Consider the following 41,878-nt stretch of genomic DNA (forward strand, 5'->3'; position numbering starts at 1 on the left):
GATGCCAGCTTCACTTTCCAGGTGGGTGCCAATACTGCAGCCGACAACCAGATCAATGTGGTGGTGTCCTCGGCAACGAGCCTTGGCAGCCTGAGCGACTCCACAGCAAGCCTGGGATCAGTCGAGTCTGCAGCGCTGGCCCAGGTTGATGCCATCGACTCGGCGCTGGACAACATCAACGGTATGCGTGCCGACTACGGCGCGGCCCAGAACCGTTTCGAAGCAACGATTGCCAACCTGCAAGTGGCCTCGGAAAACACTGCGGCAGCCCGTGGTCGCATCATGGATGCCGACTTCGCTGGTGAAACCTCGAACCTGAGCCGCGCCCAGATCCTGCAACAGGCTGGCACGGCCATGGTGGCCCAGGCCAACCAGCTGCCCCAGGGCGTTCTTGCCCTGCTGCGCTGAGAATGGCAGGCCGTATCACGGCGGCATGCTGAAAAGTAAAAACCCGGCCTAGCCGGGTTTTTTACGTTTGCGCGTGTTTTATAGCCGGAAATACTGCCTGGCGAGGTCGCGGATCTCTTCCTCCTCGCGTGTACTGTTGCTGGCGATCGCCCAGATGTCATAGGACTCGGGACGTGCCACGGACGCCACGATCGGAAAGCCTGCGGCACGCAGGGCATCGTTCATGGTCTTGTCCGTGAAGCCGCAGCGATGCGACATGTAGAGGTTGCCCTGGGCCATGGAGCTGCGCAGGCCATATAGGATGTCCAGCGGGCTGATGGGGCCGGCCGGCGAAATATAGGCGGGGTCGGTCAGTTGGCCATTGGCCACCAGAGCGCAGACGGACTGCAGATCGGGACAGGTGATGATGGCGAAACCATCGGGTTTGAGCACGCGTCGGAACTCGGCAAGGGCAAGCGGAACTTCGTGCGGATACAAGTGCTCGATGTTGTGGCTGGAATAGATTGCATCAATGGAAGCATCCGCCACGGCGGACATGTTCGTCATCGTGCCGATGAGGTCCGGCTCTACGCGTGCATCGATGTCCAGGCGCAGTTCCTGCCAGTCATCGCTCTGAAAGCCGGGAGAGGTGGAGGACTTGCGTTGCGGGCCGCATCCAACGTGCAAAAGGGTTCGGGTCATAGGGTGAGCGCGCCTGGGCGCAGGAGGTGAAAGTGCGCACTTAGAGTAACCAGGCGGGAGCGGCGGAATGACGCGAATTGGGGGGGGATGCCCGTTTTTATCGCTGCTTTGGGCTCATGCCTCGTCGGGACAATGCATGGCATCAGATTGGCGGAGCTAGGCGGTGTCTGGCGTGCTGTCTGACGTTCGGTGGCCTGTGGTCACGGAGCGGCTAGCCATTGTCCATGCCTAACGAGGAGTTGCCACATGGCATCCACCATCAATACCAATCTCATTTCGCTGAACGCGCAACGCAACCTCAACACGTCGCAGTCCTCACTGTCCACCACCATGCAGCGCCTGTCTTCGGGTCTGCGAGTGAACAGTGCCAAGGACGATGCAGCGGGTCTGGCGATCGCCGAGCGCATGAATGCCCAGGTGCGCGGCATGAATGTGGCCATGCGCAATGCCAACGATGGCATTTCCATGGCGCAGACGGCTGAAGGCGCATTGAGCAAGATCGGCGAAAATCTCCAGCGCATGCGTGAGTTGGCCGTGCAGGCGGCCAACGACACGAATGGCAGCAATGACCGCTCGTCGCTGGATAAGGAGTATCAACAGCTGGCCCAGGAAATTGCCCGTGTGGTCTCGAGCACTCAGTTCAATGGCCGCCAACTGCTGAATACCAGTGCTGTTGCCGTATTCCAGGTCGGTGCGAATGTTGGCACGGACAACCAGATTCAACTGGATGCCGTGAATCTCGCGACCGCGACAGCCAATGGCGGTCTGGGCGTGACCCAGGCTACCGTCGGGGCTGGAGCCAACACGCGTGTGGTCGATACCCTGGACGGCGCTCTTGGCTCGTTGCAGGGCACCGCTACCGATGCCGCTGCGGCCAGGAGCTCCATGGATGCAATCGACAAGGCTCTGGATGAGGTCAACAACACCCGCGCCACCTTCGGCGCAGCCCAGAACCGCTTCGAAGCCGTGATTGCCAACCTGCAGGTCGCATCGGAAAATACGGCTGCCTCGCGCTCGCGCATCATGGATGCGGACTTCGCCGCCGAAACCGCCAACCTGAGTCGCACGCAGATCCTGCAGCAGGCCGGCACGGCGATGGTGGCCCAGGCCAATCAGCTGCCCCAGTCGGTACTCAAGTTGATCCAGTAAAGAAACGCGAAAAAAAAGCGGCGGCATGGCCTCAAGTCTGGGGTCGGCATGCCGAAGCATTGGTGGTGGGGCTCCTTGCATGCCGTGCGGCTTGCGCGTGCCCTGGGAGCCTTGTGCGCTGGCGCAGCACAGGCTCTAGGCCCGTAGCACTAAAAAGGAGTACGTTATGGCATTGACAGCAGCGGGGATTGGCAGCGGCCTGAATGTGGAATCGATGATTTCGCAGTTGGTGACGCTGCAAAAGCAGCCTCTGGTGCAGTTGCAGACGGCTGCATCTTCCCTTGACACCAAGATCTCGACGGTCGGCAGCATCAAGTCGCTCATGTCGACCTTGTCTGACTCGGCCCGAAAACTAGCCGACAAGGATGCCTGGGCGCTGACGACGGCGACGGCGTCGAACACGGCGGTTTCCGTGAGCGTGACCGGCAGCGCGATGCCCGGCAGCACACAGATCGATGTGGACCAGGTGGCTCGCAACCAGTCGCTGGCATCGAAGAGCTTTGCCGCTGCCTCGAACTTCGGGCCCGGGACGCTGAAGTTCACCATGGGAGGAAAGACCACCGAGGTCCAGATCAGCGAATCGATGACCATGGACAAGGTTGTCGCGGCCATCAATGCCAAGCAGGGTGAAAGTGGCGTGGTCGCCTCCGTGATCAAGGATGCGAACGGCGAACGGCTGCTCATGCGTTCGAAGAATTCCGGCGCTGATGCCCAGTTCACCGTCGAGGCGACGGGCGCGGATGCCAATCTGTCTTCCCTGGCCTATGCGGGACAGGCGACCAACGGTGATACGAGCAATGGTGGCGTGGTTCAACTGGCACAGAATGCCAAGGCCACGGTCAACGGCATCAAGGTGGAATCGGCGACAAACGAGTTCAAGGACACCATCCCCGGTTTGAGCTTCACGGTCAATCAAGCCACCAAGACCGGAGAACCCACACTGCTGACTGTCGTCTCTGACACCGAAGGTATGAAGAAGAACATCCAGGCCTTCATGGATGCCTACAACGCCATCAGCGACAAGCTTGTGGCGTCCACCAAGTACGATGCCGAGAGCAAGACTGCCGGCGTCATGCAAGGTGACTCCACTATGGTTGGTCTGACCAATGGTCTGCGCGAGGTGCTTGCTTCCCAGATCGGTGGCATCAACCTGTCGGACCTGGGCATACAGTTGGGCAAGGGCGGCAAGCTGGCCTTCGGCACGCTTGCCAAGGACAAGTCCAATCTGGAAGCGGTTCTGAAGGATCCCAGCAAGCTGGCGCAGGTCTTTGCTGCGGAAGGCGAGTCCGACAAGCCAGAGACAAAGGGCCTGGCCCTGCGGATGAAGGAGTACGCCGACAAGGTCCTCGAATTCGACACAGGGGTGTTTGATGCCAAGACCAAGGGCTTACAGCAGCTCAAGAAGGACAACACCAAGGCCCAGGACCGCGTCAACGAGCGCGCCGAAGCCTTTGAACAGCGCATGCGTACACAGTACGCAGCGTTGGACAAGAAGATGGGATCGAGCTCGGTGCTTAGCTCTTACCTGTCACAGCAAGTAAGCCAGTGGAACAGATAGGCCTCAGGTCTAATGATTGAGACGAGCCTGCGTATCAGGCTTGTCCAGCATGCAAGGCGAGGCTTCAGTTTCTCGCCTGGATGCCGAAAATCATGGTAACAAGACACCAAGGAACGCTGGAATGAATTCGATGTTCAACCGCCGTGGGGCTAGCGCTTACAACCAGGTAGGTGTTCAGTCGGTTGTGAATGGAGCATCCCCTCATATGCTGATTCAGCTATTGTTCAATGCCCTGGATGCATCTCTGAATGCGGCCAAGGGCGCCATGCAGCGCGGCAGCATTGAAGAAAAGGGCATCCAGATCGGCAAGGCGGTACGCATTCTCGAGGAGGGCCTCAAGGCAGCCGTAGATGTTGACCAGGGCGGGGAATTGGCCCAGAACCTGATCACGGTTTATGACTACAGCATCACCCAACTGACATTCGCCAATCTGCGCAACGATGTGCAATTGCTGCAATCGGTCCAAGACGTTCTGGCGCCGATCGCGCAAGGCTGGAGCGATATCTCCGATACGCCAGCCGTTGCCGGGACCTAGAAATGGAGTTGACATTGATTGACTTTTACCGGGCCATAGAAGACAGCAGCGCCAAGATGCTGCAGGCCGCACAGAACAAGGATTGGGAGGGAGTGACGCGCTACGAAGGCACCTGTGCCGTGCTGATCGAGCAGCTGCGGCTCAAGTCCCATGACGAGCCGCTGGCGCCTGAGCAACGCAAGGAGAAGGCCCGCATCATGCAGCGCATCCTGCGCAACGATGCCCAGATCCGCACGCTGGCCGAGCCCTGGCTGGCACAGTTCGAGCACATGTTCGACGGTCAGCCCCACGCCATGCATTGAGCCATGGCCTGACGGCGGCAGCTGCATCTGCAGCTTCCTGCCGGACATGAAAAAACCGCCTGAGATCCAGGCGGTTTTTTCATGGGCGGAATCTGCGGATGGCAGCGGCTGCAGATCAGGCCGCAGGTTCGGCCGCTGTGGGTCGCCGTATATCGATCAGGCCGCCGGCGCGGGCTGCACCTGCAGTTCGCTGAGCATGCGCAGCAGGTTGCGGTTGACGTCCTCGATCTCGAAGTCGTTGTCTTCGCGCAGCTGGCGAATCGGTGCGGGATCGTCGGATTCCAGCGCAATGGCCATCATCAGGGCCGGCGCGTAGGGGCCGGTGCGCGTCACGGCCGCGTCGAAGACGCGTTCGGACAGTGGTACGCGGCGCAGCACGGTGGGCAGGGGCTCGCCCAGCAATTGGTCCAGCTGCGAGAACAGGCCCAGCAGATAGACCTCGCGCTGCAGGTCGTGGCTGATGCCGGCTTCGATCAGGCGTTCGGTCAGGCTGGCGCGCAGCCGGATGGCGGTGCGCACGGGTATCAGGCTGGGCTCGGTGCAGGCGTGGGGCAGCTGGTCCGACAGCCAGCGCTGCAGCGTGCCGTAGCCCAGCATCACCAGGCCGCGGCGCAGCGAGTCCACATTGCCCCGCAGGCCCAGGGCCGCGGAGTTGGTGTAGAGCATGAAGCGATAGGCCAGGATGGGGTCCTCGCCCAGGATCTGCTCGAAGGCTTCCAGCGATTGCTCGGCATCGACGGCGCGCATCAGCGCAAGCACGGTGTCGCGGCTGGGCAGGGCGGGGTGATGGCGCTGGGCATGCAATGCATCGGCCACGGGCCAGCCGGCGATGGCGCCCGCATGGAAGCTGTCCAGGCACAGATCGGCCAGAGCCAGGCTTTCCAGCCCTTCATACATCTGGCCGCCCAGCAGCTGCAGGGGGGGCAGGGTGGGGGCGGGCCTGGCGGCCTGCTTGAGGGCCTGGAGCTTGGTCGGCGCTTCGGCGGCCTGCGCGGCCTGCTGCAGCGCCAGCACGGTCTGATTGGGCATGCCCGAGGCGCCTTCGGGCGGCAGGTGCAGCAGGCTGCTGGCAAACCAGTGGGCGGCCTGGGCGTCGGGCACGTCGGACAGCGGGCCGCGCCAGACCAGCATCAGGCCGCGCGCATGGGCCTGGCGCACCAGGTCATAGATGGCGGAGTCCTGCAGCCAGTCGCCGCGTACCTCGATCCAGGGGCTTCCCTTGGAGGCGTTCTCCAGCAGGTCGCACAGCACCTGGCGGGATTGGGGCGACAGCAGCACCGGCGGCGACTGCGTGCCCCAGGTCTCGCGCAGTATGCGCAGCAGGTGGGCCACGTCGGCCTGGACGCCGGGCTCCTCGTGAAGATAAAGCTGCACGCCCGCCAGACGGCGGGCCTGGTTCCAGAGCGGCCTATAGCCGAGGGTCAGAGAGCTCAGGACGGACTGGACCATGGATGCATGCGCGGGCGGTTATCAGTTGATGAAGTTGAACAGTGACAGTTTCTGGATCGAGGCGTAGGACTGCAAGGCCGCCTGCATGCCCACCTTCTGCATGTCCACATCGGAGAGGGCCTTGATCATATCGATGTCTTCGGCCCGCGAGCGCGCTGCTTCCTGCTGGTCCGCCTGGTTCTTCATGTCGTCTTCGAGGCGGTCGGCGCGGTTGAGCTGGTCGCCGGCGAAGCTGCGCATGGCCTGGACGCGGCTCATGCCGGCGTCGAGTTCGTTGAGGCCGCGGCCCAGCGCCTGCTGCATGGCGCCGGCATCGGTGGCGCCGTTCTTCACGCCCGCGATCACGTTGTCCAGCACGCTGAACAGGTCGGTGCGCTGGCTGGGGCCCAGCGTGAAGCTGTCGCCCGTGGCCAGGTTGCCCGAGATCTTCATCGACATGCCGCCCACGGTGATGGTGTCTCCGGCCGTGTAGGGAACGGCCGGGCCGGTCGTGCCACCGGAGGTGACGGTGTAGCTCAGGGCGCCCGTCGTGGCGTCCTTGGTGAAATTCAGGGTGTAGCTGGCGCCCGTGATGGCGCTGGGGTCCGACACCGTGCCCAGGTCGGCATAGGCCGAGCTGCCCGTGGGCGACTGGCGCGTCACGGCGAACACGCCGTTGCCCGTGGGCACGTTCATCCAGGTCGCAAAGCCGTCCAGCGCCAGCGGCAGGCCGTTTTCGCTGCCCGTGGCCTGGCCCGGTTGCAGCTGGGAATTGGTGCCGGGGTTGCCGTTGGTGAGAGGGTCTTCCTTGCTGCCCAGTCCGCGGAAGATGGGCAGGCCGTTGGAGTCCTTGGCATTGGCGTAGCTCAGCACCTGGTTGCGTATGCTTTCGAGCTGCTGCACCAGCGCATCGCGCGCCTTCTGGTCATAGGAGCCGTTGCCGGACTGCAGGATCAGGTCGCGGAAGTCCTTGAGCGCGTCGTGGGCGGTGCCCAGCTTGGATTCGCCCTGGGCCATCACATCGCGCTGCAGGCCCAGCACACGCTGGTCGTTTTCCGAGCGGGAGATGCGCGTGAGCGCGCGCTCGGCCTGGGCGGCGGCCACGGGGTCGTCGCTGGCGCGCACCACGCGCTTGCCGGAAGTGGTCTTTTCCATCAGGTCCACCAGACTCGTGTTGCGCGAGTTCAGGTTGTTGATGGTGCTTTCGTACATGTTGGCCGTGCCAATGCGGGAGATGCTCATGGTGGAATGCTCCTGTCCTGTGATCAGCGGCCCACGGTCTGCAGAACGCTGTCGAAAATGCTTTGCGCGACCTGCAGCATCTTGGCCGATGCCTGGTAGGACTGCTGGTACTGCAGCAGCTTGGCGGCCTCTTCGTCGAGGTTCACGCCCGAGACGGCCGTGCGGTCCGCCTCCAGGTTCTTGGCGATGGTCTCGGACAGCTTGGCCGCGTACTGCGCGCTCTGTGTGCGGGTGCCCACCTGGGCCATGGCGGTGGAAAAGCCGTCGCTCAGCGTGGTCGAGCCATCGAAGAGCTTGCTGTCGCGCAGCGCCAGGAAGGAGCTGGCATTGCCGGCATCGCGCTGGTAGGCCGTGCCGTATTGCGGATCGGTGGCCTTGCCCAGCGTGACCTTGTCGCTGTTGGTTCCGTTGATGGCGGGCGTGCCGGTGATCTTGACCTGCAGGCCCGGCGCCAGCTGGATGGCCTGGCCGGAGGTGTACAGGCCCGTGGCCGGGATGCCGCCTGCCGGTGCCGGGGTGATGGTGTACTCCAGCTGTCCGGCAGCGTTCTTGCTGAACGACACCTCGGCGCCGGCAAAGGTCGACAGGTCGAAGCCCGCGCTGACCTGGATGCCGCCCATCTGCAGCGTGGCGTCGCCCAGGGACTTGATGCTGGCGGCCACGGGGTTGGCCACGGCCAGGTCGTTGGGCGAGTGCACGGCGGCCTGGATGTCGTGGGCGCCTGCCGCCATGGGGCGGAACAGGATGGAGTTGCCCTGCACGCCTTCGGCCTTGAGGTCGAAGCGCAGGCCGTCGATCTCCTTGGAGCTCAGGTCGGCCATGTCGGTGAAGTCCGTGACCTTGCCGTCCGACAGGCGGATGACCTTGCCCGCTGGGGCCGTGCTGCCGAAGACGACCTGGTAGTCGGAGGCCTTGAGCTGGCTGGCATCGACCACCGTGGTTGTCGGCGTGGTGGCACCTGTCCACTGGGCGCCCGTGGTCGAGCCGTTGCTGACCATGGACAGCTTGAACAGATTGCTGCCGCTTTGTCCCGACAGCGTCAGGCCGAGGTTGTTTTGCTGGTTCAGCGTGTCGCCGATGGCCAGTGCCATGCGGCCCAGCAGGTTGCGGCCCTCGGTCAGGTCGCTGCCCTGGAACTGCAGCAGGCCGGCGATCTCGCCGCCACCCAGCATGGAGGGCGTCAGCTCCACGCTCTGGCCGCCGGGCTGCTGGAAGTACAGGGCCATCTTGCCGCTGCCCGGAAACTCCGTGGCCTCCTTGAGCGTGAGCTGGGCCGAACTGGAGCCCAGCACCAGCGGCTGGCTGCCGCCCACGAACAGGCTGATGGTGCCGTCGTCCGCGGGGATCTGGCTGGTCTGCACATACTTGTTGATATTGCGCACCAGCTGGTCGCGCTGGTCCAGCAGGTCGTTGGGCGTCTGGCCCGAGGCGATGGAGCGGCTGATCTGCGCATTGAGCGTGGCCACCTGGCCAGCCAGGCTGTTGACCACGGTCACATCGTTGCCCATCTGCTGCTTGGCGCTGTAGTCCAGCTCGTCGAGCTGGGCCGATGCCGAGCGAAAGCGCGCCGCCAGCTCGTTCATGCGCGTGAGCGCCACCTGGCGTGCCGACGGGTCGGTGGGCGCGCCGGCCACATCGCCGAACGAATTCATCATGTCCGTGATGGCCGCGCCCAGGCCGGTCTTGCCGCCGCTGAACACTTCCTGCATCTGCGCCAGCGAGGTGGCGCGCGCCGAATCGGCCGCCGACACGGCGCTGGCCGTGGCCGCCTGGCGGTTCAGCAACTCGTTGAAGTTGCGCAGGATGGTGTTCACATCCACGCCATTGCCGATGTAGCCGCTGCCCATGTTCTGGCCCGGCGAGGTCTGGAAGGCCACGCTCTGGCGCGAGTAGCCGGCCGTGTTGACGTTGGCGATGTTGTGGCCGGTGGTCTGCAGGGCGATCTGATTCGCCATCAGGGCGCGGGATCCGACGTTCAAAAGGCTCATGGCGTGTTCTCGGTTTAGGCTTGTGCGCGTGCCGCGCTCTGCACGGCGCTCTGGATGGCGCGGCTGAGCTTGCTGGCGTATTCGGGATCGGTGGCGTAGCCGGCTTTCTGCAGCTCGGTCGCATAGGCCAGGGCCGAGTCGGTCTTGCCCATGGCTTTCTCGTAGCGCGGATTGCTGGTGATCAGCCGCGCATAGTCGCGGAAGGACTCCTCGTAGGAGCCGTAGGCGCGGAACTTGGCCGTGACCTTGCGCGCCACGCCGTCGATGTATTCGGTGGTCGTGACCTCGGCGACCTTGCCCGTCCAGCCCTTGCCGGCCTTGATGCCGAAGAGGTTGTGGGCATTGCTGCCATCGGCGTTCTTGATCTCGCTCTTGCCCCAGCCGGTCTCGTGGCCGGCCTGGCCCAGCATGAAGGCGGCCGGAATGCCGCTTTCCTGCGCCACGCGCGCCGCGGCGTCGCCATGGTGGGCCACGAAGTTGTCGCGGCCCTTGGGCGCGGGTGCGTAGGCGTTGACGGACTGGGCCGCGCTGCTGCGGCTGCCGCTCCAGGCGCCGATGGCAGCGGTGCCGCCGGCGGCGCCATTGGCATTGGTGGCCGTGCTGCGCCAGGCGATGCGGCTCATGCTCAGCGTGGAGGGCACGGAGATCTCGGCATCCTCGGCGGCTTCCGAGCCCATGGTGCGGGCCAGCTGGCGCGTGATGGCATCCGACAGTCCGCCGGGCTGGCCCGACATGGCCACCGACAGCTGCTGGTCCAGCATGTCGGTGCTGAGGTTGCCCTGTGCGCTGTCGAGCAGGCCGGACTTCATGGTCGCCTCGCGCATGCTCTTGATCATCTCGCGCATGAACAGCGATTCCAGCTGTTTGGCGGTTTCCTTCGCGGCCTGCGGGCTGTTCTCGCCGGCCGCGAACTTGAGTGCGTTGAGGGACCGGGCGTCGGCCGCCAGCGCATTGCTGGCCGCAGTCTGCGATCCATTGGGAAGTGCGATGCTCATATCACCTCCAGTTCGGCGTTGAGAGCGCCTGCGGCCTTGATGGCCTGCAGGATGGCCAGCAGATCCTGGGGCGTGGCGCCCAGCGTGTTGAGTGCGCGCACCACGTCGGTGAGCTGCGGGGAGCCGGGCATGTTGATGATGTTGCCGGGCTCCTGCTTGATCTGGATGTCGGACTTCTGGGCCACCACGGTCTGGCCCTGCGAGAAGGCGCCGGGCTGGCTGATCACCGGCGTGGTGCTGATGGTGATGGCCAGGTTGCCATGGGCGATGGCGCAGGGGCCCAGGGTCACGGCCTGGTTGAGCACGATGGAGCCCGTGCGTGCGTTGATCACGACCTTGGCCGAGGGCTTGGAGGTCTCGATCGGCATCTCCTGGATCTCGGCGATCATGCGCACGCGCGATCCCGGGTCCTGGGGCGCGGATACGCGCACGGTGCGCCCGTCCAGCGCCTGCGCCACGCCCTGGCCCATGCGCTGGTTGATGGCGCGCACCACCTTGTCGGCGGTCTGGAAATCGGTGGCGTTCAGGCCCAGCGTGATGCTGTCGCCTTCGTTGATCGGGGTGGGAACGGCGCGTTCGACCTGGGCGCCCTGCGGCACGCGGCCCGCGCTCAGGTGGTTGATCTGTACCTTGGAGCCGCCGGCCGAGGCGCCGGCGCCGCCGACCACGAGGTTGCCCTGGGCCAGCGCGTAGATCTCGCCGTCGGCACCGCGCAGCGGCGTGGTCACCAGGGTGCCGCCCTTGAGCGACTTGGCATTGCCCACGGAGGAGACGACCACGTCGATGGTCTGGCCTGGCTGGGCAAAGGCCGGCAGCTCGGCGGTGACGATCACGGCCGCCACGTTCTTGAGCTGCAGCTGGCCCGCGTTGCCTGTGGCGGGCAGCGAGATGCCCATCTGCTCCAGGTAGTTGGCCAGGGCCTGCTTGGTGTAGGGCATCTGGGTGGTCTGGTCGCCCGTGCCGTCGAGGCCGACCACCAGACCGTAGCCGGTCAACTGGTTGCTGCGCACGCCCTGGATGGCAGCGACCTCCTTGATGCGTGTTGCATGCGCCGGCAGGGTCAGCATGCTGGCGCCGAGGGCGGCTGCAACCCAGAAGGGGCGCTGCGCTTGGCGCAATGTCAGGAGCATGGACAGTACTTTCATGCTGTCCATTCTCCGGAGAATCAGAACGGCATAACGTTCAAAAAGAACCGGGACAACCAGCCAATTGACTGCGCTTCCCCGGCCTGCCCGCGGCTGCGCGATTCCACGCGCACATTGGCCACCTGGGTCGAGGCGACCAGGCTGCCGGGCTGCATGGTGCGCGGGTCCACCGTGCCCGTGAAGCGCAGCACATCCACGTTGTGGTTCACGCCGATCTGCTTTTCTCCGGCGATCACCAGATGGCCGTTGGGCAGCACATCGACCACCGTCGTGCTGATGGCGCCCGTGAACGTGTTGTCGCTGGACGTCGAGCCCGAGCCCGTGTAGTCGTTGTTGTTGTTGAAGCCGATGTTGGAGCGGTCCTTGAGATTGGCCAGCGCATTGCCCGAAAACAGCGGCAGCGCCGAAATCCCGGCCGTGGTCTTGTTGGACCGCTTGAGGCCAGAATCCGACTTCTGGCTGGCCGTCACACGCTCCACGATCTGCACCGTCACCAGGTCCCCCACCAGGCGCGCACGCCGGTTCTCGAAACCGGGCCGGTAGCTGGCCGCGTTGAACAGGCTGCCCGTGGGGCTGCCCGCCACCGGGGCGGGCTGCGGCAGCACCGGCGGCGCCGTGGACGGCATGTCCACCGGCGGCGGGTCATTGAGCGTCGTGCAGCCCGACAGGACTGCCGCCAGCGCCAGGCATGTGCCCGTCGCGGAAAGGGAGAAGGTTCGTTGGGTCATGGCGATGTTCCCGGTGTTTCAGTGATCCATGCTTCGCATGAACCTGGCGAGCCATAGGCATGTGGCGCGACCCCGGAGACCGGCGCGGCCCAGGTCAGGGACGCCGAGCAAGGGCCGCCCCGCAGCGAGGGCGTCGTCCCCCTCCCTCGCGAAGCGAGTAGAGAGGGGGAAGCGGCGAAGCCGCTCAGGGGGAGAGATCAATTACAACTGCGCCAGCTTGGCCAGCATCTGGTCCGACGTCTGGATGGCCTTGGAATTCATTTCATAGGCGCGCTGGGTCTGGATCATGGTCACCAGCTCCTGCACCACGTTCACGTTCGAGCCTTCCAGGTAGCCCTGCTTGATCATGCCCATGCCGTTGACACCGGGCTGGCCCTGCTGGGGCTGGCCCGAGGAAGCGGTTTCCGTGAACAGGTTCTGGCCGCGCGGCTCCAGGCCGGCCGGATTGATGAACTGGCTCATCGCGATATTGCCCACCTGCTGGGGCGCGGCCTGGCCGGCCATGGTCACGCTGACCACGCCCTCGGGGCTGATCGACACTTTGGTCGCGCCCTGGGGAATGGTGACGCCGTTGGCGATGGGCATGCCGCTGGCAGTCACCAGCTGGCCCTGGGCATCGACCTGGAAGGAGCCGTCGCGGGTATAGGCCGTGGTGCCGTCGGGCATGTTGACCTGGAAGAAGCCGTTGCCGTCGATGGCCACGTCCAGCGCATTGTTGGACTGCTGCAGGGCGCCCTGCAGGAAATTGCGCGAGGTGGCCACCGTGCGCACGCCCAGGCCCAGGTGCAGGCCCGTGGGAAGCTGGTTCTGCTCGGTGGTCTGGGCGCCCGACTGGCGCAGGTTCTGGTAGATCAGATCCTCGAACACCGCGCTGGCGCGCTTGTAGCCCGTGGTCGAGACGTTGGCCAGGTTGTGGGAGATCACATCCAGCTGGGTCTGCTGGGCTTCCATGCCGGTCTTGGAGATGAACAGCGAATTGATCATGGCGTTTTCCTTTTCAGTGCTTTCAGCCGTTCATGCTCAAGAGTTGGCTGGCCGTCTTGTCATTGGTTTCTGCGGTCTGCAGCAGGCGCATCTGGGTCTCGAACTGGCGGGCGGCGGCAATCATGCCGACCATGGTCTCCACCGAATTCACGTTCGAGCCTTCGATGGCACCCGACAGCAGGCGGGCGTTCTCGTCGTTGGGCAGCGGCTCGCCGTTGCCCGTGCGGAACAGGCCGTCGTTGCCGCGCACCAGCGCAGCGTCCTCGGCCGGCGTGGCCAGCTTGACGCGGCCCACGGCCACGGGCAGCTGGTTGCCGGTCTTGGCGGTCAGCGTGCCGTCGGAGCCCAGGGAAATCGTGGACTCGGGCGGAATGTCGATGGGGCCGCCGCCGTCCGACAGCACGGCCTGGCCGTTGCTGTTGACCAGCTGGCCCTCGGGGGAAACCTCGAACACGCCGTTGCGTGTGTAGGCTTCCTGGCCGTCCAGGCCCTGGACGGCGAACCAGGCGCGGCCCATGGCCATGGCGTCCAGTGCGCGGCCCGTGCGCTGGGTGGGGCCGGGCGTGTCCACGTAGCCGGAGGTCGCCTCCAGCGCGAACACGCGCGTGCCCGCGCCGCTGCCCTGCAGGGGCACGGAGCGGAAGGTGGACATTTCGGCCCGAAAGCCATTGGTGCCGGCATTGGCCAGGTTGTGGGCCAGCACGGACTGACGCTGCGCCGCTGCGTTGGCGCCCGTCATGGAGGTGTAGATGATGCGGTCCATGCCGGCTCTCCTGACTCAGTTCTTGGCTATCAGCGCAGGTTCACCAGGGTCGAGAAGACCTGGTCCTGGGTCTTGATGGTCTGGGCATTGGCCTGGTAGGCGCGCTGCGCGGTCATCATGTTCACCAGCTCGGCGGTCAGGTCCACGTTGGAGTCCTCCAGCGCGCCCGAACGCAGCGAGCCGAAGGTGCCGGACTGGGCCGTGCCGTTGAGCGCCGGGCCCGAATCCGAGGTTTCCACCCACTTGTTGTCACCCACGGCGCCCAGGCCCTGGGTGTTGGTGAAGGCGGCCAGGGCCAACTGGCCTTCGGTGCGCGTCACGCCGTTGGAGTAGGTGGCCACGATGGAGCCATCGTTGCCGACATTGATGCCGGTGAGCGCGCCTGCGGTGTAGCCGTCCTGCTTGAGGCTGCTGACCGCGAACTTGGAGCCGAACTGCGAGACGTTGGAGAAGTCCAGCGTCACGCCGGCCGTGCCGTTGATGGTGCCGGGCGTGGGCGCGTTGGGGTTGCTGCTATTGATCTGCACGCCAGTCACAGGGCTGCCGCTGGTGATCTTGCCGGAGGCATCGAACACCAGGGTGGTCAGCAAGGTGGCGACCTTGGGCGGCGATGCCGTGGGGTCGTCCAGGCCGTCGTAGACCTTCCAGGTGTTGGACGCCGCGTCCTTCTCGAAGTACATCTGCACCGGCGTGGGCACGCCCTGGCTGTCATAGACGTTGATCGAGGTGCCATAGGTGGCGCGCGGCGTGGCGGCAACGGGAGGCGTGGCTGTGGGGTCGCCTGCCGCGGGCGTGGCGCGCGCATCGAGGTTCAGCGACACGTCGATCTTGGTCGTGGTCTTGGCAGCGATCGGCTGGCCCGAAGGAAAGACCATGGGCACGGGCTGCCCGCCGGCCAGTACCTTGCCCGTGGTGGCGTCCACGGGGTAGCCCATGACGTTGTCGCCCTGCACGGTCTTGAGGTTGCCCTGCTTGTCCAGGCCGAAGTTGCCGGCGCGCGTATAGGCCGTGCTGCCATCGGGCTGGCGCACCACGAAGAAGCCGTTGCCGTTGATGGCCACGTCCAGGTTGTTGCCCGTGGTGGTGATCGGACCCTGGCGGAACTGCTGGGTCACGGCGGCCACATTGACGCCGATGCCGCTGTTCTGGCCGCTGGCCGAGCCGACGGCGCTGGCCACGGCCTCGGCGAACTCGGCGCGCGAGGACTTGAAGCCCGTGGTGTTGGCGTTGGCGATGTTGTGGCCGATCACGTCCAGGTTCTTGCTGGCGGCGTTCAGACCCGAGAGGCCTTGTTGGAATCCCATGGTGTGCTCCTGCGATGGTTTGGGGTGTTTGGTGCGGTGTTCAGTACACGGCCTTGACGGAGGTGTAGGCGACGTTGGTGCCGTCGTCCAGCTCCAGCGTCAGCTTGCCGTCGGTGGTGCCCGTGGCAAGCACCGCGTGGGGCGACAGCGTGGTCGAGGCCACGGCCTTGTCGGCATTCGTGGCCTGCACCGTGTAGCGCAGCTGGCTGGCATCGCCCGTGTACTTGCTGCCGTCCCAGGTGAAGTAGTTGCGGCCCGCGGTGCCGCTGCCCAGCTCGACGGTGTCCACCAGCTCGCCGCCGGCCGTGGTGATCTGCACCTTGACATCGGCGGCCGGGCCTTCGAGGTCGAAGGCCGCCGTATAGGACTTTTCCTTGCCCACGCCCAGGGTGTTGCCCTCGGTCAGCACGGTGCGGCCGATCATCTGCGTGCCCTGCAGCACCTGCATGGCCGTGAACTGGCCGGCCATGCTTTCCATGGTCTTGTTCAACTGCTGGATGCCGGTGACGGTGTTGATCTGCGCCATCTGCGAGGTCATCTGCGCGTTGTCCATCGGATTCATGGGATCCTGGTTGTTCAACTGCGCGACCAGCAGCTTCAGGAAGCGGTCCTGCGCTGCTGCGGGGTCGGTGTTCGAATTGCTCGTGGTGTTCTTGCTGTTGAGGTCGGCCGTGCTGGCGACGCTGCCTGCGCCATAGATCATGGGAGTGGCTCCTGGAATGTGGTGCGGACGGGGCTCACTGGCCCATCTGCAGGGTTTTGAGCAGCAGCGACTTGGTCGTGTTCATGACCTCGACGTTGTTCTGGTAGGAGCGCGAGGCCGAGATCATGTTGACCATCTCGTCCACGGCGCTGACGTTGGAATGCGTCACATAGCCTTCGGCATCGGCCAGCGGGTGCTGGGGATCGTGGATGCGGCGGCCCGGCGTGTTGTCCTGGCTGATGGCGCTGACGCGCACGCCCGAGGAGCCTTCCTCGCCCATGGGCACGGTCTGGAAGACCACCTGGCGCGCCTGGTAGGCCTTGCCGTCGGGGCCGGCCACGGCATCGACGTTGGCCAGGTTCGAGGCCACGACGTTCAGGCGCTGGGACTGGGCGCTGACGGCACTGCCGGAGATGCTGAAGATGGAGAACATGGACATGGGAAAGCTCCTGTGGTCTGTGGCGCCGGCTTACTGGCCCTGGATGGCCGACAGCATGGTCTTGGCCTGGCCGTTCAGAAAGCGCAGCGTGGCTTCGTAGCGCACGGCGTTGTCGACGAAGTTGGCGCGTTCGCGGTCCAGGTCCACGGTGTTGTTGTCCATGTTGGTCTGGGCCTGCACCGAGTAGCCGAGATGGCTTTGCGCGCTCTGCCCCGAGGCGGCGGCAGGCAGCGGAATGTGGCCGCCCTGGCTGACGCTGGCCAGCGTCATGGGCGAGGGGCCGGAGGTGACGGCCGTCAGCGCCTCGCGGAAATTGAAGTCGCGTGCCACATAGCCCGGGGTGTCGGCATTGGCGATGTTGCTGGCGATTGCACGCTGGCGCTCGGCGCGCAGCACCAGCGCCTTGCTCTGGAAATCCAGTCGTTCAGTCATCTTGTCGAGCATGTCGGCCTCGCCCTCTGGGATTTGCGGTGATCGGTTGACGAAATGGCGGCAGCCCACGGACTGCGGCATGCGTCGATTATGGAAATCGGGCCCGAACGCTAAAGCGCAAAGAAAGCGCGTTTGCCTGCGCAGTTCGGCGCTTCGGAAAACGGCGCCCGCCCTATATTTGCTGGCATCGCTCCATGTATCCCGCCCATCCTGACGGGGTGCCGGAGCAAGTCAGGAGCCCCAGCCATGTCGAACTTCAGCACCGCCCATCCGCCTTCCGCCGCCCGAGCCTTCGCCCGCGCCGCCGCATGCGCTGCGCTCGCCGCTGGAGCATCGCTGGCAGGCAGCGCGTTCGCGCAGAACGCGCCCGATGGCGCGGCCCAGCTCAGCCAGATCGGCCAGCGCTTTGCCGACGAGGCCCTGCAGCAGGGCATGGCCGGTGCGGGCGCCCTGCCCCTGCGCATGGAAGTGCAGATGGGCCAGCTCGATCCCCGCCTGCGCCTGGCCGCCTGCGCCAAGGTCGAACCCTATTTGCCCGCAGGCTCGCGCCTGTGGGGCCGTACCCGCCTGGGCCTGCGCTGCCTGCAGGGCGCCGTGGCCTGGAATGTGTTCCTGCCCATCACGGTCAAGGCCTGGGGGCCTGCCTGGGTGCTGCAAAACGGCGTGCCTTCGGGCCGCCCGCTGTCGGCCGACGACGCCGTCCAGGCCGAGGTGGACTGGGCCGAGGATTCGGCCGCCGTCTACGCCAACCAGCAGGACTGGGTGGGCCTGGTGGCTTCCCGCCCGCTGGCCGCAGGCCAGGCACTGCGCCAGAACATGCTGCGCACGCCGGCGCTGTTCGCGGTGGGTGCCGAAGTGCGTGTTCTGGTCAATGGTGGTGGTTTTTCCGTCACATCGTCGGGCAAGGCCATGTCTGCCGCCGGCGAAGGCCAGACCGTGCGGGTTCGCATGGATAATGGCCGGCTCATCTCCGGGGTGGTGAATCCCGAGGGCGTGGTGCTGGTGCAGTAAAAAAACCTCAAGTTTTGTTCCAGGCAGTCGAAAGCTAGGCACAGCGCCTTACGCCGCCAGGGCGATTGGAGAATCAAGATGAAGATAGGTCAAAAACCGGAACTGCCCGCCGCTGCCTCCCAGGCCGCCGCCAAGCAGCCCAAGACAGCCAGCGCCATTGCCAGCGAGGAATCCTCCGCACAGGCCCAGCCTGCCAAGGCGGCCGGTGTTCCCGTGTCGTTCTCGAACTCGGCCCGCGCACTGGACCAAACTGGTCGTGCCACCGCCGACTTCGATGCCAACCGCGTCAAGGAAATCCGCGAAGCCATTGCCAACGGCACCTTCCGCGTGAACGCCGACGCCGTGGCCGACAAGCTGCTGGCCAACTCCGAGGAATTCCTCTCGCACTCGCGCGTCTGAGCGCGGGTTCGGTTCTTTCTCGGTTTTTTCCTTCCGGCGCGAGCACGCGCTTTCTTTTTTCAGCAAGGCCTGTCCCATGACTCTCAGCGAGATGCTCGATTCCCTGGACGCGGTGGTCCGGATGGTGTCCGCCTCGCTGCAATCGAAGGATGCGGTCGCGCTGGAGCAGTCCAGTACCCGGCTGCGCGATGCCATGGCGGCGTTTTCCGAACTGGCCCGCCGCTTCAGCTCGGCCGACTGGACGCAGGAGCTGCGCGAGCGCGCCCAGGCTCTGGGCGAGCAGATGGCCATGCAGCGCGACCAGCTGGCGCGCATGGCGGTGGTGGCCCAGCACCAGGCGGCGGCGCTGATTCCCCAGGCTTCGGACCAGGCCACGTATGGACGTGACCTGTATGGAAACCCTCACGCCGGACCGGGCAAGGCGCGCATCTACCACTCGGCCAGCTGAAGCAGCCTCCTTCTTCCTTTTTTCCTGTCCTGATCAACCCTCCGGCACGCGTGCCCGAGGGTTTTGTCTTTTCCGGGGTGGCGTCGGCGTGACGCGCCTGCCGGCCGGTGCAGGCAGGGCTGCGCATCGGCAGGCGACCCTCCATGCGCGGGAGGAGGTCACGCTTGCTGAAAAAGACGGGGGGCTTTGGGCCGTGCGGTGACGGGCGGCCAGGAATGGGGAGGGTGGGCAAAGGCCCGGTTCGGCGAAAGCGGAACAACGCCTTGAAGAAGGCCGGATCCTGCGCGTGCCGGAAAGACGCAGCCATGCGATGGTGCGCGCAAATGCTGTTCGGTCTGCGGTCTGCGGTCTGCGGTTTGGGTGGGCAAAGAGGGTCCGGCCGGGGCCGGACGTCCTCAGACCTGCATGTTCATCACGTCGGTATAGGCCTGCACGAGCCGGTTGCGCACCTGCATCGTGGCCTGGAAGCCGATCTGTGCCTTTTGCATGGCGATCATGGTTTCTTCGAGGCTGACGGCCGGGTTCTCCAGCTGCACTTCACGCTGCAGCTGGCTGGAGTGGTTCTGGGCTGAACTGACGGACTGCAGCGCGCCTTGAAGGGCCTGGCTGAAGCCGCCAGCCGCCACTTTGGTCGATGCGTCGCCTGCGCCCACGCCTTTGGGGAGCTGGGTGCCGTACAGGGGAGAGGTGGTACTGGGGATGCGAAGGTCCATGACACATTCCATCGGAGTTAGCAAGATGACGAGATCGTAGGTCGGCAGGGTTTTCGCATCCGGGCAAATAGAAGGTCAAACGGCGCGCTTATCGGGCGAATGTGAAGCGGCGGACTTCGAATAATCGACAGCACGCTAGGGTCCTGTGTGTGCAGGGCTCGAACACCTGGAACCAAGATGTCTGCTGTCGCTGAAATCCCTGTCCCCCAAGCCACTCCCGTCCCCCAGCCTGCCCTGCAGCAGCGCTGGACGGCCATGGACCGTGGCCAGCGCCTGCGTTGGGGCGCGATCGCCGTGCTGCTGGTTGTCGCCGTGGGGGCGGCGGCCATGTTCTACCGCCAGCCGGACTACAAGGTGCTGTTCTCCAATCTGAGCGACAAGGATGGTGGCGCCATCGTCGCCCAGCTGTCGCAGATGAACGTGCCATACCGCTACACGGAAGGCGGCGGCGCCATCCTCATCCCGTCCGACCGCGTGCACGATGTGCGCCTGAAGCTGGCCACCCAGGGCCTGCCCAAGGGTTCGGTGACGGGCTTCGAGCTGATGGAAAACAGCAAGTTCGGCATCACCCAGTTCCAGGAACGCCTCAATTTCCAGCGCGGCCTCGAAGGCGAGCTGACGCGCTCCATCCAGGCCCTGGCCGCCGTGCAAAGCGCACGCGTGCATCTGGCCCTGCCCAATCAGAACGGCTTTTTCCGCGAGCAGCAAAAGCCTTCGGCCTCGGTGCTGCTGAGCCTGTACCCCGGCCGCGTGCTGGACCGCACGCAGATCGCGGGCATCGTGCACCTGGTGGCCTCCAGCGTGCCCGAGATGGCGCCCACGGCCGTGAGCATCCTCGACGATTCGGGCAAGCTGCTGTCGCAGTCGCCCGACGGCAACGCCAACGCCGTGGACATGCAGCAGCTGAACTACACCCAGCAGATCGAGCAGCAGTACGTGCGCCGCATCCTGGATATCCTGGAGCCTGTGGTCGGCAAGAACAATGTGAAGGCCCAGGTCTCGGCCGAGATGGATTTCAGCCAGACCGAATCGACCTCGGAGCAGCACCGCCCCAACCAGTCCTCCGACGCGGGCGTGGTGCGCAGCCAGCAGGTGGTGGAGAGCACGGGCGAGCAAAAGCCGCCCCAGCCCACCGGCATCCCCGGCGCCACCAGCAACCAGCCGCCCCAGAACGCGTCCGCGCCGGTCAATGGCGCCAATCCCGCACCCCAGGCGGCCGATGGACAGAACGCCGTGCGCTCTGCCAGCAAGCGCGAGTCCATCACCAACTACGAAGTGGACAAGACCGTGCGCCACACACGCGGCAGCACGGGCAGCATCAAGCGCCTGACGGCCGCCGTGGTCATCAATGCGCCCCTGGTGGCGGCCGCTGCGCCGAATGCAGCCGGTGGCGCCACCGATGCCGCCACCGTTGCCGCCGCAGCGCGCGGCCTGACGGCGGCGCAGCAGGCGCAACTGCTGACCCTGGTGCGCGAGACCGTGGGCTACAGCGCCGAGCGCGGTGACTCGGTCAACCTGGTCAGCACACCCTTTGTGCAGGACGAAGCGCCGGCCGAGGTGCCGCTGTGGCGCCAGCCCGAAGTGCTGGACATGGCCCGCAGCCTGGGCGTGCCCATCGGCCTGGCCCTGTTCGGCGCCATCTTGCTGCTGGGCCTGGTGCGACCCATGCTCAAGGGCCGCAAGACGGCTGCCGTGGGCGGTCAGCTCAATGCCATCGAGGGCGAACAGCTGGACCGTCCGGCGCTGGCCGGACCCGCTGTCGATCTGTCTCCCACACAGGAGCAGGTGCGCCTGGAGCAGGCGCGCCAACTGGCCAAGCAGAACCCGATCGCGGTGGCCAACATCGTCAAGACCTGGATCAACGGCGAGGCCACCTGAGCCTGCCAAACACGGATTGCTGAGATATGGACGAACGAGGCCTGAACGACGCCGCCATCTTGCTGGTCTCCCTGGGCGAGGAGGAAGCGGCCGAGGTGTTCAAGCACCTCACACCCAAGGAAGTGCAAAAGCTCGGCGAGACCATTGCGCACATGCGCGGCGTCTCGCGCGAGAAGGTGGACTTCGTCATCAACCGCTTTGCCGATGACGCGGCCGCGCAAAGCCTGCTGGTGGACGACGCCAGCGGCTATGTGCGCTCGGTGCTCAAGCGCGCGCTGGGCGACGACAAGGCCGCGCTGCTGATCGACCGCATCCTGCAGGGCGGCGATGTCTCCGGCATCGAAAGCCTGAAGTGGATGGACCCGCTGTCGGTGGCCGAACTGCTGCGCGGCGAGCATCCGCAGATCGTGGCCGCCATCCTGGTGCACCTGGAGCACGAGCAGGCTGCTGCCGTGCTGATGCAGCTGCCCGAACGCTTTCGCAGCGAAGTCATGCTGCGCGTGGCCACGCTGGAAGGCATTCAGCCGACCGCGCTCAAGGACCTCAACGAAGTGCTGTTCCAGGTGCTGGCCGGCGGCGACAAGATCCGCAAGACCTCGCTGGGCGGCGTCAAGACGGCGGCCGAGATGATCAACAACCTCGGCGGCAATGCCGACGTGGCCGTGCTGGACACCATCCGCAACTACGACCCGGACCTGGCCCAGAAGATCATGGACAAGATGTTCGTGTTCGACGACCTGGTCAAACTGGACGACCGCTCGGTGCAGCTGGTGCTGCGCGAAGTGGTGTCCGAGACGCTGATCATCGCGCTCAAGGGCGGTTCGATGGAAGTGCGCGACAAGATCCTGGCCAACATGTCCATGCGTGCGGCCGAGTCGCTGCGCGAGGACCTGGAAGGCCGCGGCCCGATGCGCCTGTCCGAAGTGGAAGCGCAGCAAAAGGAAATCCTGAAGGTGGTGCGCCGTCTGGCCGAAGAAGGCCAGATCACCATCGGCAGCGGCGCGGAGGACAGCTATGTCTAGTGGGATGAACTCGCGCTTCATTCCCTCCGAGGAGATTGACGAGCGCCAGGTGGTGCAGTGGCGCTTTGGTGCCGTGGACCACATGGGCGGCCTGCAAAGCCTGCCCGGCCTGCCGAACATTCAGGGCGCCCCCGATGCACAGGCTGCACCCGGTGGCGCCGGCATGGCGCGCACACCCGCTTCCTCGTCCGGCTTCCACAGCCTGTCGCTGCCCGGGCGCTCCGATGCGCCCCGGCTGGACGCCGATTCCATGGTGCTGGATGTCGACGCCGACGCGCCAGGCACGGCGGCATCCACCCCCGCCGTGGACGAGGAGCGGCTGCATGAATTGCTGGAGCAGGCACGCGCCGAAGGCCATGCCGAGGGCCTGGAGCAAGGCCGCCAGGAAGCCCGGCAGCAGTGGCAGCAGCACATGGATGACTATGTCTCCGGCACGGGCCGAGAGACGGCGCAGCGCGTGGACGCGCTGCTGTCCGGCCTGGACGCCGGCTTCAAGCAGCTGCAGGCGGATGCGGCGCAGGAACTGCTGAACCTGGCCTGCGACATCGCGCGCCAGGTGGTCCGCCAGGAGCTGCGCAGCCAGCCCCAGGCCCTGCTGCCCGTGGTGCGCGAGGCGCTGGACATGCTGGCCTCCGACGGCCGCGCCGCCACCGTGCGCCTGAACCCTGCCGACTTCGCCGTGCTGGACGAGGCGCTGCGCGCCGAGCATGGCGCCCAGTCCAAGGTGCAGTGGATCAGCGACGCTGGCGTGGCCCAGGGCGATGTGCGCGTGGAATCGGGCGGTGCCCAGGTCGATGCCGGCATGGACAAGCGCTGGCGCCGCGCCGTGGCCGCGCTGGGCCTGGTCTCCACCTGGTATGACGGAGAACGCGATGCCGGTTGATGCCTCCCTGGCCGATGCAGGCAAGCCCTGGCAGCAGCTGCTGTCCAATGCCCGCGCCCGCCTGCACAGCGACATTCCGCTGGAAACCCACGGCACGCTCACGCGCCTGACCGGCCTGGTGCTGGAGGCCACGGGCCTGCAGGTGCCGGTGGGCTCGCAATGCTGGATACGCCAGGCAGGCCAGGACCCGGTGCTGGCCGAAGTCGTCGGCTTTGCCGGCGAGCGTGCGTTCCTGATGCCTGCGGGCGACATCCAGGGGCTGTCCAGCGGCGCCATCGTGACGCCGGCCGAACCCTTTGTCGCCCCGCTGCGCTTTGGCGACGGTCCCGAAGAGCCCGTGTCCATGGCGGCCGGCGTGCTGCGCCTGCCCATCGGCAGCGGCCTGCTGGGCCGTGTCGTGGATTCGCAGGGGCAGCCGCTGGACCATGGCGGGCCGCTGGCCGACGTCACGGCCGATCTGCTGGACCGCAACCCCATCAACGCCATGGACCGCGACCCGGTGCGCGAGACGCTGGACACCGGCGTGCGCTCGCTCAACGCCCTGCTCACCGTGGGCCGGGGCCAGCGGCTGGGCCTGTTCGCAGGCTCGGGCGTGGGCAAGTCCGTGCTGCTGGGCATGATGGCGCGCTACACCCAGGCGGACGTGATCGTCGTCGGCCTGATCGGTGAACGCGGCCGGGAGGTCAAGGAATTCGTCGAGGACATCCTCGGCGCACAGGACCGCAGCCGCGCCGTGGTGGTGGCCGCGCCGGCCGATGCGCCGCCGCTGCTGCGCATGCAGGGTGCCGCCTACGCCACGGCCATTGCCGAGCATTTCCGCGACAAGGGCCAGCATGTGCTGCTGCTCATGGATTCGCTGACGCGCTATGCCATGGCCCAGCGCGAGATCGCGCTGGCCATTGGCGAGCCACCGGCCACCAAGGGCTATCCGCCGTCGTGTTTTGCCAAGCTGCCGGCCCTGGTCGAGCGCAGCGGCAACGGCCTCAACGGCGTGGGATCGATCACGGCCTTCTACACCGTGCTGTCCGAGGGCGACGACCAGCAGGACCCGATCGCCGATGCGGCACGCGCCATTCTGGACGGCCACGTCGTGCTGTCGCGGGCGCTGGCCGAGTCGGGCCACTACCCGGCCATCGACATCGAGCAATCGGCCTCGCGCGTGATGCACAACGTGGTCTCGCGCGAGCACTTCGAGCTGGCGCGGCGCTTTCGCGCTGTCTATTCGCGCTACCAGAAGGGCCGGGACCTGGTCCAGGTCGGCGCCTACATGGCGGGCTCGGACCCGCAGATGGACGAGGCGATACGGCTGCAGCCGGCCATGGCGGCCTTTCTGCAGCAAAGCATGTTCGAGTCGGCTTCCATGGACGAGAGCATCTCGGGCATGGCCGCCGCGCTCGGTGGTCAGTGATGCGGTGACGCGGCACTGAGATAACGCAACAGCGAACACAGGGAGGAAAACCCGGTATGTCGTCCTTGAATGCCTTGATGGTGGCCATCGATGCCGCGTCGCGCAAGCGTGACGAGGCGCGCCAGGCGGTGCAGGAGCGTCAGCGCTCGCAGCAGGCGGCGCAGGCGCAGATGGACCAGCTGCAGCACTACGTGCAGGAAATGCAGGCACGCTGGGGCGTGCAGCAGAACCAGTCCGTGCAGCCCGAAGTCATGTTCCACCAATACCAGTTCATGGACCGCCTGCAGCACGCCATCGGCCTGCAGACACGGGTGCTGGCCGACCTGGCCATCCGCCTGGAGGCCGCGCAAAAGGCCTTGATGGCCTGCGAGCTGCGGGTCAGCAGCCTGCGCAAGGTGGTCGAGGTGCGCCGCCGCGACCTGGCGCTGGGCCAGATGCGCCGCGAGCAAAAGGAAACCGACGAACGTGCGGCCATCCAGTTTTTCCGCCGCAGCTTCGGGCTGACATTCCAGGAGGCTTGACGCATGTCCACCAACCAGATCGAACAGCGCGCCGACGCGCGCAGCGCCATGCAGCGCACCATGGAGGGCGTGCGTTCCGCGCGCGCGGCGCAGCCGCCGTCCAATGAGCAGGCCGCAGGCTTTTCCTCGCTGCTGGCCGCCATGGATGGCATTGGCGGACTGCCGGACCTGGGCCAGGTCCTCGGCGATGAGGGGGCCGGCGCGCTGGCCAGCCTCAAGGGCGCAATTCAGGGCAGCCTGAAGGATCCGGCTGACCTGTCCGGCCTGGCGCAGGGGCTGCTGCAGACGCAATTGCCGCTGCAGCCCCAGGCGGAGACGGACGATATGGCCACTTCCGCGCAGGCCGATGCCATGCTGCTGGCCGCCAACGGCCAGGCGCCCTGGCTCAGCCTGGTCGGGCAGACCGCCCACCTCGATGGCAAGGGCGACCGCGACATGCTGCAGGGCGTGGCGGGCGACTGGTTGTCTGGCCGGGGCAGTGCCGCCATGCTGGCCTTGCGCCAGGAGCAGGGCGTGGTGGCGCATGCCGCCTTCATGGCGCCGCAACCTGCAGCGGGCGATGCCGCAGGCGCGGCGCTGGCCGCGAACGCCAACACGGCGGCGCTGGCTGGCGCAGTCGATGCCGCTGCAGCCGGCACGCCCGCCGATACCGCTGCGCGCCAGGGCGCCCAGGCACAGACACAGGCGGCCGATGTGCTGGCCGCCGTGCAGTCCGATACGGCGCTGACGGCCGCCGCAGCGCGCACGGCATCTGCAGCCCAGGCCACGCATGAGCACACACCCCAGGCGCTGGCGCCCGGCGTGCGGCAGGACGCGGCCCTGGCGTCGGGCATTGCGCTCAACGGCATGGCGGCGGTGCGGCCCGCAGAATGGCGCGGCCTGTTCGAGCGGGCCCGCGAAGGTGGCACCGGCTCCGCAGAGTCTGCCGCCAACGGATTGCATGGGGTTGCAGCCGCCGTGGGCGCGGCCCACGCCGGCCAGTCCCTGGGACAGCAGGCCGCCGGACACAATGGCGCAGCCTTGGCCCAGCCCGATGCCCAGGCACAGCCGGGCAACTCCACCGAGCGCGAGCAGCAGGTGTCCGAGCAGGTGGCCTTCTGGGTGCACAACAAGAGCCAGAACGCCTCGCTGTCTGTCGAGCATGAGGGCAAGGCCATCCAGGTGCAGGTCAGCCTGCAGGGCAACGAGGCCCATGTGCGCTTTGGCGCCAGCGAATCCCAGGCGCGGGAATGGCTGGGCAACGGTGCCGACCAGCTGCGCGAGCTGCTGCAGGCCCAGGGCCTGCAACTGGCCGGCGTCAGCGTGGACGCGGGTGGCCAGTCCGGCAATGGCGAAGCGGGGGGGCGCCAGGGCGCGGATGCCCAGGCGCGCCAGGGCCGCGTGAGCGCCATGGTCGATGCCGCCGGCGTCACGGGCGGCAATGGCGCCGCACAGGCTGGTGGCCGCGCGGCGGCAGGCGGGGTGGATCTGTTCGTCTGATTCTTCCTGCGCTTCTTGCGGGGCGGCGCATGCGCCGTTTTCCGGGTTTTCAGAACAGGCCGGGTGGCGACAAGCTGCCCGGCCTGTGGCATTTGGGGGCCATCAAGCCAGCGAGAAACCGGGGTTTCATGCGCTTATTCAGGCCATGGCCCGAGGTCCAATCGCCGAATAATTCCTGCCATGGGCCTGCTGCGTCATGGCGCCGCGCATGATGCGCGAGCGCGTGGCGGTCCCGCTCACCCAGAGGAATTCCAGTGTCTGCCACACCCAATGCCGCCAACAATGCAGCTCCCGCCCCGGCCAAGGGCAAGAAGCTGATCGTGCTGATCGTCATCATCGCCGTCCTGGCCATAGGCGCGGCCGCTGCCTTCATCCTGCTGTCCAAGCGGCACAGCAATGCCGATGAGGAGGAGGGCGGCTCCAGCAAGGCGGCCGTCACGGTTCCCACCTTCCTGCCGCTGGACAGCCTGGTGGTCAATCTGTCCGACCCGGGCGGCGACCGCTTCGTGCAGATCGGCATCACGCTGGAGCTGGCCGACGAGAAGACGGCCACTACGGTCAAGCAGTACCTGCCCAGCATCCGCAACGGCATCCTGATGCTGGTGTCCCAGCGCACGGCCGAGGAGTTGCTGGAGCGCGACGGCAAGGAACGCCTGGCTGCCGACGTGCTCAACGAAGTGTCCGCACCGCTGGGCTACGGCAACCAGGCCAAGGCCAAGAAGCGCAGCCGCGACGAGGATGCAGAGGACGAAGATGGCGAGCGCCGCCGCTCCCCTGGCAAGAACCCCGTGCGCCGCGTGCTGTTCTCCAGCTTCATCATTCAGTAACCGGGGAGGCAAGGCGCCATGAGCGATTCGTTTCTCTCCCAGGAAGAAGTCGATGCCCTTTTGGAGGGCGTGACCGGCGAGAGCCAGAAATCCACGACCGAGGAGGTCGAGGCGGGCATCATCCGCCAGTACGACATCTCCAGCCAGGAGCGCATCGTGCGCGGGCGCATGCCGACGATGGAGATCGTCAACGAGCGCTTTGCCCGCAACTTCCGCATCGGCCTGTTCAACTTCATCCGCCGCAGCCCCGAGGTGTCGGTGGGCACGGTGTCGGTGCAGCGCTACAGCGCCTTCCTGCGCGAGCTGGTGGTGCCCACCAACTTCAACATCGTCGCCATCCGCCCGCTGCGCGGCAGCGGCCTGGTGGTCTGCGATCCCTCGCTGGTGTTCGGCGTCATCGACACGCTGTACGGCGGCACGGGCCGGCTGCAGACACGCATCGAAGGGCGGGATTTCTCGCACACCGAGCAGCGCGTGATCAACCGCCTGGTCAACGTGATCTGCGAGGAATACAAGAAGGCCTGGCACGGCATCTATCCGCTGGAGCTGGGCTACCAGCGCTCGGAGATGCAGCCGCAGTTCGCCAACATTGCCACCCCCAGCGAAATCGTCGTGTCCACGGCCTTCCAGCTGGAGATCGGTGACATCTCGGGCTCCATCCACATCTGCATGCCCTATGCGACGCTGGAGCCCATCCGTGATGTCCTGTACTCCTCCACGCAGGGCGACTCCATTGAAGTGGACCGCCGCTGGGTCAAGGTGCTCAAGCGCGAAATCCAGGCCGCCGAGGTGACCCTGGTGGCCGAACTGGCGCGCGCCGACGCCACGGTGGAGCAGCTGCTGGCCATGCGCCCCGGCGATTTCATCGAACTCGACCGCGAGCCGCTGATCCGCGCCTCCATCGGCGGCGTTCCGATTTTCGAGTGCCAGTACGGCACTCACAACGACAAGTATGCAATCCGTGTCGAGCACTGCCTGCGCGGTGCCGATGCTGGCTGGATGGGAGAAAACAATGGCAACTGAAGACACGCAAAAGCCCGCTGGCGACGATCCGTTCTCGGGATGGGCAGAGGCATTGGACGAGCAGCGCGAGCGCGACGCCAAGCTGGAGGCGGAACAGGGCGGCCCGCTGACGGGCGAGCCCGTGCGCCCCTACGCCGGTGGCGGCGACGTGCCGGTCAACGACATCAACATGGTGCTGGACATCCCGGTGCAGCTGTCGGTGGAACTGGGCCGCACCAAGGTGCCGATCAAGTACATCCTGCAGCTGGCCCAGGGCTCGGTGGTCGAACTCGACGCACTGGCCGGCGAGCCCATGGACGTGCTGGTCAACGGCTACCTGATCGCCCAGGGCGAGGTGGTGGTGGTCAACGACAAGTTCGGTATCCGCCTGACCGACGTGGTCACGCCGTCCGAGCGCCTGCGCCGGGTCAGCCGTGGCTGAGAGCGCCGGCATGGGCCCGCTGTGGCCGACCCTGCTCACGGTCGTGGCCCTGGTCACGGCCATGGCTGCTCTGCCCTGGCTGCTGCGCCGCTTTCAGCAGCGCACGGCTGCGCTGCGTGGCGCAGCCGGCCTGCAGTCGCGGGTGCTGGGCGCCGTGGGCGTGGGCCCGCAGCAGCGGGTGGTGACGGTGGAAGTGGGCGAGGGCGCGCAGACCGTGCGGCTGGTGCTGGGCGTCACGGCGCAAAGCATCCAGTGCCTGCATGTGCTGCAGGCCCCGGCCCCTGCTGATTTTTCGGCTGCGATGGCGCAAGCGCGCAGCCTGCCTGCGGACGGTGCGAATGTCTGAATATTCCTGCAAGCGCCCGGCGCGCACGCTGAGCCAGGCCGCCGGCGCCGCAGCGCTGGCGCTGTGCTGCGCCACGCCCCTGGCCTCCTGGGCGCAGGGCGCGCCCGCCAGCCTGCCGCTGGTCATCGGCCAGGGCAGCGGTGGCACCAGTTTTTCGGTGCCCATCCAGACCCTGCTGTTCTTCACGGCGCTGTCGTTCCTGCCGGCCATCCTTTTGATGATGACGGGCTTCACCCGCATCGTCATCGTGCTGTCGCTGATGCGCCAGGCGCTGGGCACGCAGTCGGCGCCGCCCAACCAGGTGATCATCGGCCTGTCGCTGTTCCTGACGCTGTTCGTCATGGGACCCACCCTGGACCGCGTGTACCAGGAGGCCTATGTGCCCTACACCACGAATGCCGCGACCTTCGAGCAGGCCATTGAAAAGGCCGAGGCGCCCATGCGCGACTTCATGCTCAAGCAGACGCGCCAATCGGACTTTGCGCTGTTCGCGCGCCTGGCCAAGCTCGAAGCCGGCGTCACGGCAGAGACCGCGCCGCTGCGCGTGCTGGTGCCGGCCTTCGTGACCAGCGAGCTGAAGACGGCGTTCCAGATCGGCTTCATGATCTTCATCCCCTTCCTGGTCATCGACATGGTCGTGTCCTCGATCCTGATGTCGCTGGGCATGATGATGCTGTCGCCCGTGCTGGTGGCCCTGCCGTTCAAGCTCATGCTCTTCGTGCTGGCCGATGGCTGGAACCTTCTCATCGGATCGCTGGCGGCCAGCTTCGCCGTCTAGTCCCGTTTTATTGGAAATCCTTCCATGACCTCCCAATACGTGCTCACCTTCGGCCGCGAGGCACTGACCTTGCTGCTCATGATCTCCATGCCCGTGCTGGGCGTGGTGCTGGCCGTGGGCCTGGCCGTCAGTGTCTTCCAGGCGGTGACCCAGGTGCATGAGGCCACGCTGGCCTTCGTGCCCAAGCTCATCTCCGCCGTGCTGGTGTTTGCCATTGCCGGTCCGTGGATGCTGAGCACGCTGGTGGATTTCATCCGCCGCACCATAGAGACCATTCCGCAGGCGGTGGGCTGAGCCCTTCGCCGCGCGCAGGAAACGCCGCCGTGATCACCTTCAGCGAAGCCCAACTGGTGGCCTGGCTGTCGCCAGTTCTCTGGCCGTTTCTGCGCGTGCTGGCCATGTTTTCCGTGGCTCCCGTGTTCTCGCAGCGCGTCATTCCCATGCGACTGAAGATCGGCCTGGCCTTCCTGGTCGCGGTGTGCGCGCAGCCCGTGCTGGGCGACCAGCCCGTGATCGGCATCAACTCGCCGCAGGCGCTGGGGACGCTGATACAGCAGGTCGGCGTGGGACTGGCCGTGGGCTTTGCCGTGCGCCTGGTGTTTGCCGCCGTGGAGGTGGCGGGCGAGGTGGTCGGCCTGCAGATGGGCCTGAACTTCGCCAGCTTCTTCGATCCCACGACCAATGCCCAGCTCAGCGCCGTGGCGCGCTTCATGGTCCAGATTTCCACGCTGCTGTTCATCGTCATCAACGGACACCTGCTGGTGCTGATGGCCGTGCTCAAGAGTTACGAGGCGTTTCCTGTGGACGGCAGCTTCCTGCAGGCCATCAACCAGATGCGGCTGCACGAGATGGGGGCGGCGGTCTTTGCCAGCGCCTTCTGGATCGCCCTGCCCATGGTCGCCATGCTGCTGTTCGTGAACCTGGTGCTGGGCATCATTTCGCGCGTGGCACCGCAGATGAACATCTATGCCGTGGGCTTCCCGGTCACGCTCACCGTGGGCCTGACGGGATTGATGGCCACGCTGCCGCTGCTCGAGCAGCCCCTGGTCGCCTTGCTGCAGCGCGGCATCGCGGTGTTTGGCACCTCAATGTAAGCAGTTGTGAAAAACAACAGATTTTCCGCTCTGCCGGCCGCAAAAGCCTCAGATCAGCTGGTTGTGGATGGCGTAGGCCGTGAGTTCGGCGTTGCTGCTCATCTGCAGTTTTTCCAGCACGCGCGCCCGGTAGACGCTGACGGTCTTGGGGCTGAGCATCAGCTCGGTGGCAATGTCGGTCAGCCGCTGCCCGGCCGCGATCTTGATCAGCGTCTGCAGCTCGCGCTCGGACAGGCTTTCATGCGGCACCTGGGGTGCGGGCTGGGCCAGGCTGTCGGCCAGCATCTGGGCCACTTCGGACGTCAGGTACTTGCGGCCCGTGGCCACCGTGCGCACGGCCTCGATCAGCAGCATCGGATCGCCCGCCTTGTTGGCATATCCCTGGGCGCCCGCCTTGAGGCAGCGCAGCGCGTACTGGTCCTCGGGGTACATGGAGACCATGAGCACCTTGATCAGCGGATGGGTCTCGCGCACGCTGGCCAGGGCCTCCAGGCCGCTGCGGCCGGGCATGTTGATGTCCAGCAGCAGCACGTCGCAGGCGGCGGTGCGCAGCTGCTCACGCAGCTCGGCATAGCTGCCTGCTTCTGCGGTGACGCTGATGTCCACTGCCTCGGCCAGGGTGTCGCGGATGCCCCGGCGCAGCACCGCATGGTCGTCGCACAGCACCACGTGGATCAAAGTCGGCCTCCTGGAAAAAGGGTCACGCCGCCATGGCGTTCAGCATTCATTGCCCGGGATATTAGGGCAAGCGCCGCCATCGTCCAGCGGAATGGAGACGATGACCGAGGTTCCGCGTCCGGCTTGACTGCTGACATCCAGCCAGCCCCGAACGGTGCGCGCGCGCTCGCCCAGACCGCGCAGGCCGAAGGATTCGGGCTTGTCGCGGGCGCCATCGGCCAGGCCCACGCCGTCGTCCGTCACCTCCAGCGTGAGAAAACCTTCGCGGTCCGAGAGATCGATGTCCACATGGCGCGCCTGGGCATATTTGCCGACGTTGGTCAGCGCCTCCTGGGCCGTGCGGTAGGCCACGACCTGGATGTCGGGCGCGATGTCCATGCTTTCGCGGCTGCTGCGCACACGGGTGGGCACGCCCGTGCGGCGCTCGAAATTCTCGGCCAGCCACTGGACGGCGGCCACCAGTCCCTGGTCCAGCACGGGCGGGCGCAGGTTCATCATGATGCGCTGGCTGGCGCCCAGCGCGTGCTCCAGCATCTCCAGCGCAGCCAGCGCATGCTCGCGCAGCCCGCCCTCGGGCGCATTGCGCGCGATCCAGGCCACGTCGAACTTCACCGAGGTCAGCGAGCCGCCGATGTCATCGTGGATCTCGCGGGCGATGCTGGCGCGCTCGCGCTCGGTGGAGGTCTGCAGGTGCTCGGTCAGGTCGGCCAGGCGCCGCTCGGACGCCGCCAGCTCGGCCGCCGCGCGCCGGCGTGCCAGGCGGGCCTCGTGCACTTCCAGCGCATGCGAGACCACATGGGGCAGGCGCGTGATGTGGTCCTTGAGCAGATAGTCGCTGATGCCTTCGCGCATCACATCCACGGCGGCCGACTCGCCGATGGCGCCGGACAGCAGCACGAAGGGCGGATGCCCGGGCTGGCGGCGAACCAGCTCCCAGGCATCCAGCGCCGTGAAGCCGGGCAGGTGGTAGTCGGCCAGGATGAGGTCGAATGCCTGGTTGTGCAGCGCAGCTGCGGCATCATCGAGCGTGTCGACCACGACAATCTCGCAGACCAGCCCGCCGCGCAGCAAGCTCAGCCGCGCCAGCGCCTGATCGGCGGCCGAATCCTCGATGTGCAGTATGCGCAAGGGCTTGTGCGGTGGTCTGGCATCCCCGGGGGCGCTATCATGAGATACATTTTGGAACATAAATGCAAATGGTCGTGTACACCAAGGGATGCGCGGCATTCCCGTGAACGATTGACAAGGGTTGGCCGTGCTGCAAGGCACGGCGCACGTTGGGCTGAAACGCTGGTGGTGGAGTAACAATGCAGTCAATGCACAAGCCTTCGGGCGAGCCTGCCGTCCCCATGCCCGTCATGGTGGCCGCAGACCTGCAGGATGCCTTGCTGGTGGCGATGCGCGATCTGCAGCGCCTGGAAGGCCTTCTCAATCACGCAACGCAGAACCTGCTGGACCGTTTCGACGAGACCCACGGCCAGCTGGCCGGCGAGGCGCTAGCCGCCTTGCCCCAGCTCGATGCCGCCCGGTCCACGTTGAGGCTGGCGGTGACCGAGTTGCAGTTTCACGACATGTCCTCCCAACTGATCGCCCATATTACGAAGATTTTGCAAGGCTGCGCGTTCCAGTTGGCCGCAGCCACCATGGGTGTGGACGAGGGAGAGGACGATTCCCTGGGCCTGCCGGCGATACCCGACCGGCCCAATCCCGTCACGCAAAGCGAGATGGATGCTGGCTCGGTCGAACTGTTCTGACCGCTGACCATGCACCCATCCACCTTTTATTGCCCGTCTGTTGGAGCTATACATGCGATCGATTCTGGCTGTTGATGATTCCCCCTCGATGCGAAAGATGGTGGCGTTCACCCTCGCAGGAGCGGGATTTCGCGTCGTGGAGGCCGTGGACGGCGTGGATGCGCTCGAAAAGGCCCAACTCGAACAAGTCGATCTGGTGCTGGCCGACCAGAACATGCCGCGCCTCGATGGCATCGGCCTGACGCGCAAGCTGCGCGAAAACCCGAAGTTCCAGAACACGCCCATTCTCATTCTCACCACCGAATCCAGCGACCAGATGAAGCAGGCCGGACGCGCTGCGGGCGCCACGGGCTGGCTGGTCAAGCCCTTCGATCCGAACCGTTTGATCGAAGTCATTCAGAAAGTAATGCGTTGAGCCGATAAGTACGGGCAACAGGAAACAGCAGGACCAAAGATGGCGGATCTACACCAGGATGGGGCAGGAGCGGGCGCAGACTTCGACCTGAGCCAGTTCTATCAAATCTTCTTCGAAGAAGCGGCCGAGAACCTCGACCAGATGGAGCAGATGCTGCTGAATCTGGATCTGTCGGCGGCCAACGACGAGGAGCTCAACGGCATTTTCCGTTGCGCGCACTCGATCAAGGGCGGCGCGGCCACCTTCGGCTTTGCCGATGTGACCGAGCTGACGCACCGCATGGAGTCGCTGCTCGACCGGCTGCGCAGGCACGAGATCACACCGATTCCGGAAATGGTCGACGTGCTGCTGGAGTCGGCCGATGCCAGCCGCAGCCTGCTGGCACGCCACCAGGCCGGCAACGAGGGCGAGGCCCTGTCCACCACGGATCTGGTAGCGCGCATCGAGATGCTGGCAGAAGGCCGCAGTGCCGTGCCTGCAACAGCCGCCCCGGCCGCTGCACCGGCACCGGCGCCTGCTCCCGTGGCAGCGCCGGTCGAGGCGCCCGCGCCTGCCGCGCCCGTATCGGGCGGCGCCGTCGGAACGGCACCCGCCAGTGGCGGCCGTTCGCTGCACATCCTGATCGGTCCGCTGGAGCGTCTGGAGATGGCCGAGGCCATCAAGGAACTGTTCCGCGACATTCCCGGCCTGGGCCGCATCGAGGACCTGGCCTGCGTTCAGCCGCAAAGCCGCCTCTTTGCCGTGCAGACCTCGTCCACCGACGACGACCTGCTCGATCTGTTCGCCTTCCACGTGGCCAAGGAGCAGGTTCGCATCACGGCAGCCGATGAGGCGGCCGGGGCCGCTCCTGCAACCGAAGCGGTGCAGGTGGCCGAAGCCCCCGTCGCCGAAGAGCATGCCGCGCACGATCCCGACGCCGCCCTGGCCTCGGTCGCCATTCCGCCCGCCGAAGAGGCCTACGGCTTCTTCAACGGTGCACCCGGCATGCCCCAGGCCGACGGCGCGCTGGCCATCCAGCCGGCCGGTGCCGCGGCCAAGCCTGCTGCCAAGACGGCTGCCCAGGCGCAGCAGGCGCAGATGGAGTCGACCAGCATCCGTGTGTCGGTGGCCAAGGTCGATCAGCTCATTAACCTGGTGGGCGAGCTGGTCATCACCCAGGCCATGCTGGCGCAAAACAGCCACGGGCTGGATGCATCGGCCTACCAGCAGCTGCTGGCAGGCCTGGCCGACCTGGATCGCAATACGCGCGATCTGCAGGAATCGGTGATGTCCATCCGCATGATTCCCATGTCCACCGTGTTCAGCCGTTTCCCGCGCATGCTGCGCGACCTGGCCGGCAAGCTGGGCAAGAAGATCGACCTGATCACGCTGGGCGAGGCCACGGAGCTGGACAAGGGACTGGTCGAAAAGATCACCGACCCGCTGACCCATCTGGTGCGCAACAGCGTGGACCACGGCATCGAAATGCCCGAGGACCGCCTGGCGGCCGGCAAGTCCGAGCACGGCACGCTGACGCTGGCAGCCTCCCATCAGGGCGGCTCCATCGTCATCGAGGTGCGCGACGACGGGCGCGGCATGAACCGCGAGCGGATTCTCCAGAAGGCCCGCGAGCGCGGCATGGATGTCTCGGACAACATGCCCGATCAGGAGGTCTGGCAGCTGATCTTCGCGCCGGGCTTCTCCACGGCCGACGTGGTCACCGACGTGTCCGGGCGCGGCGTGGGCATGGACGTGGTCAAGCGCAATATCGCGGCGCTGGGCGGCTCGGTCGAGATCGAGTCCACCCAGGGCAAGGGCATGCGCGTGGCCGTTCGCCTGCCACTGACCCTGGCCATCATGGATGGCATGTCGGTCGGCGTCAGCGACGAGGTCTACATCCTGCCGCTGTCCTCGGTGGTCGAGTCCTTCCTGGTCAAGGCCGAAGACGTCAACACCGTGGCCAACGGCACGCAGCTGGTCAAGGTGCGCGACGAGTACATGCCTGTGTTCGCGCTGGAAAAGACCTTCCGCGTGCCGCGCAGCGACACCAGCCAGTCCAGCAACATCATGGTGGTTGTCGAGTCCGACGGCAGCCGCGTGGCCTTGCTGGTCGACGAGCTGCTGGGCCAGCACCAGGTGGTGGTCAAGAACCTTGAATCGAACTACCGCAAGGTGCCCAACGTTTCGGGCGCCACCATCCTGGGCGATGGCACGGTGGCGCTGATTCTGGACACCGGCGCGCTGGTGCGTCGTGCACGCCACTGAACGGGACAGGGGTACCTGACCACAATCGACGGCGCCGCAGGCAGTGCCTGCGCGCCGCCAAGAAACCATGGCCTTCGCCACCACGGCGCGGGCCCGACAGTTGAGGAGCTGAGCAATGAGCGTGATCGCTAAGACCGCAGAAGGCGTCGCCACCGGCGCGCGCGAGTACCTGACCTTCCGCCTGGACCAGGAGGAATACGGCATCGACATCCTGAAGGTGCAGGAAATCCGCGGCTACGAGCCGCCCACGCGCATCGCCAATGCGCCGGAATTCATCAAGGGCGTGGTCAATCTGCGTGGCACCATCGTGCCCATCGTGGACATGCGGCTGAAGTTCAACTGCTCCCAGGTGGAATACAACAGCTTCACCGTCGTCATCATCCTGAACCTGCGCAACCGCGTGGTGGGCATCGTGGTGGACTCGGTCAGCGACGTGATGGAACTGGCTCCCGAAGCCGTGCGCCCCGCGCCGGACATCGAAAGCGCCATCGACAGCGGCTGCATTCTGGGCCTGGGTTCCGTGGGCGAGCGCATGCTCATCCTGCTGGACATCGAAAAGCTCATGAACAACGTGGACATGGGCCTGGTCGCCTCGGTCGACTGAGACCCGTTCTTGCACTGAGCGCCCTCATGCGATCCGGCTCATCCAATGCGGCACTGGCCGCACGTCCCGTCGCCGACGACGGGGATGCCAACGGGCCCCTGGCCCAGGGGCGCGAATTCGAATGGTCGTCGCGGGACTTTGCCCGCGTACAGGCGCTGATCTACCAGCGGGCCGGCATCAGCCTGCACGATGGCAAGCACGCCATGGTCTACAGCCGCCTGTCGCGGCGCCTGCGCGAGACGGGCTACGACAGCTTCTCCACCTACCTGGACTGGCTGGAGTCGCAGTCCGACGGCGTGGAGTGGCAGGAGTTCGTGAACGCGCTGACCACCAATCTCACGGCGTTCTTTCGCGAGCAGCACCATTTCGAGATCTTTGCCCAGCATCTGCGCAGCAAGCCGGCCGGCACGGCCTGGAAGGTCTGGTGCAATGCGGCCTCGACCGGGGAAGAGCCTTACTCCATCGTCATGACGGCGCTGGAAGCGCTGGGTGCCACGCCCAGCTTTCAGCTGCAGGCCAGCGACATCGACTCGCGTGTGCTGGACACGGCGTCGGCCGGTGTCTATCGCGCCGAAAGCATCAAGGGCATGAGCGCCGAGCGCCTGCACCGCTTCTTCCTGCGGGGCAAGGCCGGCAATGCGGGCCTGGTGCGCGTCAAGCCCGAGCTGCGCCGTCTGGTGGAGTTTCTCAACGTCAATCTGATCCGTGACGATTGGCCGTTCCGCGATCCCTTCGACGTGGTCTTCTGCCGCAACGTGATGATCTACTTCGATGCGGCCACGCAGCGCCGCGTGCTGGAGCGCATCCACCGCGTCATGAAGCCCGGGGGCCTGCTGTTCGTCGGACATGCCGAGAACTTCAGCGACTCGCGCGATCTGTTCACGCTCAAGGGGAAGACGGTCTATGAGCGCCGCTGACGCAGGTCCTGCCGCACACAAGGGGGTCATCCCATGATCGGAGACCGCTCCGCCTTCGCTCCGCCCCCGCCGCCTTCGGAGCGCCGCCGCACGCCGCGCATCAACAGCTATACCGCTGCGGACTACCCGGCGCCGGGCGACCCGGTGCCGCGCTCCTCGCTGGAGCAGCTCAAGCGCCAGCAGCGCTACCCCGGCGAGGCGTCGTTCTTCTACTACGACCCGCATTTCCAGCACAACGCCGTCAAGGTGCTGCCGGGCGAATACTTCGTCTCCAACGAGGACGTGATCCTGGTCACCGTGCTGGGCTCGTGCATCTCGGCCTGCATCTGGGACCGCACCATGCGCGTGGGCGGCATGAACCATTTCATGCTGCCCGACGGCGACTCCGCCGATGCGTCGGGCCGCTACGGCTCGTACGCCATGGAATTGCTGATCAACGAAATGCTCAAGCTCGGCGCACGGCGCGAGTCTTTGCAGGCCAAGATCTTCGGCGGCGGGCAGGTGATGCACAACTTCACCACCATGAACGTGGGCGAACGCAATACCGCCTTCGTCACGCAGTACCTGCAGACCGAACGCATCCCCATCGTCTCGGAGGATGTGCTGGACATCTACCCGCGCAAGGTGGTGTTCTTTCCCGCCAGCGGCAAGGCCATGGTCAAGCGCCTGGCACATGCCCATCCGGAGGAGCTGGTACAGCAGGAATTCACGCGCGGCAATGCAGCCGTCGTGGCACGCAATACGGCAGGCGGCTCGGTCGACCTGTTTTGAGGAAGGTTCAAAGGAATGGACAGGAAAATCAGGGTGATCGTGGTGGACGACTCTGCGCTGGTGCGCAGTCTGCTGTCCGAGATCATCAATCGCCAGCACGACATGGAATGCATCGGCTCGGCCAACGATCCGCTGATCGCACGCGAAATGATCCGCGAGATGAATCCCGACGTGATCACGCTCGATGTGGAAATGCCCCGCATGGATGGCATCGACTTCCTGGGCCGGCTCATGCGGCTGCGCCCCATGCCGGTGGTCATGATCTCCACGCTGACCGAGCGCGGCGCCGAGGTCACCATGCGCGCGCTGGAGCTGGGCGCCATCGACTTCGTGGCCAAGCCGCGCGTGGGCGTGTCCAACGGCCTGCAGGAGCTGGCCGCGCAGATCGTGGACAAGATCCGCGTTGCTGCCGTGGCCCAGGTCCGGCGCCTGCCGGTCGCTCCGCGCAGTGCGGCTCCCGCCACCGGCAGCGCGGTGGCGCCGGTCTCCGCCTCGGCTGGCATGAGCGCGCCGCGCCAGGCTGCACCGGCGTCGCTGCTGGGGCGGCTGTCCACGGAAAAGCTGATTGCCATCGGTGCCTCCACCGGCGGCACCGAGGCCATCCGTGAAGTGCTCACCCATCTGCCGGCCGACTGCCCGGCCATCGTCATCACCCAGCACATGCCGCCGGGCTTCACCACCAGCTTCGCGGCCCGGCTCAACAGCCTGTGCCAGATGACCGTGAAGGAAGCACAGCAGGGCGAGCGGCTGCTGCCCGGCCACGCCTACATCGCACCGGGCGGCAAGCATTTCTCCGTGCAGCGCAGCGGTGCCAACTATGTCGCCGTAGTGGATGACAGCCCGCCCGTGAATCGCCACAAGCCTTCGGTCGAGGTGCTTTTCAAGTCGGTGGCGGCCTGTGCGGGCCGCAACGCCTACGGCATCATGCTCACCGGCATGGGTGCCGATGGCGCGGTCGCCATGCGTGAAATGCGCGATGCGGGCAGCTACAACTTCGTGCAGGACGAAGCCAGCTGCATCGTCTTCGGCATGCCGCGCGAGGCCATCGCCCATGGTGCGGCCGACGAGGTGCTGCCCCTCAACCAGATCGCCTCCGCCTTGCTGGGCAAGCTGCGCATAGGTTCGGACCAGGTTCACCACCGCATTTGAGTGCAACGGCCGGTCCTGGCGGCACCCATGAAAAAAAGAGCGCCAGGCGCTCTTTTTTTCGTCCGAAGAAAGCTCACTCCGACAGTGCGCTCCAGCGCTCCAGCGCCTCCATCAGCTGCTCATCGATCTCGCCATCGCGCTGATGCAACTGAACGGCGCGGGAATTGTCGCTGGCATACAGCGAACCATCGGCCAAGGCTTCCCGAATGGACTTCTGCTCTGCCTCCAGCGCTGCAATGCTTTCGGGCAACTGATCGAGCTCACGCTGCTCCTTGTAGCTGAGCTTGCGCTTGGGCTTGCCGTCGCTGCGTGCCGCAACGGGCTTGGCCTCTTCCTTGGATGGCTTGGGCTGCGCGGCCTCGGCCAGATCGCGGCTGCGGCGGGACTGATCCAGCCAGTCCTGCACGCCGCCTTCATATTCGCGCCATTGGCCCGGGCCTTCCCAGGCGATGGTGCTGGTGACCACGTTGTCCAGGAAACTGCGGTCATGGCTGACCAGAAAAACGGTGCCGTCGTAGTTCTGCAGCAGGTCTTCCAGCATTTCCAGCGTCTCGATATCGAGATCGTTGGTCGGCTCGTCCAGCACCAGCACATTCGCGGGCCGGGCAAACAGCCGGGCCAGCAGCAGGCGGTTGCGCTCCCCGCCAGACAGCGAGCGAACGGGGGAATGGGCGCGCGCCGGAGAGAACAGGAAATCCGACAGATAGCTCTTCACGTGCTTTTTCTGGCTGCCGATCTCGATCCACTCGCTGCCGGGGCTGATGAAGTCCTCCAGCGTGGCATCCATGTCGATCTGGTGACGCATCTGGTCGAAGTACGCCACCTGCAGATTCGCCCCCAGCCGCACCTGGCCGCTGTCAGGTGCCAGTTCGCCCAGAATCATCTTGAGCAGCGTCGTCTTGCCTGCGCCGTTGGGTCCGATCAGGCCCACCTTGTCTCCGCGCAAAATGGTGGCGGTGAAGTGGGAGACGATGTTCTTGTCGCCAAAGGACTTGGCCACATCCGTCAGCTCGGCCACGATCTTGCCCTGGTAGCCGTCGCCTCGGCCCGACGCAATGTCCATCTTCACGCCACCCAGCACCTCGCGGCGGGCAGCGCGGTTGGCCCGCAACTGCTCAAGCCGGCCGATGCGGCTCTGGCTGCGCGTGCGGCGGGCTTCCACGCCCTTGCGGATCCAGACCTCTTCCTGGGCCAGCAGCTTGTCGGCCTTGGCATTGATCACGGCCTCCTGGGCCAGCTGATCCTCCTTGGTCTGCTGGTACTGGACGAAATTGCCGGGATACGAGCGCAGCGTTCCACGATCCAGCTCCACGATGCGCGTGGAAACCCGATCCAGGAAGGATCGATCGTGCGTAATGGTCACCACGCTGCCCTTGAAGTTCAGCAGCAACTCTTCCAGCCACTCGATGGCGTCAAGATCCAGGTGGTTGGTCGGCTCATCCAGCAGCAGTACATCGGGTCTCGCCACCAGGGCCTGGGCCAGTGCCACGCGCTTCTTCATCCCGCCGGACAGGGTGCCCACCACGGCTTCGGGATCCAGGTGCAGCCGCTGCAGAGTCTCCTCCACGCGCTGCTCCCAGTTCCAGGCGTCATAGGCCTCGATCTGGGACTGCAGCGCATCGAGATCCTCGCCCTCGGCGCCAGCCAGGTAGCGGTCGCGCACGGCAATCACCTCGGCTATGCCGGCGGATGCCGACTCGAAGATTGTCTGCTCGGGCACAAGCACCGGCTCCTGCGCCACATAAGTAATGCGGATACCGGACTGCGTCTGGACCTGGCCGTCATCGGCCTTGGCCAGTCCGCCAAGAATCTTCAACAAAGAGGACTTCCCTGCGCCGTTTCGACCGATCAGGCCCACACGTTCGCCGCTCTCCAGGGAAAACTGGGCGTGGTCGAGAAGCGCCACATGCCCGAACGCCAGTTGGGCGTCTAACAAAGTAATCAATGCCATCGTGCGCGCATTATCTATGCGGGCCCGATTCCTGGCACAGGCGGCAAGGCCTCACGCCCGTAGCCTGCCCGCTAGGGCAGGCTACGGGCCGATGGCGAAGGGCGTGGTCTCGGTTGCTTTGGCAACTTGAAGGGAAGTTCACGAATTTCACGCCATCGGTAAAAACCCATGCTATAGTTCGATCCCTCGTCGCCACGCTGCCTTGCAGACAGCGATGAGTCAGAAAAGTCTTGTAGACAGCACGAAAAAACGTGCTACAATGCAAGGCTCTGCTGAAGAGAGTGATGCAGATCGCTGGTGTTGAGAAAATCGAAGAAATTTGATTGCAACGACGCTAAAAACTGTGCTAGAATTCAAGGC

General features: G+C 65.8%; 45 protein-coding genes. 28 read left to right on the forward strand and 17 right to left on the reverse strand.

The features are described 5' to 3' along the window. The coding region (locus tag ACF8ME_RS11915) for a flagellin (protein ID WP_392416607.1) at positions 1 to 408 on the forward strand (408 nt) is incomplete at its 5' end. 78 nt (positions 409 to 486) lie between these two features. On the opposite strand, the gene ACF8ME_RS11920 is transcribed toward ACF8ME_RS11915, so the two are convergent. Further along, entirely contained in the window at positions 487 to 1,089 is a 603-nt protein-coding gene (locus tag ACF8ME_RS11920) for a methyltransferase domain-containing protein (protein WP_013800353.1), read from the reverse strand. Positions 1,090 to 1,335: 246 nt separating this feature from the next. On the opposite strand from ACF8ME_RS11920, the gene ACF8ME_RS11925 reads away from it, so the two are divergent. The 4 genes from ACF8ME_RS11925 to ACF8ME_RS11940 all read left to right on the forward strand — a co-directional run bounded on the left by ACF8ME_RS11925 (position 1,336) and on the right by ACF8ME_RS11940 (position 4,633). Next, a complete protein-coding gene (locus ACF8ME_RS11925) occupies positions 1,336 to 2,238 on the forward strand; it encodes a flagellin (RefSeq protein WP_392416610.1) in 903 nt (300 codons plus the stop codon). A gap of 166 nt (positions 2,239 to 2,404) precedes the next feature. Next, complete coding sequence (gene fliD, locus ACF8ME_RS11930) at positions 2,405 to 3,796, forward strand: flagellar filament capping protein FliD (protein WP_392416612.1); 1,392 nt, start codon at positions 2,405 to 2,407, stop codon at positions 3,794 to 3,796. Between the two features lie 121 nt (positions 3,797 to 3,917). After that, positions 3,918 to 4,331 (forward strand): flagellar export chaperone FliS, encoded by a 414-nt coding sequence (gene fliS, locus ACF8ME_RS11935; RefSeq protein WP_013800356.1) that lies wholly within the window; start codon positions 3,918 to 3,920, stop codon positions 4,329 to 4,331. Between the two features lie 2 nt (positions 4,332 to 4,333). After that, the gene (locus ACF8ME_RS11940) at positions 4,334 to 4,633 is read left to right on the forward strand and encodes a flagellar protein FliT (protein ID WP_016449305.1); all 300 of its coding nucleotides are present in this window, start codon (positions 4,334 to 4,336) and stop codon (positions 4,631 to 4,633) included. Between the two features lie 156 nt (positions 4,634 to 4,789). On the opposite strand, the gene ACF8ME_RS11945 is transcribed toward ACF8ME_RS11940, so the two are convergent. From ACF8ME_RS11945 to flgB, 12 genes are all read right to left on the reverse strand, one after another. Beyond that, positions 4,790 to 6,082: an HDOD domain-containing protein gene (locus ACF8ME_RS11945; protein WP_016449306.1), complete on the reverse strand. Its 1,293-nt coding sequence runs from the start codon at positions 6,080 to 6,082 to the stop codon at positions 4,790 to 4,792. A gap of 21 nt (positions 6,083 to 6,103) precedes the next feature. Continuing rightward, the gene (gene flgL / locus ACF8ME_RS11950) at positions 6,104 to 7,303 is read right to left on the reverse strand and encodes a flagellar hook-associated protein FlgL (RefSeq protein WP_016454332.1); all 1,200 of its coding nucleotides are present in this window, start codon (positions 7,301 to 7,303) and stop codon (positions 6,104 to 6,106) included. Between the two features lie 23 nt (positions 7,304 to 7,326). Continuing rightward, positions 7,327 to 9,291: a flagellar hook-associated protein FlgK gene (gene flgK, locus ACF8ME_RS11955; RefSeq protein WP_034366512.1), complete on the reverse strand. Its 1,965-nt coding sequence runs from the start codon at positions 9,289 to 9,291 to the stop codon at positions 7,327 to 7,329. A 14-nt stretch (positions 9,292 to 9,305) separates the two neighbouring features. Further along, positions 9,306 to 10,286, reverse strand: coding sequence for a flagellar assembly peptidoglycan hydrolase FlgJ (flgJ, locus tag ACF8ME_RS11960; protein WP_016449309.1), 981 nt, complete (start codon positions 10,284 to 10,286; stop codon positions 9,306 to 9,308). After that, positions 10,283 to 11,431, reverse strand: coding sequence for a flagellar basal body P-ring protein FlgI (locus tag ACF8ME_RS11965; protein WP_016449310.1), 1,149 nt, complete (start codon positions 11,429 to 11,431; stop codon positions 10,283 to 10,285). Before ACF8ME_RS11965 ends, flgJ begins: the two co-directional genes overlap by 4 nt. Before the next feature lie 20 nt (positions 11,432 to 11,451). Next, the gene (locus ACF8ME_RS11970) at positions 11,452 to 12,159 is read right to left on the reverse strand and encodes a flagellar basal body L-ring protein FlgH (protein ID WP_012202559.1); all 708 of its coding nucleotides are present in this window, start codon (positions 12,157 to 12,159) and stop codon (positions 11,452 to 11,454) included. A gap of 201 nt (positions 12,160 to 12,360) precedes the next feature. Further along, complete coding sequence (flgG, locus tag ACF8ME_RS11975; RefSeq protein WP_012202560.1) at positions 12,361 to 13,143, reverse strand: flagellar basal-body rod protein FlgG; 783 nt, start codon at positions 13,141 to 13,143, stop codon at positions 12,361 to 12,363. 22 nt (positions 13,144 to 13,165) lie between these two features. Next, complete coding sequence (locus ACF8ME_RS11980; protein ID WP_016449311.1) at positions 13,166 to 13,906, reverse strand: flagellar basal body rod protein FlgF; 741 nt, start codon at positions 13,904 to 13,906, stop codon at positions 13,166 to 13,168. Positions 13,907 to 13,935: 29 nt separating this feature from the next. Beyond that, complete coding sequence (flgE, locus tag ACF8ME_RS11985) at positions 13,936 to 15,210, reverse strand: flagellar hook protein FlgE (protein WP_392416614.1); 1,275 nt, start codon at positions 15,208 to 15,210, stop codon at positions 13,936 to 13,938. Positions 15,211 to 15,250: 40 nt separating this feature from the next. After that, entirely contained in the window at positions 15,251 to 15,913 is a 663-nt protein-coding gene (locus tag ACF8ME_RS11990; protein WP_016449313.1) for a flagellar hook assembly protein FlgD, read from the reverse strand. A 34-nt stretch (positions 15,914 to 15,947) separates the two neighbouring features. After that, entirely contained in the window at positions 15,948 to 16,352 is a 405-nt protein-coding gene (gene flgC / locus ACF8ME_RS11995; RefSeq protein ID WP_016449314.1) for a flagellar basal body rod protein FlgC, read from the reverse strand. Positions 16,353 to 16,382: 30 nt separating this feature from the next. Next, a complete protein-coding gene (gene flgB, locus ACF8ME_RS12000; protein ID WP_013800365.1) occupies positions 16,383 to 16,796 on the reverse strand; it encodes a flagellar basal body rod protein FlgB in 414 nt (137 codons plus the stop codon). Between the two features lie 234 nt (positions 16,797 to 17,030). On the opposite strand from flgB, the gene flgA reads away from it, so the two are divergent. From flgA to ACF8ME_RS12015, 3 genes are all read left to right on the forward strand, one after another. Continuing rightward, entirely contained in the window at positions 17,031 to 17,795 is a 765-nt protein-coding gene (gene flgA, locus ACF8ME_RS12005) for a flagellar basal body P-ring formation chaperone FlgA (RefSeq protein ID WP_016449315.1), read from the forward strand. A gap of 78 nt (positions 17,796 to 17,873) precedes the next feature. Further along, positions 17,874 to 18,194, forward strand: coding sequence for a flagellar biosynthesis anti-sigma factor FlgM (flgM, locus tag ACF8ME_RS12010; protein ID WP_016449316.1), 321 nt, complete (start codon positions 17,874 to 17,876; stop codon positions 18,192 to 18,194). A 76-nt stretch (positions 18,195 to 18,270) separates the two neighbouring features. Next, positions 18,271 to 18,642 carry a hypothetical protein gene (locus tag ACF8ME_RS12015; protein WP_212646774.1) on the forward strand — a complete coding sequence of 124 codons (372 nt, stop codon included), beginning with the start codon at positions 18,271 to 18,273 and terminating at the stop codon, positions 18,640 to 18,642. A 395-nt stretch (positions 18,643 to 19,037) separates the two neighbouring features. Here the strand turns inward: ACF8ME_RS12015 and fliE are convergent, their stop codons facing one another. Then, positions 19,038 to 19,355 carry a flagellar hook-basal body complex protein FliE gene (gene fliE / locus ACF8ME_RS12020; RefSeq protein WP_016449318.1) on the reverse strand — a complete coding sequence of 106 codons (318 nt, stop codon included), beginning with the start codon at positions 19,353 to 19,355 and terminating at the stop codon, positions 19,038 to 19,040. A 177-nt stretch (positions 19,356 to 19,532) separates the two neighbouring features. Here fliE and fliF point away from each other — a divergent pair, with 177 nt between their 5' ends. The 13 genes from fliF to fliR all read left to right on the forward strand — a co-directional run bounded on the left by fliF (position 19,533) and on the right by fliR (position 31,035). Beyond that, complete coding sequence (gene fliF, locus ACF8ME_RS12025; protein ID WP_026062017.1) at positions 19,533 to 21,233, forward strand: flagellar basal-body MS-ring/collar protein FliF; 1,701 nt, start codon at positions 19,533 to 19,535, stop codon at positions 21,231 to 21,233. A 26-nt stretch (positions 21,234 to 21,259) separates the two neighbouring features. Next, complete coding sequence (fliG, locus tag ACF8ME_RS12030; RefSeq protein ID WP_012202571.1) at positions 21,260 to 22,255, forward strand: flagellar motor switch protein FliG; 996 nt, start codon at positions 21,260 to 21,262, stop codon at positions 22,253 to 22,255. Further along, on the forward strand, positions 22,248 to 23,138 hold the full coding sequence (locus ACF8ME_RS12035; protein ID WP_016449320.1) for a FliH/SctL family protein: 891 nt from the start codon (positions 22,248 to 22,250) through the stop codon (positions 23,136 to 23,138). Before fliG ends, ACF8ME_RS12035 begins: the two co-directional genes overlap by 8 nt. Further along, positions 23,128 to 24,546, forward strand: coding sequence for a flagellar protein export ATPase FliI (gene fliI, locus ACF8ME_RS12040; RefSeq protein ID WP_016449321.1), 1,419 nt, complete (start codon positions 23,128 to 23,130; stop codon positions 24,544 to 24,546). The genes ACF8ME_RS12035 and fliI overlap by 11 nt, the downstream gene beginning before the upstream one ends. Before the next feature lie 56 nt (positions 24,547 to 24,602). After that, positions 24,603 to 25,067: a flagellar export protein FliJ gene (fliJ, locus tag ACF8ME_RS12045; RefSeq protein WP_016449322.1), complete on the forward strand. Its 465-nt coding sequence runs from the start codon at positions 24,603 to 24,605 to the stop codon at positions 25,065 to 25,067. 3 nt (positions 25,068 to 25,070) lie between these two features. After that, on the forward strand, positions 25,071 to 26,546 hold the full coding sequence (locus tag ACF8ME_RS12050) for a flagellar hook-length control protein FliK (protein WP_392416616.1): 1,476 nt from the start codon (positions 25,071 to 25,073) through the stop codon (positions 26,544 to 26,546). Between the two features lie 254 nt (positions 26,547 to 26,800). Next, positions 26,801 to 27,373, forward strand: coding sequence for a flagellar basal body-associated protein FliL (fliL, locus tag ACF8ME_RS12055; protein WP_016449324.1), 573 nt, complete (start codon positions 26,801 to 26,803; stop codon positions 27,371 to 27,373). 18 nt (positions 27,374 to 27,391) lie between these two features. Next, positions 27,392 to 28,396, forward strand: a complete 1,005-nt coding sequence (fliM, locus tag ACF8ME_RS12060) for a flagellar motor switch protein FliM (RefSeq protein ID WP_016449325.1) — start codon at positions 27,392 to 27,394, stop codon at positions 28,394 to 28,396. After that, a complete protein-coding gene (gene fliN, locus ACF8ME_RS12065) occupies positions 28,386 to 28,817 on the forward strand; it encodes a flagellar motor switch protein FliN (protein ID WP_016449326.1) in 432 nt (143 codons plus the stop codon). The genes fliM and fliN overlap by 11 nt, the downstream gene beginning before the upstream one ends. 10 nt (positions 28,818 to 28,827) lie before the next feature. Next, on the forward strand, positions 28,828 to 29,163 hold the full coding sequence (locus ACF8ME_RS12070; RefSeq protein ID WP_012202579.1) for a flagellar biosynthetic protein FliO: 336 nt from the start codon (positions 28,828 to 28,830) through the stop codon (positions 29,161 to 29,163). Continuing rightward, positions 29,156 to 29,941 carry a flagellar type III secretion system pore protein FliP gene (gene fliP, locus ACF8ME_RS12075; RefSeq protein ID WP_016449327.1) on the forward strand — a complete coding sequence of 262 codons (786 nt, stop codon included), beginning with the start codon at positions 29,156 to 29,158 and terminating at the stop codon, positions 29,939 to 29,941. The genes ACF8ME_RS12070 and fliP overlap by 8 nt, the downstream gene beginning before the upstream one ends. A 24-nt stretch (positions 29,942 to 29,965) precedes the next feature. Then, on the forward strand, positions 29,966 to 30,235 hold the full coding sequence (gene fliQ / locus ACF8ME_RS12080) for a flagellar biosynthesis protein FliQ (RefSeq protein WP_012202581.1): 270 nt from the start codon (positions 29,966 to 29,968) through the stop codon (positions 30,233 to 30,235). Between the two features lie 29 nt (positions 30,236 to 30,264). Further along, entirely contained in the window at positions 30,265 to 31,035 is a 771-nt protein-coding gene (gene fliR, locus ACF8ME_RS12085; RefSeq protein WP_012202582.1) for a flagellar biosynthetic protein FliR, read from the forward strand. Positions 31,036 to 31,083: 48 nt separating this feature from the next. Here the strand turns inward: fliR and ACF8ME_RS12090 are convergent, their stop codons facing one another. After that, complete coding sequence (locus tag ACF8ME_RS12090; RefSeq protein ID WP_016449328.1) at positions 31,084 to 31,713, reverse strand: response regulator transcription factor; 630 nt, start codon at positions 31,711 to 31,713, stop codon at positions 31,084 to 31,086. A 39-nt stretch (positions 31,714 to 31,752) separates the two neighbouring features. After that, positions 31,753 to 32,901: a response regulator gene (locus ACF8ME_RS12095; RefSeq protein WP_016449329.1), complete on the reverse strand. Its 1,149-nt coding sequence runs from the start codon at positions 32,899 to 32,901 to the stop codon at positions 31,753 to 31,755. 119 nt (positions 32,902 to 33,020) lie between these two features. On the opposite strand from ACF8ME_RS12095, the gene ACF8ME_RS12100 reads away from it, so the two are divergent. From ACF8ME_RS12100 to ACF8ME_RS12130, 7 genes are all read left to right on the forward strand, one after another. Then, positions 33,021 to 33,467, forward strand: coding sequence for a hypothetical protein (locus tag ACF8ME_RS12100; protein WP_016449330.1), 447 nt, complete (start codon positions 33,021 to 33,023; stop codon positions 33,465 to 33,467). A 52-nt stretch (positions 33,468 to 33,519) separates the two neighbouring features. Then, positions 33,520 to 33,882, forward strand: coding sequence for a response regulator (locus tag ACF8ME_RS12105; protein ID WP_016449331.1), 363 nt, complete (start codon positions 33,520 to 33,522; stop codon positions 33,880 to 33,882). A 39-nt stretch (positions 33,883 to 33,921) separates the two neighbouring features. Continuing rightward, the gene (locus ACF8ME_RS12110; RefSeq protein ID WP_392416618.1) at positions 33,922 to 36,126 is read left to right on the forward strand and encodes a chemotaxis protein CheW; all 2,205 of its coding nucleotides are present in this window, start codon (positions 33,922 to 33,924) and stop codon (positions 36,124 to 36,126) included. Positions 36,127 to 36,241: 115 nt separating this feature from the next. Next, positions 36,242 to 36,730 (forward strand): chemotaxis protein CheW, encoded by a 489-nt coding sequence (locus tag ACF8ME_RS12115; protein ID WP_012202588.1) that lies wholly within the window; start codon positions 36,242 to 36,244, stop codon positions 36,728 to 36,730. A gap of 26 nt (positions 36,731 to 36,756) precedes the next feature. Then, positions 36,757 to 37,647: a CheR family methyltransferase gene (locus tag ACF8ME_RS12120; protein WP_392416620.1), complete on the forward strand. Its 891-nt coding sequence runs from the start codon at positions 36,757 to 36,759 to the stop codon at positions 37,645 to 37,647. A 33-nt stretch (positions 37,648 to 37,680) separates the two neighbouring features. Continuing rightward, positions 37,681 to 38,418, forward strand: a complete 738-nt coding sequence (gene cheD, locus ACF8ME_RS12125; RefSeq protein WP_016449335.1) for a chemoreceptor glutamine deamidase CheD — start codon at positions 37,681 to 37,683, stop codon at positions 38,416 to 38,418. 15 nt (positions 38,419 to 38,433) lie between these two features. Then, entirely contained in the window at positions 38,434 to 39,567 is a 1,134-nt protein-coding gene (locus ACF8ME_RS12130) for a chemotaxis response regulator protein-glutamate methylesterase (RefSeq protein ID WP_034366524.1), read from the forward strand. A 73-nt stretch (positions 39,568 to 39,640) separates the two neighbouring features. Here the strand turns inward: ACF8ME_RS12130 and ACF8ME_RS12135 are convergent, their stop codons facing one another. Further along, on the reverse strand, positions 39,641 to 41,518 hold the full coding sequence (locus ACF8ME_RS12135) for an ATP-binding cassette domain-containing protein (protein WP_016449337.1): 1,878 nt from the start codon (positions 41,516 to 41,518) through the stop codon (positions 39,641 to 39,643). Between the last annotated feature and the right edge of the window lie 360 nt (positions 41,519 to 41,878).

The sequence above is a fragment of the Delftia sp. WSY_7 genome, from assembly GCF_043104845.1.
GTDB lineage: Bacteria > Pseudomonadota > Gammaproteobacteria > Burkholderiales > Burkholderiaceae_C > Comamonas > Comamonas tsuruhatensis.

Bases quoted from the DNA above. Each gene is read 5' to 3' on its own strand.
- fliS (WP_013800356.1), top strand. From the start codon at position 3,918: ATGAATTCGATGTTCAACCGCCGTGGGGCTAGCGCTTACAACCAGGTA.
- ACF8ME_RS12100 (WP_016449330.1), top strand. From the start codon at position 33,021: ATGCAGTCAATGCACAAGCCTTCGGGCGAGCCTGCCGTCCCCATGCCC.
- ACF8ME_RS12050 (WP_392416616.1), top strand. From the start codon at position 25,071: ATGTCCACCAACCAGATCGAACAGCGCGCCGACGCGCGCAGCGCCATG.
- ACF8ME_RS11925 (WP_392416610.1), top strand. From the start codon at position 1,336: ATGGCATCCACCATCAATACCAATCTCATTTCGCTGAACGCGCAACGC.
- fliI (WP_016449321.1), top strand. From the start codon at position 23,128: ATGCCGGTTGATGCCTCCCTGGCCGATGCAGGCAAGCCCTGGCAGCAG.
- ACF8ME_RS11965 (WP_016449310.1), bottom strand. From the start codon at position 11,431: ATGAAAGTACTGTCCATGCTCCTGACATTGCGCCAAGCGCAGCGCCCC.
- ACF8ME_RS12070 (WP_012202579.1), top strand. From the start codon at position 28,828: ATGGGCCCGCTGTGGCCGACCCTGCTCACGGTCGTGGCCCTGGTCACG.
- ACF8ME_RS11980 (WP_016449311.1), bottom strand. From the start codon at position 13,906: ATGGACCGCATCATCTACACCTCCATGACGGGCGCCAACGCAGCGGCG.
- fliN (WP_016449326.1), top strand. From the start codon at position 28,386: ATGGCAACTGAAGACACGCAAAAGCCCGCTGGCGACGATCCGTTCTCG.
- ACF8ME_RS12035 (WP_016449320.1), top strand. From the start codon at position 22,248: ATGTCTAGTGGGATGAACTCGCGCTTCATTCCCTCCGAGGAGATTGAC.
- fliF (WP_026062017.1), top strand. From the start codon at position 19,533: ATGTCTGCTGTCGCTGAAATCCCTGTCCCCCAAGCCACTCCCGTCCCC.
- fliQ (WP_012202581.1), top strand. From the start codon at position 29,966: ATGACCTCCCAATACGTGCTCACCTTCGGCCGCGAGGCACTGACCTTG.
- ACF8ME_RS12135 (WP_016449337.1), bottom strand. From the start codon at position 41,518: ATGGCATTGATTACTTTGTTAGACGCCCAACTGGCGTTCGGGCATGTG.
- cheD (WP_016449335.1), top strand. From the start codon at position 37,681: ATGATCGGAGACCGCTCCGCCTTCGCTCCGCCCCCGCCGCCTTCGGAG.
- ACF8ME_RS12105 (WP_016449331.1), top strand. From the start codon at position 33,520: ATGCGATCGATTCTGGCTGTTGATGATTCCCCCTCGATGCGAAAGATG.
- flgJ (WP_016449309.1), bottom strand. From the start codon at position 10,286: ATGAGCATCGCACTTCCCAATGGATCGCAGACTGCGGCCAGCAATGCG.
- flgA (WP_016449315.1), top strand. From the start codon at position 17,031: ATGTCGAACTTCAGCACCGCCCATCCGCCTTCCGCCGCCCGAGCCTTC.
- flgL (WP_016454332.1), bottom strand. From the start codon at position 7,303: ATGAGCATCTCCCGCATTGGCACGGCCAACATGTACGAAAGCACCATC.
- ACF8ME_RS12120 (WP_392416620.1), top strand. From the start codon at position 36,757: ATGCGATCCGGCTCATCCAATGCGGCACTGGCCGCACGTCCCGTCGCC.
- ACF8ME_RS12095 (WP_016449329.1), bottom strand. From the start codon at position 32,901: ATGTTCCAAAATGTATCTCATGATAGCGCCCCCGGGGATGCCAGACCA.
- ACF8ME_RS11990 (WP_016449313.1), bottom strand. From the start codon at position 15,913: ATGATCTATGGCGCAGGCAGCGTCGCCAGCACGGCCGACCTCAACAGC.
- ACF8ME_RS12115 (WP_012202588.1), top strand. From the start codon at position 36,242: ATGAGCGTGATCGCTAAGACCGCAGAAGGCGTCGCCACCGGCGCGCGC.
- flgC (WP_016449314.1), bottom strand. From the start codon at position 16,352: ATGTCCATGTTCTCCATCTTCAGCATCTCCGGCAGTGCCGTCAGCGCC.
- ACF8ME_RS12130 (WP_034366524.1), top strand. From the start codon at position 38,434: ATGGACAGGAAAATCAGGGTGATCGTGGTGGACGACTCTGCGCTGGTG.
- fliG (WP_012202571.1), top strand. From the start codon at position 21,260: ATGGACGAACGAGGCCTGAACGACGCCGCCATCTTGCTGGTCTCCCTG.
- ACF8ME_RS12015 (WP_212646774.1), top strand. From the start codon at position 18,271: ATGACTCTCAGCGAGATGCTCGATTCCCTGGACGCGGTGGTCCGGATG.
- fliP (WP_016449327.1), top strand. From the start codon at position 29,156: ATGTCTGAATATTCCTGCAAGCGCCCGGCGCGCACGCTGAGCCAGGCC.
- fliJ (WP_016449322.1), top strand. From the start codon at position 24,603: ATGTCGTCCTTGAATGCCTTGATGGTGGCCATCGATGCCGCGTCGCGC.
- fliM (WP_016449325.1), top strand. From the start codon at position 27,392: ATGAGCGATTCGTTTCTCTCCCAGGAAGAAGTCGATGCCCTTTTGGAG.
- flgK (WP_034366512.1), bottom strand. From the start codon at position 9,291: ATGAGCCTTTTGAACGTCGGATCCCGCGCCCTGATGGCGAATCAGATC.
- ACF8ME_RS11945 (WP_016449306.1), bottom strand. From the start codon at position 6,082: ATGGTCCAGTCCGTCCTGAGCTCTCTGACCCTCGGCTATAGGCCGCTC.
- ACF8ME_RS11920 (WP_013800353.1), bottom strand. From the start codon at position 1,089: ATGACCCGAACCCTTTTGCACGTTGGATGCGGCCCGCAACGCAAGTCC.
- flgB (WP_013800365.1), bottom strand. From the start codon at position 16,796: ATGCTCGACAAGATGACTGAACGACTGGATTTCCAGAGCAAGGCGCTG.
- flgM (WP_016449316.1), top strand. From the start codon at position 17,874: ATGAAGATAGGTCAAAAACCGGAACTGCCCGCCGCTGCCTCCCAGGCC.
- ACF8ME_RS11940 (WP_016449305.1), top strand. From the start codon at position 4,334: ATGGAGTTGACATTGATTGACTTTTACCGGGCCATAGAAGACAGCAGC.
- ACF8ME_RS11970 (WP_012202559.1), bottom strand. From the start codon at position 12,159: ATGACCCAACGAACCTTCTCCCTTTCCGCGACGGGCACATGCCTGGCG.
- flgG (WP_012202560.1), bottom strand. From the start codon at position 13,143: ATGATCAATTCGCTGTTCATCTCCAAGACCGGCATGGAAGCCCAGCAG.
- flgE (WP_392416614.1), bottom strand. From the start codon at position 15,210: ATGGGATTCCAACAAGGCCTCTCGGGTCTGAACGCCGCCAGCAAGAAC.
- fliE (WP_016449318.1), bottom strand. From the start codon at position 19,355: ATGGACCTTCGCATCCCCAGTACCACCTCTCCCCTGTACGGCACCCAG.
- fliD (WP_392416612.1), top strand. From the start codon at position 2,405: ATGGCATTGACAGCAGCGGGGATTGGCAGCGGCCTGAATGTGGAATCG.
- ACF8ME_RS12110 (WP_392416618.1), top strand. From the start codon at position 33,922: ATGGCGGATCTACACCAGGATGGGGCAGGAGCGGGCGCAGACTTCGAC.